The sequence below is a fragment of the Burkholderia sp. 9775_39 genome, from assembly GCF_015712225.1.
GTDB classification, from domain to species: Bacteria; Pseudomonadota; Gammaproteobacteria; order Burkholderiales; family Burkholderiaceae; genus Burkholderia; species Burkholderia cenocepacia.
This window is the reverse complement of sequence record NZ_JACCQC010000004.1, coordinates 1-55,449: the sequence shown is the minus strand read 5'-3', so window position 1 is coordinate 55,449 and position 55,449 is coordinate 1. Positions and strand designations below refer to the sequence as shown.

The 55,449-nt window shown below is 67.0% G+C and carries 49 protein-coding genes, 8 tRNA genes and 1 pseudogene (1 of these 58 only partly in view); 19 read left to right on the top strand and 39 right to left on the bottom strand.

What is annotated here, in order from left to right:
* Positions 1–892, bottom strand: the 5' portion of a protein-coding gene (alr, locus tag H0X90_RS07045; RefSeq protein WP_006488243.1) for an alanine racemase. It extends 179 nt beyond the left edge of the window; 892 of the gene's 1,071 nt are visible here — the first part of the coding sequence; the start codon lies at positions 890–892; the stop codon falls past the left edge of the window.
* A 218-nt stretch (positions 893–1,110) separates the two neighbouring features.
* Here alr and lplT point away from each other — a divergent pair, with 218 nt between their 5' ends.
* The gene (gene lplT, locus H0X90_RS07040; protein ID WP_006488251.1) at positions 1,111–2,418 is read left to right on the top strand and encodes a lysophospholipid transporter LplT; all 1,308 of its coding nucleotides are present in this window, start codon (positions 1,111–1,113) and stop codon (positions 2,416–2,418) included.
* A gap of 58 nt (positions 2,419–2,476) precedes the next feature.
* A complete protein-coding gene (gene thiD, locus H0X90_RS07035; RefSeq protein ID WP_048989263.1) occupies positions 2,477–3,286 on the top strand; it encodes a bifunctional hydroxymethylpyrimidine kinase/phosphomethylpyrimidine kinase in 810 nt (269 codons plus the stop codon).
* An 18-nt stretch (positions 3,287–3,304) separates the two neighbouring features.
* Here thiD and H0X90_RS07030 read toward each other — a convergent pair whose 3' ends face one another.
* From H0X90_RS07030 to tsaB, 4 genes are read right to left on the bottom strand one after another with little or no spacing between them, the layout of a single operon-like run.
* Positions 3,305–4,270 carry a DUF1853 family protein gene (locus H0X90_RS07030; RefSeq protein ID WP_077190690.1) on the bottom strand — a complete coding sequence of 322 codons (966 nt, stop codon included), beginning with the start codon at positions 4,268–4,270 and terminating at the stop codon, positions 3,305–3,307.
* Complete coding sequence (locus H0X90_RS07025; protein WP_077190691.1) at positions 4,267–5,298, bottom strand: uracil-DNA glycosylase; 1,032 nt, start codon at positions 5,296–5,298, stop codon at positions 4,267–4,269. The genes H0X90_RS07030 and H0X90_RS07025 overlap by 4 nt, the downstream gene beginning before the upstream one ends.
* A complete protein-coding gene (rimI, locus tag H0X90_RS07020) occupies positions 5,285–5,785 on the bottom strand; it encodes a ribosomal protein S18-alanine N-acetyltransferase (RefSeq protein ID WP_006486170.1) in 501 nt (166 codons plus the stop codon). Before rimI ends, H0X90_RS07025 begins: the two co-directional genes overlap by 14 nt.
* The gene (gene tsaB / locus H0X90_RS07015; RefSeq protein ID WP_077190692.1) at positions 5,782–6,549 is read right to left on the bottom strand and encodes a tRNA (adenosine(37)-N6)-threonylcarbamoyltransferase complex dimerization subunit type 1 TsaB; all 768 of its coding nucleotides are present in this window, start codon (positions 6,547–6,549) and stop codon (positions 5,782–5,784) included. The genes rimI and tsaB overlap by 4 nt, the downstream gene beginning before the upstream one ends.
* A gap of 147 nt (positions 6,550–6,696) precedes the next feature.
* Here tsaB and H0X90_RS07010 point away from each other — a divergent pair, with 147 nt between their 5' ends.
* From H0X90_RS07010 to aceA, 3 genes are all read left to right on the top strand, one after another.
* Entirely contained in the window at positions 6,697–6,966 is a 270-nt protein-coding gene (locus tag H0X90_RS07010) for an acyl-CoA-binding protein (RefSeq protein ID WP_006478462.1), read from the top strand.
* 357 nt (positions 6,967–7,323) lie between these two features.
* Positions 7,324–8,868 carry a DEAD/DEAH box helicase gene (locus tag H0X90_RS07005; protein WP_006498667.1) on the top strand — a complete coding sequence of 515 codons (1,545 nt, stop codon included), beginning with the start codon at positions 7,324–7,326 and terminating at the stop codon, positions 8,866–8,868.
* 390 nt (positions 8,869–9,258) lie between these two features.
* Positions 9,259–10,566, top strand: coding sequence for an isocitrate lyase (gene aceA / locus H0X90_RS07000; protein WP_006498666.1), 1,308 nt, complete (start codon positions 9,259–9,261; stop codon positions 10,564–10,566).
* A 211-nt stretch (positions 10,567–10,777) separates the two neighbouring features.
* On the opposite strand, the gene H0X90_RS06995 is transcribed toward aceA, so the two are convergent.
* A complete protein-coding gene (locus H0X90_RS06995; RefSeq protein ID WP_006481942.1) occupies positions 10,778–11,212 on the bottom strand; it encodes a universal stress protein in 435 nt (144 codons plus the stop codon).
* 165 nt (positions 11,213–11,377) lie between these two features.
* Positions 11,378–12,283, bottom strand: coding sequence for a LysR family transcriptional regulator (locus tag H0X90_RS06990; protein WP_006481938.1), 906 nt, complete (start codon positions 12,281–12,283; stop codon positions 11,378–11,380).
* Between the two features lie 154 nt (positions 12,284–12,437).
* Here H0X90_RS06990 and H0X90_RS06985 point away from each other — a divergent pair, with 154 nt between their 5' ends.
* Together H0X90_RS06985 and aceB are read left to right on the top strand one after the other, a co-directional pair.
* Positions 12,438–13,199: a haloacid dehalogenase type II gene (locus tag H0X90_RS06985; protein ID WP_006498665.1), complete on the top strand. Its 762-nt coding sequence runs from the start codon at positions 12,438–12,440 to the stop codon at positions 13,197–13,199.
* Positions 13,200–13,264: 65 nt separating this feature from the next.
* Positions 13,265–14,857: a malate synthase A gene (aceB, locus tag H0X90_RS06980; RefSeq protein ID WP_006481940.1), complete on the top strand. Its 1,593-nt coding sequence runs from the start codon at positions 13,265–13,267 to the stop codon at positions 14,855–14,857.
* A 133-nt stretch (positions 14,858–14,990) separates the two neighbouring features.
* Here the strand turns inward: aceB and H0X90_RS06975 are convergent, their stop codons facing one another.
* The gene (locus tag H0X90_RS06975) at positions 14,991–15,404 is read right to left on the bottom strand and encodes a gamma-glutamylcyclotransferase (protein WP_006481949.1); all 414 of its coding nucleotides are present in this window, start codon (positions 15,402–15,404) and stop codon (positions 14,991–14,993) included.
* Positions 15,405–15,671: 267 nt separating this feature from the next.
* Between H0X90_RS06975 and H0X90_RS06970 the strand changes: the two genes are divergently transcribed.
* A complete protein-coding gene (locus H0X90_RS06970; protein ID WP_006481946.1) occupies positions 15,672–16,556 on the top strand; it encodes a helix-turn-helix domain-containing protein in 885 nt (294 codons plus the stop codon).
* 25 nt (positions 16,557–16,581) lie between these two features.
* Here H0X90_RS06970 and H0X90_RS06965 read toward each other — a convergent pair whose 3' ends face one another.
* The 9 genes from H0X90_RS06965 to gltX form a co-directional block, all read right to left on the bottom strand.
* Positions 16,582–17,046, bottom strand: coding sequence for a GNAT family N-acetyltransferase (locus H0X90_RS06965; protein WP_006481948.1), 465 nt, complete (start codon positions 17,044–17,046; stop codon positions 16,582–16,584).
* Between the two features lie 173 nt (positions 17,047–17,219).
* Positions 17,220–17,296, bottom strand: a tRNA-Asp gene (locus H0X90_RS06960).
* Positions 17,297–17,369: 73 nt separating this feature from the next.
* Positions 17,370–17,445: transfer RNA gene (locus H0X90_RS06955), tRNA-Glu, on the bottom strand.
* 65 nt (positions 17,446–17,510) lie between these two features.
* Positions 17,511–17,587, bottom strand: a tRNA-Asp gene (locus H0X90_RS06950).
* 79 nt (positions 17,588–17,666) lie between these two features.
* Positions 17,667–17,742: transfer RNA gene (locus H0X90_RS06945), tRNA-Glu, on the bottom strand.
* Between the two features lie 63 nt (positions 17,743–17,805).
* Positions 17,806–17,882 (bottom strand) — tRNA-Asp (locus H0X90_RS06940).
* A 78-nt stretch (positions 17,883–17,960) separates the two neighbouring features.
* Positions 17,961–18,036, bottom strand: a tRNA-Glu gene (locus tag H0X90_RS06935).
* Positions 18,037–18,173: 137 nt separating this feature from the next.
* Positions 18,174–18,249: transfer RNA gene (locus H0X90_RS06930), tRNA-Ala, on the bottom strand.
* A gap of 128 nt (positions 18,250–18,377) precedes the next feature.
* On the bottom strand, positions 18,378–19,787 hold the full coding sequence (gltX, locus tag H0X90_RS06925; protein ID WP_006481951.1) for a glutamate--tRNA ligase: 1,410 nt from the start codon (positions 19,785–19,787) through the stop codon (positions 18,378–18,380).
* A gap of 279 nt (positions 19,788–20,066) precedes the next feature.
* Here gltX and H0X90_RS06920 point away from each other — a divergent pair, with 279 nt between their 5' ends.
* Positions 20,067–20,984 carry a patatin-like phospholipase family protein gene (locus tag H0X90_RS06920; RefSeq protein ID WP_006498663.1) on the top strand — a complete coding sequence of 306 codons (918 nt, stop codon included), beginning with the start codon at positions 20,067–20,069 and terminating at the stop codon, positions 20,982–20,984.
* A 159-nt stretch (positions 20,985–21,143) separates the two neighbouring features.
* Here H0X90_RS06920 and H0X90_RS06915 read toward each other — a convergent pair whose 3' ends face one another.
* The 6 genes from H0X90_RS06915 to H0X90_RS06890 form a co-directional block, all read right to left on the bottom strand.
* Entirely contained in the window at positions 21,144–21,818 is a 675-nt protein-coding gene (locus tag H0X90_RS06915) for a C40 family peptidase (RefSeq protein WP_077188741.1), read from the bottom strand.
* 128 nt (positions 21,819–21,946) lie between these two features.
* Positions 21,947–23,569 (bottom strand): ABC transporter ATP-binding protein, encoded by a 1,623-nt coding sequence (locus H0X90_RS06910; protein WP_058901583.1) that lies wholly within the window; start codon positions 23,567–23,569, stop codon positions 21,947–21,949.
* The gene (locus H0X90_RS06905) at positions 23,566–24,663 is read right to left on the bottom strand and encodes an ABC transporter permease (RefSeq protein WP_006481943.1); all 1,098 of its coding nucleotides are present in this window, start codon (positions 24,661–24,663) and stop codon (positions 23,566–23,568) included. Before H0X90_RS06905 ends, H0X90_RS06910 begins: the two co-directional genes overlap by 4 nt.
* 48 nt (positions 24,664–24,711) lie before the next feature.
* Positions 24,712–25,755, bottom strand: coding sequence for a microcin C ABC transporter permease YejB (locus H0X90_RS06900; RefSeq protein ID WP_006481944.1), 1,044 nt, complete (start codon positions 25,753–25,755; stop codon positions 24,712–24,714).
* 52 nt (positions 25,756–25,807) lie between these two features.
* Positions 25,808–27,682, bottom strand: coding sequence for an extracellular solute-binding protein (locus H0X90_RS06895; protein ID WP_077188740.1), 1,875 nt, complete (start codon positions 27,680–27,682; stop codon positions 25,808–25,810).
* A gap of 140 nt (positions 27,683–27,822) precedes the next feature.
* Complete coding sequence (locus tag H0X90_RS06890) at positions 27,823–28,179, bottom strand: hypothetical protein (protein WP_012328786.1); 357 nt, start codon at positions 28,177–28,179, stop codon at positions 27,823–27,825.
* 294 nt (positions 28,180–28,473) lie between these two features.
* On the opposite strand from H0X90_RS06890, the gene H0X90_RS06885 reads away from it, so the two are divergent.
* The 4 genes from H0X90_RS06885 (at position 28,474) to H0X90_RS06870 (ending at position 34,633) form a co-directional block, all read left to right on the top strand.
* A complete protein-coding gene (locus tag H0X90_RS06885; RefSeq protein WP_077188739.1) occupies positions 28,474–31,692 on the top strand; it encodes an efflux RND transporter permease subunit in 3,219 nt (1,072 codons plus the stop codon).
* Positions 31,682–32,857: an efflux RND transporter periplasmic adaptor subunit gene (locus H0X90_RS06880; RefSeq protein WP_006490793.1), complete on the top strand. Its 1,176-nt coding sequence runs from the start codon at positions 31,682–31,684 to the stop codon at positions 32,855–32,857. The genes H0X90_RS06885 and H0X90_RS06880 overlap by 11 nt, the downstream gene beginning before the upstream one ends.
* Positions 32,850–34,265 (top strand): efflux transporter outer membrane subunit, encoded by a 1,416-nt coding sequence (locus tag H0X90_RS06875; RefSeq protein ID WP_048984790.1) that lies wholly within the window; start codon positions 32,850–32,852, stop codon positions 34,263–34,265. The genes H0X90_RS06880 and H0X90_RS06875 overlap by 8 nt, the downstream gene beginning before the upstream one ends.
* Before the next feature lie 122 nt (positions 34,266–34,387).
* The gene (locus H0X90_RS06870; RefSeq protein ID WP_230204628.1) at positions 34,388–34,633 is read left to right on the top strand and encodes a DUF4148 domain-containing protein; all 246 of its coding nucleotides are present in this window, start codon (positions 34,388–34,390) and stop codon (positions 34,631–34,633) included.
* An 82-nt stretch (positions 34,634–34,715) separates the two neighbouring features.
* Here the strand turns inward: H0X90_RS06870 and H0X90_RS06865 are convergent, their stop codons facing one another.
* From H0X90_RS06865 to H0X90_RS06855, 3 genes are read right to left on the bottom strand one after another with little or no spacing between them, the layout of a single operon-like run.
* Positions 34,716–35,381, bottom strand: coding sequence for a response regulator transcription factor (locus H0X90_RS06865; RefSeq protein WP_006483996.1), 666 nt, complete (start codon positions 35,379–35,381; stop codon positions 34,716–34,718).
* A 19-nt stretch (positions 35,382–35,400) separates the two neighbouring features.
* Positions 35,401–36,792, bottom strand: a complete 1,392-nt coding sequence (locus tag H0X90_RS06860; RefSeq protein WP_006498654.1) for a HAMP domain-containing sensor histidine kinase — start codon at positions 36,790–36,792, stop codon at positions 35,401–35,403.
* 11 nt (positions 36,793–36,803) lie between these two features.
* Positions 36,804–37,478 carry a response regulator transcription factor gene (locus H0X90_RS06855; protein WP_006483985.1) on the bottom strand — a complete coding sequence of 225 codons (675 nt, stop codon included), beginning with the start codon at positions 37,476–37,478 and terminating at the stop codon, positions 36,804–36,806.
* Between the two features lie 217 nt (positions 37,479–37,695).
* Here H0X90_RS06855 and H0X90_RS06850 point away from each other — a divergent pair, with 217 nt between their 5' ends.
* Positions 37,696–37,995 carry a DUF4148 domain-containing protein gene (locus H0X90_RS06850; RefSeq protein ID WP_012492696.1) on the top strand — a complete coding sequence of 100 codons (300 nt, stop codon included), beginning with the start codon at positions 37,696–37,698 and terminating at the stop codon, positions 37,993–37,995.
* 108 nt (positions 37,996–38,103) lie between these two features.
* Here the strand turns inward: H0X90_RS06850 and cyoD are convergent, their stop codons facing one another.
* From cyoD to H0X90_RS06820, 6 genes are all read right to left on the bottom strand, one after another.
* Entirely contained in the window at positions 38,104–38,436 is a 333-nt protein-coding gene (cyoD, locus tag H0X90_RS06845; protein WP_006478441.1) for a cytochrome o ubiquinol oxidase subunit IV, read from the bottom strand.
* Positions 38,437–39,045 carry a cytochrome o ubiquinol oxidase subunit III gene (gene cyoC, locus H0X90_RS06840; protein ID WP_006483998.1) on the bottom strand — a complete coding sequence of 203 codons (609 nt, stop codon included), beginning with the start codon at positions 39,043–39,045 and terminating at the stop codon, positions 38,437–38,439.
* Positions 39,045–41,051, bottom strand: coding sequence for a cytochrome o ubiquinol oxidase subunit I (cyoB, locus tag H0X90_RS06835; RefSeq protein ID WP_006498653.1), 2,007 nt, complete (start codon positions 41,049–41,051; stop codon positions 39,045–39,047). Before cyoB ends, cyoC begins: the two co-directional genes overlap by 1 nt.
* Before the next feature lie 3 nt (positions 41,052–41,054).
* Positions 41,055–41,942: a ubiquinol oxidase subunit II gene (gene cyoA / locus H0X90_RS06830; RefSeq protein ID WP_077188738.1), complete on the bottom strand. Its 888-nt coding sequence runs from the start codon at positions 41,940–41,942 to the stop codon at positions 41,055–41,057.
* 273 nt (positions 41,943–42,215) lie between these two features.
* On the bottom strand, positions 42,216–43,745 hold the full coding sequence (locus H0X90_RS06825; RefSeq protein ID WP_006483984.1) for a NuoM family protein: 1,530 nt from the start codon (positions 43,743–43,745) through the stop codon (positions 42,216–42,218).
* A 119-nt stretch (positions 43,746–43,864) separates the two neighbouring features.
* The gene (locus tag H0X90_RS06820; RefSeq protein ID WP_155123397.1) at positions 43,865–44,083 is read right to left on the bottom strand and encodes a hypothetical protein; all 219 of its coding nucleotides are present in this window, start codon (positions 44,081–44,083) and stop codon (positions 43,865–43,867) included.
* Positions 44,084–44,202: 119 nt separating this feature from the next.
* On the opposite strand from H0X90_RS06820, the pseudogene H0X90_RS35710 reads away from it, so the two are divergent.
* Positions 44,203–44,522: pseudogene (locus tag H0X90_RS35710) on the top strand (DUF932 domain-containing protein); the annotation flags it as partial.
* A 248-nt stretch (positions 44,523–44,770) separates the two neighbouring features.
* Here H0X90_RS35710 and H0X90_RS06815 read toward each other — a convergent pair.
* The 6 genes from H0X90_RS06815 to cysS form a co-directional block, all read right to left on the bottom strand.
* Positions 44,771–44,864, bottom strand: a tRNA-Ser gene (locus H0X90_RS06815).
* Between the two features lie 110 nt (positions 44,865–44,974).
* A complete protein-coding gene (locus H0X90_RS06810) occupies positions 44,975–46,228 on the bottom strand; it encodes an aspartate kinase (protein WP_012492698.1) in 1,254 nt (417 codons plus the stop codon).
* Between the two features lie 342 nt (positions 46,229–46,570).
* Positions 46,571–47,992: a tRNA lysidine(34) synthetase TilS gene (gene tilS, locus H0X90_RS06805; protein ID WP_077188737.1), complete on the bottom strand. Its 1,422-nt coding sequence runs from the start codon at positions 47,990–47,992 to the stop codon at positions 46,571–46,573.
* A 46-nt stretch (positions 47,993–48,038) separates the two neighbouring features.
* Positions 48,039–49,010 (bottom strand): acetyl-CoA carboxylase carboxyltransferase subunit alpha, encoded by a 972-nt coding sequence (locus H0X90_RS06800; protein ID WP_006478433.1) that lies wholly within the window; start codon positions 49,008–49,010, stop codon positions 48,039–48,041.
* Positions 49,011–49,113: 103 nt separating this feature from the next.
* Complete coding sequence (locus H0X90_RS06795) at positions 49,114–49,941, bottom strand: DNA-3-methyladenine glycosylase (RefSeq protein ID WP_077188736.1); 828 nt, start codon at positions 49,939–49,941, stop codon at positions 49,114–49,116.
* Positions 49,942–49,984: 43 nt separating this feature from the next.
* Complete coding sequence (gene cysS, locus H0X90_RS06790) at positions 49,985–51,382, bottom strand: cysteine--tRNA ligase (protein ID WP_006484007.1); 1,398 nt, start codon at positions 51,380–51,382, stop codon at positions 49,985–49,987.
* Positions 51,383–51,616: 234 nt separating this feature from the next.
* On the opposite strand from cysS, the gene H0X90_RS06785 reads away from it, so the two are divergent.
* The 4 genes from H0X90_RS06785 to H0X90_RS06770 all read left to right on the top strand — a co-directional run bounded on the left by H0X90_RS06785 (position 51,617) and on the right by H0X90_RS06770 (position 54,362).
* Complete coding sequence (locus H0X90_RS06785; protein WP_077188735.1) at positions 51,617–52,339, top strand: tetratricopeptide repeat protein; 723 nt, start codon at positions 51,617–51,619, stop codon at positions 52,337–52,339.
* A 39-nt stretch (positions 52,340–52,378) separates the two neighbouring features.
* Positions 52,379–52,954, top strand: a complete 576-nt coding sequence (locus H0X90_RS06780; RefSeq protein ID WP_006484003.1) for a peptidylprolyl isomerase — start codon at positions 52,379–52,381, stop codon at positions 52,952–52,954.
* 88 nt (positions 52,955–53,042) lie between these two features.
* Positions 53,043–53,534: a peptidylprolyl isomerase gene (locus H0X90_RS06775; RefSeq protein ID WP_006483987.1), complete on the top strand. Its 492-nt coding sequence runs from the start codon at positions 53,043–53,045 to the stop codon at positions 53,532–53,534.
* Positions 53,535–53,561: 27 nt separating this feature from the next.
* Positions 53,562–54,362: a UDP-2,3-diacylglucosamine diphosphatase gene (locus H0X90_RS06770; protein WP_006483982.1), complete on the top strand. Its 801-nt coding sequence runs from the start codon at positions 53,562–53,564 to the stop codon at positions 54,360–54,362.
* A gap of 58 nt (positions 54,363–54,420) precedes the next feature.
* Here the strand turns inward: H0X90_RS06770 and cysE are convergent, their stop codons facing one another.
* Positions 54,421–55,194 (bottom strand): serine O-acetyltransferase, encoded by a 774-nt coding sequence (gene cysE / locus H0X90_RS06765; protein WP_012492700.1) that lies wholly within the window; start codon positions 55,192–55,194, stop codon positions 54,421–54,423.
* Positions 55,195–55,449 lie beyond the last annotated feature (255 nt).

Genomic DNA, 55,449 nt, shown 5'->3' with positions numbered 1-55,449 from the left:
GACCGACGATCCGCGTACGGATGCCGTCGACGATCACGGGCGTGCCTTCCGGCGCAACGCGCGGATAGCCGTCCGCGTAACCGCACGCGACCACGCCGATCCGCATCGGCGCCTGCGCGGAAAACGTCGAGCCATAGCCGATCGCCTGGCCCTTCGCGATCGTCTGCACCGCGATCAGCTCGGACGCGAGCGTCATCGCCGGCTTCAGCCCGGTATCCGCGATATCGGACGACAGCCCGGACGGCGACGCGCCATACAGGACGATCCCCGGCCGCACCCAGTCGAAGTGCGTATCCGGATGCCACAGCACGGCCGCCGAATTCGCGAGGCTGCGCGCGCCGGCGATGTTTTCCGCGCCGCGCTCGAACGTCGCGAGCTGCTCGGCGACGCCGCGCTCGTTGTCCGCGTCCGAAAAATGGGTCATCAACGTGATCTGGCCGATGCCGGGGCACGCGCGGGCGCGCTCCCACGCGGCGCGGTATTTCTCCGGCACGTAACCGAGCCGGTTCATCCCGCTGTTCATCTTGAGCTGCACGTTGACGGGCTTCGACAGCCGCGCCGTTTCCAGCATCCGCATCTGCTCGTCGTTGTGGACGGTCGTGGTCAGGCTGTAGCGGTCGATCACGTCGATGTCGGTCGAGCGGAAGAAGCCTTCGAGCAGCAGGATCGGGCCGGCCCAGCCGAGCTCGCGCAGCTTCACGGCCTCGTCGAGGTCGAGCAGGCCGAAGCCGTCGGTGCCGCGCAGGCCCGGAAACACGCGGGCGAGACCGTGGCCGTACGCGTTGGCCTTGACGACCGCCCAGACCTTGGACGGGCCGGCAAAGCGGCGGACGACGGAGAGATTGTTCGCGAGAGCGGCGGTGTGGATGGTGGCGGAGATCGGGCGCGGCATGGGAAATTTACGTAAAGACGCTTGCGAATCATCAGCTTACCGCGCCTTTTGAGCACCGAAGCCGACAATTTGCGGAACGATCGGGGAATCTTGCTAGTCCGAATTCGCGTATTTTCATGTTATAAAGCCGTGCGCACAACCCATTTCGAACGGAATAAGCCGATCGCATACCAGGCGGCCTACGCGGCCCTGCCGCAGCGACGAAAGCATCGCATCAGATGAAAAAAGGTTTTTACACCATCATGGCCGCGCAGTTTTTCTCGTCGCTGGCCGACAATGCGCTTCTCATCGCCGCCATCGCCCTGCTGAAAGACCTCCACGCCCCCAACTGGATGACACCGCTGCTGAAGCTGTTCTTCGTGTTGTCGTATGTGGTGTTGGCGGCGTATGTCGGTGCCTTCGCGGATTCGCGCCCGAAGGGCCGCGTGATGTTCATCACCAACTCGATCAAGGTGATCGGCTGCCTGATCATGCTGTTCGGCGCCCACCCGCTGATCGCGTACGGGATCGTCGGGTTCGGCGCGGCGGCCTACTCGCCCGCCAAATACGGAATTCTCACCGAGCTGCTGCCGGCCGACCGGCTGGTCGCCGCGAACGGCTGGATCGAAGGCACGACCGTCAGCTCGATCATCCTCGGCACCGTGCTCGGCGGCGCGCTGATCAGCCCGCACATCGCGTCGCACGTGATCGCGCACACGCCCGCCTGGATCGGCACGCCGGCCGAAGCCGCGATGGCGATCATCATGGCCATCTACGTGGTCGCCGCGCTGTTCAACCTGCGCATTCCCGACACCGGCGCCCGCTACCCGAAGCAGGAACGCGGCCCGGTCAAGCTGCTCACCGATTTCGCCGACTGCTTCATGGTGCTCTGGCGCGACAAGCTCGGCCAGATTTCGCTGGCGGTCACCACGCTGTTCTGGGGCGCGGGTGCGACGCTGCAGTTCATCGTGCTGAAGTGGGCCGAGGTGTCGCTCAACATGTCGCTGTCCGAAGGCGCGATCCTGCAGGCCGTGGTCGCGGTCGGCGTCGCGGCCGGCGCGATCGCCGCGGCCGCCCGGATTCCGCTGAAGAAGTCGCTGACCGTGCTGCCCGTCGGCATCGTCATGGGCATCGCGGTGATGCTGATGGCGTTCTACACGCGCGACCTGTTCCCGTCGCACTGGGCCGTGCACTTCGGCCATCTGCGCCTGCCGTTCTACCTGATCGTCGCCTACATCTTCCTGATCGGCGTCGGCGCGCTGTCCGGCTACTTCGTCGTGCCGATGAACGCGCTGCTGCAGCATCGCGGCCACGTGCTGCTGTCGGCCGGCCACTCGATCGCGGTGCAGAACTTCAACGAGAACCTGTCGGTGCTCGTGATGCTGTGCCTGTACGCGGTGCTCGTGTGGCTCGACGTGCCGGTCGGCGTCGTGATCGTGCTGTTCGGCACGTTCGTGTGCCTGACGATGTGGCTCGTGATGCGCCGCCACCAGGCGAACCAGCGTCAGTTCGACTCGGTCGCGCTGATCGGCGAATCGCGGCACTGACGCTACACTCTCCGTTTCCGTCCGCCGGCGCCGGGCCTCGAACCGGCGCGTTGCCCTCATGACGCACCCGATACCCAACATCCTGACGATCGCCGGCTCCGATTCGGGCGGCGGCGCAGGCATTCAGGCCGACCTGAAGACGTTCTCCGCGCTCGGCGCGTACGGCGCGAGCGTGATCACCGCGCTGACCGCGCAGAACACGCGCGGCGTGACGGGCGTGCATGCGCCGGACGCCGCGTTCGTGACCGCGCAGCTCGACGCGGTGTTCGGCGACATCCGCATCGATGCGGTCAAGATCGGGATGCTCGCGAACGCAACGATCGTGCAGGCGGTGGCCGACGCGCTGCGCCGTTACGCGCCGCGCTTCGTCGTGCTCGACACGGTGATGATCTCGAAGAGCGCCCACGCGCTGCTCGCACCCGATGCCGTCGACGCGCTGCGCGACACGCTGCTGCCGCTCGCGACGGTCGTCACGCCGAACCTGCCCGAAGCGGCCGCGCTGCTGAACGACGCACCCGCCACCACCGAAGACGAGATGGTGCGGCAAGGCCGCGCGTTGCTGCAGACGGGCGCCCGCGCGGTGCTGATGAAGGGCGGCCACCTGCCCGACGCGTCCGCCAGCCCCGACTGGCTCGTCGAAGCGACGCGCACCGTGCGGCTCGACGGCGCGCGCGTGCCGGTCAGCAATACGCACGGCACCGGCTGCACGCTGTCGTCGGCGATCGCCGCGCTGCTGCCGCAGCAGCCCGACCTCGAAAGCGCAGTACGCGAAGCAAAGACCTACCTGACCGGCGCGATCGCCGCGAGCGGCCACCTCGACGTCGGCCACGGCGTCGGCCCGGTCCATCACTTTCATCGCTGGTGGTGAGCGCCCGCTGACGCGGGGTCAGTGATCCTGCGCCGCGAACGCCTGCGCGCGCACCGGCCAGTCGTCGGGCACGACGAAACCGCGCGCCGTCTCGCGCCACGTGCCGTCACTACCCTTTTCATGGACCGCGATCAGATCAGGCGCCTGGCGCGTCGCCAGCACGGGCGGCAACGCCAGCGCGCTCGCCAGCGGCTCGGGCGCGAAACCCGCGCCGGCGGCAGCCCGCCGCGGCGCCAGCCACGCCAGTCTCGGCAACACGCTCCATGCCGCGCCGTCCCGCTGCGCGGCCGCCCACGCCGGCCACTGCGCGTGCGTCAGCCAGAAACCGCGCGGGTGATCCGGCGCGATTTCGGCGGACACCGGCGGCACCGGCGCACCGTGCGGATGGAACAGCCAGCCCTTGATGAACATCTGCGCATCGGACGGCGCGCCGTAGCCGAGCCGGGCAAAGCCGTCGTGTTCGCCGAGCCGCAACTGATGGTCGAGCAGCCGGCTGCGCTTGCGATCGAACCGGTCGACGAGATTGGGGCCGACGAAATCGGCGAGCGACGCGCCGTCGCGGACCGGCGCGCACAGATAACACTTCACCGCGAGTTCCCAGTGCAGGCGCCGGCCGTCCGGCGCATCGACGAGAAAATCGACTTCGCCGAGCGTGCGGCCGTTGCTGCGCAGTGGCAGATTGGCCGCGACGAGCCGCAGCGACGGCCCGTGCGTCAGGAAGTACTCGAGCAGGCATTCGGCGTAGCGGCCCAGCCGGGTGGGCCGAAATCCGTCGAGCGCGCGATGCAGCGGCCCCGGCTGCGCATCGAGCGCGGCGAGCCACGCCTCGACGGCCGCTTGGCCCGCCGCATCCGGCCATGGGCACGCGAGCGGCGCGCCCGGTACCGCGGTGAGCAGGCTCGGGCTGGCCAGCAGCCAGCCCAGATCGCGCACCGCGACGTCATGCAGCGTGTCGACGAATGCGAACGCCGCGTCGCTCGTCATTGCCCGGCCGGGCCGTTCGCGTCGGCGCCTTCCGCACGCCGGAACGTATTGCGCGCGAGGCACAGGTCGGCCCACGCCTTCGACTTGTCCTGCAGGCTGCGCAACAGATAGGCCGGGTGGTAGGTGACGATCACCGGCACGCCTTCGTACGCATGCACGCGGCCGCGCAGCGACGCGATGCTCGCGTCCGTCTTCAGCAGCGTCTGCGCCGCGAAACGGCCGAGCGCGACGATCAGCTTCGGCTTCACGAGCGCGACCTGGCGCTGCAGATACGGCTCGCAACTCGCGACTTCGTCCGGCTCCGGGTTGCGGTTGCCGGGCGGCCGGCACTTGATCACGTTCGCGATGTAGACGTTGTCGCCGCGCTTGAGCGACAGCGACTGCAGCATGTTGTCGAGCAGCTTGCCGGCCTGGCCGACGAACGGCTCGCCCTGCTTGTCCTCGTTCTCGCCCGGCGCTTCGCCGATCAGCATCCAGTCCGCTTCGCGATCGCCGACGCCGAACACGGTGTTGGTCCGCTTCTCGCACAGACGGCACAGCGTGCAGTCGGCCACGCGCGCGGCCAGCGCATCCCAGTCGAGCGCGGCGACCGGTGTGCCGGCGGGGCGCGATTCGGCGGCCGGCACGGGCACGGATTCGCCCGGCGGCGCCGCGTCGAACCACGCGAAATCGTCGTCTGCCGCCGGCGGCGCATCGCCCGTCGGCGGCATCGTATCGGTCGATGCGGGCGATGCAGCCTGCGCGCGCGGACGATCGCCGTCGACGACACCGTGCGCCGGCGCCCGCGACTCGCGCGCCGGCAAGCCCTCGGCAGCGCCACGCGCGACCGCCGTCGGCGCATCGCCCTGCACCGGCGCATGCGCTGCACGCACCGGCCGCTCGACCGCGACGGCCGAACCGTCGTCGGCCGCCGCGGTTGGTGCGACGGCAGGCGCTTCGGCTGCCGCGCCTTCATCCGCGCGCTGCCCGCGCCGCACCCAGATCTGCGCGAGGCCCAGTTCCTCGAGCGCCGCTTCAGCCCATGCCATGCGCGTCCCCCTCGTCCTTGTTCAGCGTCAGACGCATCACGATCGCGTCCTCCCGGCTGCGATGCTTCGCCGGATAGTAGTTCTTGCGCCGGCCGATCGTCACGAAGCCGAAGCGCTCGTACAGATGAATCGCGCGCGGATTGGACGGCCGCACTTCGAGCAGCACGCCATCGAGCCCCTCCGCGCGCGAAATGCGCACGGCCTCGCGCAGCAGCGCGAGGCCCGCGCCCGCATGCTGCGCGGCCGGCGCGACGCACAGGTTCAGCAGATGCATCTCGTCGATCACGGGCATCAGCACGCAATAGCCGACGAGCGACCCCGTCACGTGCCGCAGGCATACGCCCAGATAGCCGTTGCGCAACGAATCCTCGAAGTTGCCGCGACTCCACGGGAACTCGTACGCGACGTGCTCGATCGCGACGACCTCGTCGAGATCGGCGTCCGTCATCGGCGCCAGATAGCGGTCGCTCAGCAGGACGCCCGTCATCCCTTCGCTCCGCCCGTCTGCGCGGCCCGTGCCGCGATGCGCTCGGCAGTCGTCTGCGCGACCTTGTCGCGCACGTACTCGGGCGCGGCCTGGTCGGCCGGCACCGCACGTCCGGCACGGAACGCACGCAGCGCCGCATGCGCGACCGCCAGTGCGTGCGGCATCGCGTCGCCGTCGATCGCGGCCGCCCGTGCGGCGGCCGGCAACTGCGCGCCGAACGCGGCAGCCGCATTGCCGGCGAGCGTGAACGGCACGTCGGGTACGCCGACGGCGCCCGGTGCGTCGAGCGACGCCGGCCGCAGCGTGCGCCAGTCGCCGATGCCGTCGTCCCACGCGAAATCCGCCCAGTACGCTTCATCCATCCGCGCGTCGAGCGCGGCGAGCACGCGGGTCGTGCCGGGTGCGCGCAGGCGCGCATGCTCGGCGCACGCGAGCAGCGTGCCGATCGGCACGACCGGCAGCCCGGCCCCGAACGCGAGGCCCTGGGTAATGCCCGTCGCGGTCCGCAGGCCGGTGAACGAGCCGGGGCCCGCGCCGAACGCGATCGCGTCGCAATCGGCGAGCGTCAGCCCGGATTCGGCGAAGAGTTCCTGGATCGCCGGCAGCACGCGCGTGCTCGACACGGCGCCCGTCGGCTCGTGACGGACCCAGGTTTGCGGGGTGGAAACGGCGTCATCGGCGTGGGCCGAGCGCAGCAGCGCGACCGAGCAGTATTCGGTCGACGTATCGATGGCGAGGAGCACTGTTTGCGTCATGGCCGACATTGTAATGCGCCGCCCCGCTCCCACGGGCGATCGGGCCCGATCTGTGCGCACGGGCGGCGCCGGCGGCGGTTTGGAAGGATCGCTCGACCCCGCGCGACGGTCCGCTTGTTAAGATCGGCCGATCTGAAACCCTTACGGAGACACCCGATGAGCGAACTCACCGCCCAATTCGACCAAGCCCAGATCGACGTCAAGCAACTGACGGAACGGCCGGGCAACCTGACCCTGCTGCGCCTGTACGCGCTCTTCAAGCAGGCGACCGACGGCGACGCGCACGGCGACAAGCCGGGTTTCACCGACATCGTCGGCAAATACAAGTACGATGCCTGGGAAGCGCTGAAGGGCACGTCGCAGGATGCGGCGAAGCAGCAGTACATCGAACTCGTCGAATCGCTGAAAAACGGCACGGCGTCCTGACGGAATCGACGCCGCCGCAATCGGCAATCAAATCAGTGGCGCAGCGCAGCAAATTTCTTTATAATGCGGCCTGCGTCACCTCCCGCGCTCGGCTCGCAAGCCGTTCCGGCCCGACGCCTCGTAGCGTTACGCTCCAATCCGGTTTAGAACCTGTCCCCTCCTGCTTCGACCCTTGCGGTCGTCAACTAGGCTGGCGGCCCCGCTCCTGAAGCGCGCCGCACCCAAAACAGCTTCTAATGCCTCATCCGCCGACGGTTCGGCGGATTGCACCCGTTTCCCGATTTGCTCGCTGAATCCGACGACTTGGGTATGCGCGATTGGCGCCGACGTTTCACCCACTGTGTTTCAAGGATTGTTATGACTTCGAGCATCAACTCCAGCCCGCTCAACGCGATCGCCGACCAGGCGCTCGGTCTCGACGACGCCGCCGCACCGGCCGCGGTCGAACCGGCGTCGGACGAGCCGAGCTTCGCGTCGCTCGGGTTGTCGCCGGAGATCGTCTCCGCGCTGCAGGCCGCCGGCTACGTGAAGCCGACGCCGGTCCAGCAGCGCGCGATTCCGGCCGGCATCGCCGGCCGCGACCTGCTGGTGTCGAGCCCGACCGGTTCGGGCAAGACCGCCGCATTCATGCTGCCCGCGATCGAACGTTTCGCGCAGCTCCAGAAGACGCAGGCGCAGCAACCGCGCGCGCCGCGTGAACCGAACCAGGGCGACCGCCGCGCGCGCCGCCCGCAACCCGTCGCGCGCCCGGGCCTGCTCGTGCTGACGCCGACCCGCGAACTCGCGATGCAGGTCACGACGGCCGCCTCGACGTACGGCAAGCACCTGAAGCGCCTGCGCACGGTCAGCATCCTCGGCGGCGTCGCGTACGGCCAGCAGCTGATGCTGCTCGCGAAGAACCCGGAAATCCTGGTTGCCACGCCGGGCCGCCTGCTCGATCACCTCGAGCGCGGCCGCATCGACCTGTCCGAACTGAAGATGCTCGTGCTCGACGAAGCCGACCGCATGCTCGACATGGGCTTCATCGAAGACATCGAAACGATCGTCGACGCCACGCCGGACACGCGCCAGACGATGCTGTTCTCGGCCACGCTCGACGGCAAGATCGGTTCGCTGACGAGCCGCCTGCTGAAGGACCCCGAGCGCATCGAGATCCAGCAGCGCCTGGAATCGCGCGCGAACATCGCGCAGACCGTCCATTACGTCGACGACCGCGATCACAAGGATCGCCTGCTCGATCACCTGCTGCGCGACGACGCGCTCGACCAGGCGATCATCTTCACGGCGACCAAGATCGATGCCGACCAGCTCGCCGGCCGTCTTGCCGACGCAGGCTTCGAATCGGCCGCGCTGCACGGCGACCTGCCGCAGGGCGCGCGTAACCGCACGATCCGTGCGCTGCGCGAGCGCCGCGTGCGCGTGCTGGTGGCCACCGACGTCGCGGCACGCGGCATCGACATCCCGGGCATCACGCACGTGTTCAACTACGACCTGCCGAAGTTCGCGGAAGACTACGTGCACCGTATCGGCCGTACCGGTCGCGCGGGCCGTTCGGGTATCGCGGTGAGCCTCGTGCACCACGCCGAGCAAGGCGCGCTCAAGCGCATCGAGCGCTTCGTGCGCTCGCCGCTGCCGGTCAACGTGATCGAAGGTTTCGAGCCGCGCAAGGCGCCCCCGCGTAACGGCGGCAACGGCGGCCGCGGCCGTCCGGGCGGCGGTAACGGCGGTCGTCGTTTCGGCGGCAAGCCGGGCGGCGGTTATGGCGGCAACGGCAACGGCCGCAGCTACGGCGGCGGCAATGGCGGCGGCTGGAGCGGCAAGCCGGGCGGCAGCCGTGACGGCGGCCCGCGTCGCGACGGTCAACGCAGCGGCGGCCCGCGCCGCAGCAATTCGGCATCGTAAGCACACCCGGGCGGCCCTGCGGCCGCCCCGCGGATCGGCGCCCTGCCCATCCAGCCAACCGGCGCATCCGCGCCGGTTTTTTTTCGCCTTGTCGAAATTTCACGATGCGGGAAATTTTTTTGTGTCGTAAAAAATCATGCTGCACGGCACAACCCGTGTGATTGCGGGATAGGAAAATGCATTTCTTATCTCGAAATGATGCAAGCAACCCATTGATTCAAAACAACTAAAAAAATCGACACTTCCCGCGATAGCCCTTGTTTCGCTCCCGACGATTTGCCTAGACTCTTATACAAGACCTCGCGGAACGGAACGCCTCGCTTCCCTCGCGAACAGCATCACCCCGTCGGATTCGGATCGTCACGCATACCTCGCATCAAGGAGCTCATCATGTCGCGTCAGCAACAGGCACAGGAACTGCAGCAGCAATGGGAAACCGATCCGCGCTGGAAGGGCATCAAGCGCGGCTACTTGGCCGAGGACGTGGTCCGCCTGCGCGGCTCGATCCCGATCGAGCACACGCTGGCCAAGCGCGGCGCGGAAAAACTGTGGAACCTCATCAACAACGAGCCGTTCGTCAACGCACTCGGCGCGCTGACCGGCAACCAGGCGATGCAGCAGGTCAAGGCCGGCCTGAAGGCCATCTACCTGTCCGGCTGGCAAGTCGCCGGCGACGCGAACGTCGCGGGCGAAATGTACCCGGACCAGTCGCTGTACCCGGCGAACTCGGTGCCGCTCGTCGTCAAGCGCATCAACAACACGCTCACGCGCGCCGACCAGATCCAGTGGTCGGAAGGCAAGAATCCGGGCGACGAAGGCTACGTCGATTTCTTCGCGCCGATCGTCGCCGATGCGGAAGCCGGTTTCGGCGGCGTGCTCAACGCGTTCGAACTGATGAAGGCGATGATCGAGGCCGGTGCGTCGGGCGTTCACTTCGAGGACCAGCTCGCGTCGGTGAAGAAGTGCGGCCACATGGGCGGCAAGGTGCTCGTGCCGACGCGCGAAGCCGTCGCGAAGCTGTCGGCCGCGCGTCTCGCGGCTGACGTGATGGGTACGCCGACCGTGCTGGTGGCCCGCACCGACGCGGAAGCCGCCGACCTGATCACATCCGACGTCGACGACAACGACAAGCCGTTCCTGACCGGCGAGCGCACGGTCGAAGGCTTCTTCCGCACGAAGCCGGGCCTCGAACAGGCGATCTCGCGCGGCCTCGCGTACGCACCGTACGCCGACCTGATCTGGTGCGAAACCGGCAAGCCGGATCTCGAGTACGCGAAGAAGTTCGCGGAAGCGATCCACAAGCAGTTCCCGGGCAAGCTGCTGTCGTACAACTGCTCGCCGTCGTTCAACTGGAAGAAGAACCTCGACGACGCGACGATCGCGAAGTTCCAGAAGGAGCTCGGCGCGATGGGCTACAAGTTCCAGTTCATCACGCTGGCCGGCTTCCATGCGCTGAACTACTCGATGTTCAACCTCGCGCACGGCTATGCCCGCACGCAGATGAGCGCATTCGTCGAACTGCAGCAGGCCGAGTTCGCGGCCGCCGACAAGGGCTTCACGGCCGTCAAGCACCAGCGCGAGGTCGGCACGGGCTACTTCGACGCGGTCACGCAGACGGTCGAGCGCGAAGCGTCGACGACCGCGCTGCACGGGTCGACCGAGGACGAACAGTTCTTCGACGGCAAGAAGGTCGCGTAACACGCCCAGGCGTGACGCCGATGCCTGCCGCGTCTCGCGCCGCCGCGGCATCGGCCACCGGAACAACAATCAGGGAGGAGACGGCAGGCGCGCGACACCGATCGCGCGACCGGCCGCGCGGCCTGCGGGCCGCCAGCAACGATGCGCGCCGGCTTCGTCCGGCGCGCCCTTTTTCTACGGTGCAGCCCGCCTGGCCACGGCCGGCGCTGCCCTACCGATAGACGATCACCGGAATTTTCGTATGGGTCAGCACGCGCTGCGTCTCGCTGCCGATCAACAGGCTGCCGAGCCCGCGGCGTCCGTGGGACGCCATGAAGATCACGTCGCACCCCCCGCGTTCGGCCGCCTCGATGATGCCGAGATACGGCGACGGGTGCACGCTCGTCCACGTGTCGCACTCGACCCCGGCCGCCTGCGCGGCCGCTTCCACCTCGTCGAGATGCGCACGCGCCTCGCGCTCGCTGCGCGCGCGGAAATCGGCGGGCGGCTCGATGATCACTTCGGAAAACGGCGAGTACGGATATTGCGGCAGGCACGCGTAGGCCGTCACGCGCGCGCTGACCGCACGAGCCAGGTCGATCGCACCGTCGATCGCCTTCTGCGACAGTTCGGAACCGTCGGTTGGAACGAGGATGTGCCGGAACATCGCGCCCTCCTTCGTCAATCGCACGCCGCGCGCCGCGGCTCCAGCCGAGCCGGCCGCGACACGACGCGCATGCCTCTTACGATTGTAGTGTGCGAAATCGCGCCAGCCGCACCGCCAGCGGGTTCGCCCTCATATCGGAAACACGCGGGCGCGCGCCGCCCCCGCCTATTCGCCCCAATAACCGGGCCGCTCGTACGTATGCTTCAGGTAATCGAGAAACAGGCGCACCCGCAGCGGCAGATGCCGGCGCTGCGGAAACACCGCGTGGATGCCGATCGGCGGCGCGGCGAACGCGTCGAGCACGCTGACGAGCCGCCCGGCCGCGATGTCCTCGCCGACTTCCCACCACGAGCGCCACGCGAGGCCATGGCCTGCGAGGCACCACTCGTGCAGCACCGCGCCGTCCGAGCATTCCATCGTGCCGTTCACGCGGATCGACACGACCTTGTCGTCCTCCTGGAACGCCCAGCCGCGCTGCTGGTTCGCGTTCGCCGCCAGGGCCAGGCAGTTGTGCCGCGCCAGTTCCGCGAGCGTGACCGGCGTGCCGCGCCGCGCGAGATATGCGGGAGACGCGACGCACACGCGGCGATTCTCGCCGAGCTTCAGCGACACCAGCGACGAGTCGGGCAACTCGCCGAGCCGCACCGCGCAATCGAACCCTTCGTTGACGAGATCGACCATCCGGTCGGACAGGTCGAGCGTGACCGACACGTCCGGGTGCCCGACGCTGAATTCGGGCACGAGCGGTGCGACGTGCCGGCGGCCGAAGCCGGCCGGCGCGGAAATCCGCAGGTGGCCGCTCGCCTTGACGCCGCCGGCGGACACGCTCGCTTCCGCGTTCTGCATGTCGTTGATGATGCGCTGGCAATCCTCGAGGAATGCCGAGCCCTCGAACGTCAGCGTGAGCTTGCGCGTCGTGCGCACCAGCAGCTTGACGCCGAGCCGCTCCTCGAGCGCGTCGAGGCGGCGCCCGATGATCGCCGGCGCGACGCCTTCCGCATGCGCCGCCGCCGACAGGCTGCCTTTCGCCGCGACCGCGGCGAACGTTTCGATCTGTTTGAACCGGTCCATGACTCTCGGCGACGGCATCGCCGCCCTTCAAATAGCGTGAGCCGCTCAAGATTAGGTATATGAAAGTAAAAGATCAAGTGATGATTAGCGTCTTTTTTAGCACCTTCGATCACGAATAGAATCGACCCGACCTCTGAAACTGGAGCGCAAGGCTATGTCGGCCACAACGACACTCTCCTCTCCCGACGCCATTCTCTTCGACGCTTTCGGCACGTTGTTCGACGTGCGTGCCGTGCTGGCCGCGGCAGAGCAGATGTTTCCCGGTCACGGGGAACGGTTGTCGCAGCTGTGGCGACGCAAGCAGATCGAATACTCGCAGTTGCGCACGCTCGCCGATCCGGCCGGCGCCCGCTACCGCCCGTTCCGGGACATCACGCTCGATGCGCTGCGGTTCGCCGCGCGCCGGCTCGGGCTCGCGCTGAACAGCGCGGCCGAGAAGCGCTTGATGGACGAATACGCGTGCCTGTCGACCTATCCCGACACGGTGCCCGCGTTGCGCAAGCTGCGCGCGCTCGAACCGCGCCCGCCGCTCGCGATCCTGTCCAACGGCACCCCGCAGATGCTCGACATCGCGATCAAGAGCGCCGGCATGTCCGGGCTGTTCGATCGCGTGCTGTCAGCCGACACCGTGCGCGCGTACAAGCCGAGCCCGGCCGCCTACGCGCTCGGCACCGCCGCGTTCGGGGCGAACCGGCGCGGCATCGTGTTCGTGTCGTCGAACGCGTGGGACGTCGCCGGCGCCACCTGGTTCGGCTACACGACGTTCTGGCTCAACCGCACGGGCGCGCCCGCCGAGGAACTCGGCGCGCCGCCCGACGGCACGGGCACCGGCATGGCCGACCTGCTCGCCTTCCTCGCCACCCCGGCTCCGTCCGGCAAACCTGCGAACCGCACGCGCCCCGGCCCGGGTGCATGACGCTCGCAGCTGCCGCCTTCCCCCTTCACCGAAACCGCAACTGACCGACCAAGGAGATGAGACTCATGAGCACCCCGATCACGCTGCCGCAAGGCATGACGATCACCGGCGAAATCAAGCCGGGTTACGAAGCCATCCTGACGCCCGACGCGCTGGCACTCGTCGCGGCGCTGCACCGCACGTTCGAGCCCCGCCGCCAGGCGCTGCTGCAGGCGCGCGTCGAGCGGACGAAACGCCTGGACGCGGGCGAGCGCCCCGACTTCCTGGCCGAGACGAAGGCGATTCGCGAAGGCGACTGGAAGGTCGCGCCGCTGCCGGCGGACCTGCAATGCCGCCGGGTCGAGATCACGGGCCCCGTCGAGCGCAAGATGATCATCAACGCGCTGAACTCGGGCGCCGATTCGTACATGACGGACTTCGAGGATTCGAACGCGCCGAGCTGGACGAACCAGATCGACGGCCAGATCAACCTGAAGGACGCGGTCCGCCGCACGATCTCGCTCGAACAGAACGGCAAGTCGTACAAGCTGAACGACAAGGTCGCGACGCTGATCGTGCGTCCGCGCGGCTGGCACCTCGACGAAAAGCACGTGACGGTCGACGGCCAGCGCGTGTCCGGCGGCATCTTCGATTTCGCGCTGTTCCTGTTCCACAACGCGAAGGAACTGCTCGCGCGCGGGTCGGGCCCGTACTTCTACCTGCCGAAGATGGAAAGCCATCTCGAGGCGCGCCTGTGGAACGACATCTTCGTCGCCGCGCAGGAAGCGGTCGGCGTGCCGCGCGGCACGATCCGCGCGACGGTGCTGATCGAGACGATCCTCGCCGCGTTCGAGATGGACGAGATCCTGTACGAACTGCGCGAACACAGCTCGGGCCTGAACGCCGGCCGCTGGGACTACATCTTCTCGGCGATCAAGAAGTTCAAGAACGACCGCGACTTCTGCCTGGCCGACCGCTCGAAGATCACGATGACGGTGCCGTTCATGCGGGCGTACGCGCTGCTGCTGCTGAAGACCTGCCACAAGCGCAACGCGCCGGCGATCGGCGGGATGAGCGCGCTGATCCCGATCAAGAACGATCCGGAAGCGAACGACAAGGCGATGGGCGGCGTGCGCTCGGACAAGCAGCGCGACGCGACCGACGGCTACGACGGCGGCTGGGTCGCGCACCCGGGCCTCGTGCCGATCGCGATGGAAGAGTTCGTCAAGGTGCTCGGCGACAAGCCGAACCAGATCGCGAAGCAGCGCGACGACGTGCAGGTCGAAGGCAAGAACCTGCTCGACTTCCAGCCGGAAGCGCCGATCACCGAAGCCGGCCTGCGCAACAACATCAACGTCGGGATTCACTACCTCGGCGCATGGCTCGACGGCAACGGCTGCGTGCCGATCCACAACCTGATGGAAGATGCGGCGACGGCCGAGATTTCCCGCTCGCAGGTGTGGCAGTGGATCCGTTCGCCGAAGGGCGTGCTCGACGACGGCCGCAAGGTCACGGCCGAACTCGTGCGTGAATTCGCGAAGATCGAGCTCGACAACGTGAAGCGCGCGGTCGGCGGCAACACGCAGCCGTACGAACGCGCCGCGGCGATCTTCGAGCAGATGTCGACGTCGGAAGGCTTCACCGAATTCCTGACGCTGCCGCTGTACGAGGAAATCTGACGCGCCTGTCCGATGCGCTCGACGGCCGGCCCACGCCGTGCCGCCGCTCGCACGCGGTGACGGCATGAAAAAAGCGCCCCGCGGGGCGCTTTTTTTCTTGTGTGGCGAATTCAACCGCCGCCGGCAGGCGCGCTCAGGCGGCTTCCTGCTCGCGCCGGTGCTGAACCCAGTCGCCCGACGCGATGCGCGGACGCCCGGCTGCCGCATGTGCGGCGACCGGATAATACAGGCAGGCATATTGCCGGCCGCCGAGCTCGACGATCACCTCTTCCGGCTTGAACAGCGAGTCGACGCCCGGATACACGCGCTCGATCTCGTCGAGCACCGGGACGAGCTGCTCGTCGACCTCGTAGACGTCGCCCCACACCAGCGACTTGCCGGCCGGCCCGGCGATCATGCCCGGATACGTGCCGAAATCGTACAGTTCGCCCGGCAGCGCGGCCGCGCCCAGCAGCGTCGGCGCGGCGATGCCGTGGCGGGCGGCCGCATGGCCGATGTCGTTGGCCTGTCCGGCTCTCAAGGTGCCATAGACGAATACGTGGCGCATCGTGGTTCTCCTCTTCGATTCGTGTGTTGCCGTATTTGCGTGCGATCGGCGCGCGATGGGCCCGACATGGCGCACGCATCGATAGACCCCGATACCGGCCCGATGGTTCGAACCGTCGGCGCGCGCCGACGTGGGGAGCCGCCCCGCATGCGCCAAGGCCCACACAAAGTTCATTTGCACCCGGCATGATGGCCCGAAAACCGCCGCATGCGCTTGCGCTGCGCCTTCTAAAATAACGGCATCGCCGCCGCGCCGCCCGAACCGTTCATGAATCCGCCCGCCCCAGCCGACGTATCGAAACCGTACGACGTCATCGACATCCCGCCGGAATTCGCGCCGACCGCCGTCCATCCGATGCGTGTGCGCGCGCGGCAGGTCGATGCCGGCCGCCGCATCCCGCTGCACACGCATGCGTGGGCGCAGCTCGCATACGCGTCGCGCGGCGTGCTGCGCGTCGCGACGACCGGCACGACCTGGATGGTGCCGCCGTCCCGCGCGATCTGGGTGCCGCCGCACGTGACGCACGAGGTCGTGATCGTCGAAGAGGCCTATTTGCGCACGCTGTATATCGACGAGTCGATCGTGCCGGACGGGCTCGATGCATGCCGCGTCGTCGAGGTGACGGGGTTGCTGCGCGAACTGATCGTCGCACTCGACGCACGCGACCTGAGCACCGCGCGCGAGCGCCTGCTGTGCGGGCTCGTGCTCGACGAACTGAGTCATGCCGAGCCGCTGCCGCTCGCGGTGCCGATGCCCGACGAGAAACGGCTGCGCCTGCTGTGCGAATCGGTACTCGCGCATCCCGCGCATGCGGAGTCGCTCGAACACTGGGCGAGCGAGGTCGGCGCGAGCACGCGCACGATATCGCGGCTCTTCAAGCAGGAACTGGGCGTGAGCTTTTCGCAGTGGCGCCAGCAGGCGCTGCTGGCGCGGGCGATTCCGCTGCTGAACCAGGGGCGTCCGCTGTCGCATATCGCGCGCGAGCTCGGCTACCAGAGCCAGAGCGCGTTCTCGGCCATGTTCCGCCGGGCCTTCGGCGAAAGCCCGCGCGCGTTCATGCTGCGCGGCTACGAGCATCGCGGCCCGGAAGGCAGCGTCGCGGATAACGAGACGCCGGACGACGACGACGGCGCGCTCGACACGATGCGCTGAATGCGCGCCGTGGCGTGCCGGATCGTCAGACCGGCCGCACCATATGACGGATCGAGCCGAGCTGCGCGAGCCGCGGCCCGGTGACCTGGTAGCCCATGCGCAGGTACAGACGCGCGGCAGGGTTGTCGACGAATACGCGCAACTGCAGTTCATGCAGACCGCGCGCCCGTGCCCAACGATGCGACATCTCGAGCATGTAGGTGCCGGCGCCCTGGCCGCGATGGCCGGCCGCGATCTGCACGTCGCGGATGTGCAGCGAATCGCCCTCCTCGGTCACGCGCAGCACGCCGATGCGCTCGCCGTCGGCCTCGAGGATGAAGTTCTCGGATTCGCGCCAGCTCGCATAGAACAGGTCGCTGCGCCACACGAGCCCATGGCGCTTGTAGTAGCCGCCCATGTTGCCGTGCGTCAACGCTTCGGCATACGGAAAATCGCCGGGCTCCGCGGGCCGGAGCTGATACAGGAGTCGCAGGTCGGTCGGATCGAGCATCGCGCAGGAGTCAGAAACGCATCCCGCCACGATAGCGCAGTCGCGTGCGGATGCAATCGCGAATTTCTCGTAGGACGCGGTGCGCGATGTAGCACGCGTGGTGAGGGGCGAACGGAAGGCACGACGCACGATGCAAATGAAAAAGCCCGCACAAGGCGGGCTTCTTCATTTTCTGGCGGAGCGGACGGGACTCGAACCCGCGACCCCCGGCGTGACAGGCCGGTATTCTAACCGACTGAACTACCGCTCCAGTCTTGCTGCTTGCCTGGCAGGCGTCGGTTACTTCCTGCCGGCGCGTCGTTTGTTCGAACGACGCCGAAATCTGGCGTCCCCTAGGGGATTCGAACCCCTGTACTCACCGTGAAAGGGTGATGTCCTAGGCCTCTAGACGAAGGGGACAACGTACTGCTTACATCTTTAACGAGAAAGCCCGTTCAAAAACGCTTTTTGAACGGGCTTCGTTCTGGCGGAGCGGACGGGGCTCGAACCCGCGACCCCCGGCGTGACAGGCCGGTATTCTAACCAACTGAACTACCGCTCCAGCTTTCTGCACCATCGCCTGCAGGATCTCGTCACGTTCCTGCACGCGTTGCGACACTTCTACGAAACGCCGCTGAATCTGGCGTCCCCTAGGGGATTCGAACCCCTGTACTCACCGTGAAAGGGTGATGTCCTAGGCCTCTAGACGAAGGGGACAACGTACTGCTTACATCTTTAATACAAAAGCCCGCTCAAAAACGTCTTGAACGGGCTTCGTTCTGGCGGAGCGGACGGGACTCGAACCCGCGACCCCCGGCGTGACAGGCCGGTATTCTAACCGACTGAACTACCGCTCCAGCTTTCTTACCCAACCTGCAGGACGTCGGTTACGTTCCTGCAGGCCTCGCGACACTTCTACGAAACGCCGCTGAATCTGGCGTCCCCTAGGGGATTCGAACCCCTGTACTCACCGTGAAAGGGTGATGTCCTAGGCCTCTAGACGAAGGGGACAAAATCTTTTCAGATTTGTCTGACTTTCGCTATTCACTTCTGGTCAACAGCGAAGGCCGAAATTCTAACTGCTTTGAATCATTTTGTGAAGCATTTATTACTACCACTGCTTCGCCAATCAATTCGGTTTGTTCTGTTGGTGGAGGTAAGCGGGATCGAACCGCTGACCTCTTGCATGCCATGCAAGCGCTCTCCCAGCTGAGCTATACCCCCTTGCAGAACAGAAATGAGATTATATGGACCGATTTCGAACTTGTAAATACCCTTTTTACGATTCGCACGAAATTTTTTGCGAAGCCGCCGCGCGCGCATGCGCGGACGGCTTCGCGCACGCACGAACGTCAGGCCAGCGCGGCCTCGATGCGCGACACCACGACGTCGCGACCGAACAGCACGAGCACCGCGTCGATCGACGGCGTGTGCGTCGTGCCCGCCACCAGCAGGCGCACCGGCATCGCGAGCTGCGGCATCTTCAGCTTGTGTGCGGCGAGCGTCGCCTTCAACGCCGCGGATACTGCTTCCTTCGTCCAGTCGGCCGCCTTCAGCGCGGCGACGAGATCGGCCAGCGCCGGGCGCACCGCATCGGTCACGTGCTGCGCGAGCGCATCGGCCTCGGGCGCCGGCACGCGGTAGAACATCGTCGCGCCTTCCGCGATCTCCTTGACCGTCGTCGCACGATCCTTCATCAGGCCGACCACCGCGTCGAGCGCGGGGCCCGTCGCGATCGCCGCGTCGTCGATGCCGAGTGCGTCGAGGAACGGCTTCGCGAGTTCGGCAAGGCGCGCGTTGTCGGCTTCCTTGATGTAATGCGCGTTCAGCCAGCTCAGCTTGCTGTGGTCGTACTGCGCGGGCGACTTGCCGAGATGCTCGAGATCGAACCATTCGACGAACTGCTCGCGCGAGAAGATCTCGGCGTCACCGTGCGACCAGCCGAGACGCGCGAGATAGTTGACGACGGCTTCCGGCAGGAAGCCCGCGTCGCGGTACGCCATCACGCTCATCGCGCCATGCCGCTTGCTCATCTTCTCGCCCTGCTCGTTCAGCACGGTCGGCAGGTGCGCATAGACGGGCGGCTCGCCGCCGAGCGCATTCAGGATGTTGATCTGGCGCGGCGTGTTGTTCACGTGGTCGTCGCCACGGATCACGTGCGTGATGCCCATGTCCATGTCGTCCACCACCACGCAGAAGTTGTAGATCGGCGTGCCGTCCGGGCGCGCGATCACGAGGTCGTCGAGTTCCTCGTTCGAGATCTCGACACGCCCCTTCACCGCGTCGTCCCACACGACCGTGCCCGTCAGCGGATTGCGGAAGCGCAGCACCGGCTTCACGCCGGCCGGCGGCTCCGGCAGCACCTTGCCGGGCTCCGGACGCCACGTACCGTCGTAGCGCGGCTTCAGGCCGGCTTCGCGCTGGCGTTCGCGCAGCGCGTCGAGTTCCTCGGCCGACATGTAGCACGGATAGGCGAGACCCTTCTCGAGCATCTGCGCGAGCACTTCGCGATAGCGATCCATCCGCTGCATCTGGTAGATCGGGCCTTCGTCGAAATCCAGCCCGAGCCATTGCATCCCTTCGAGGATCGCATCGACCGCTTCCTGCGACGAGCGCTCGACGTCGGTATCCTCGATGCGCAGCACGAACGTGCCTTTCATCTTGCGGGCGAACGCCCACGGATAGAGTGCGGAGCGGATGTTGCCGAGGTGGATGAAGCCGGTGGGACTCGGCGCGAAGCGGGTACGGACAGGACGGGTCATAAACGGTAACTCGAACGCCTGGGGCGCATGAATGATTCGACGCGGGACGACGACGGCAGCCCGGACAGCAACGGAGCCGGCGGCGCCCGGAACGGGAAAGAAGCCGGAATTATACTCGCGCCGGACATCGCGCCAAGCGCACCGCTTGCTTTATGATGTGCGCGCCGCGGCCGCCAGCCGGCGCGGCGCCGGCCGCACGGAACCTCCTGCGCGGCCGCTCGCAACCTATCGCCGCCGCGGGCCGTGTAACCCGCCGCCAAGCCGCCGGAGAACCATTCGATGTCGTCCCCTCGCCTGTCGCGCCGCCACTTCACGATCGCGTGCGCGTCCGCCAGCCTCGCCGCCTGTACGTCCTTCGGCGACAAGTCCCGCCCCGGCACGGCACTGCCGCAGGAGAAACCCGTCAAGATCGGCATCGCGCTCGGCGGCGGCGCCGCGCGCGGCTTCTCGCACATCGGCGTGCTGAAGGCGCTCGAGGCGCGCGGCATCCCGATCGAGCTCGTCGCCGGGACGAGCGCGGGCTCGGTGGTCGGCGCGCTCTACGCGTCCGGCATGAACGCGCTGCAGATCAACAAGATCGCGCTCGACATGGACCAGGCGTCGATCAGCGACTGGGCGCTGCCGTTTCGCTCGCGCGGCCTGCTGCAAGGCGTCGCGCTGCAGAACTTCCTGAACAAGACGCTCAACAACCGACCGATCGAGAAGATGGCGAAGCCGCTCGGCATCGTCGCGACGGACCTGCAAAGCGGCCAGCCGATCCTGTTCCAGCAGGGCAACACCGGGCTCGCGGTGCGCGCGTCGTGCAGCGTGCCGTCGGTGTTCGAGCCGGTGAAGATCGGCAATCGCGAATATGTGGACGGCGGGTTGGTGAGCCCGGTGCCGGCGTCGTTTGCGCGCAAGATGGGCGCGAGCTTCGTGATCGCGGTCGACATCTCGGCCCGACCGGACGGCGCGGCGACCAACAACCCGATCGAGATGCTGCTGCAGACCTTCACGATCATGGGCCAGACGATCAAGACCTACGAGCTCGACAAGTACGCGGACGTCGTGATTCGCCCGAACCTCGCGGCGATGGGCGGCAGCGACTTCAACCAGCGCAACGCGGCGATCCTCGCGGGCGAGGAAGCGGTCGCGCGCATCATGCCGGAACTGCAGCGCAAGCTCGCGGCGGCGCGCGGCGTGACGGCCGCCGCGTAAGCCACGATGAGCGGGCGGCCGCGGCACACGCCGCGGCCCGGCCGCCGACGGAACGGCTTCGGCTTCGGCTTCGTCGCCAACGCCCGCCCCAAAGCAAAAAACCCTGCCGCCTTTCGGTGACAGGGTTTTTTATCGTCCGGCCCGACCGACCGGCAAACGTCAGTTGTTGCCGTTCGCCGAATCGTCGCTGATCGTCGCGCGCACGCGCTGACGCAGGTCTTCGGGCTTCATCGGGAATTCCGATTCGATCCGGCGCGCGCCGGTGAAACGCTTTTCCCAGTAGCCACTGTCGAGATCGTCGACGCGCACCGTGCTGCCCGTCGACGGCGAGTGCACGAACTTGTTGTCGCCGATGTAGATGCCGACGTGCGAGAACGTGCGGCGCATCGTGTTGAAGAACACGAGATCGCCCGGCTTCAGGTTGCTCATGCTCACCTTCTCGCCGACGCGGCTCATTTCTTCCGCGCGACGCGGCAGCGACATGCCGAGCGTGTCCTGGAACACGTAGCGCACGAAGCCGCTGCAGTCGAGGCCCGAATCCGGCGAGTTGCCGCCCCAGCGATACCGCACGCCGATCATGTTCAGCGCGCCGACCACCACGTCGCCGGCCTTGCCCGCCATGCCGGCAAGGAACGACTTCGCGCCGCCGCTCGACGGCTGCGCGCTGGTCTGCTGGAGGGAGGAACCCGACCCGATCTGAGTCGAATTGGTGACATTCTGGTTAAAACTGCTGACTTCGTCGGCGAACGCGCCGGGAGCTGCTGCGAACAGGGCGCCGATGAACAGCCCGGCGATGGTGCGCGCGCATGCCTGGGTCAGGGATCGATGCTGCATTGGTCGATGGAATTTGCTTAAAAATCAGCTGATTGGCGGAAAATTTCGGTCGATACTAGCCAGCGCGTAATCGTTTGTCAAAACAAATTAAAAAATACAATCGAGATGGTCAGACCATTGGACGCCTATCACGCTTTCCAGACCGCTTTCAACAGCTTTTGTGTGTAAGGATGTGACGGTCTGGTGAAGACGTCGGACACCTCCCCCGACTCGACGACCGCGCCGTCCTGCATCACCGCGACGCGGTGCGCCATCGCGCCGATCACCTCCAGGTCGTGACTGATGAACACGTAGCCGAGGTTGTATTTCTGTTGCAAATTCGCGAGCAGCTTCAGCACCTGCTGCTGGATCGACACGTCGAGCGCCGACGTCGGCTCGTCGAGGATCAGGATGCGCGGCTCCAGCACCAGCGCGCGCGCGATCGCGATCCGCTGGCGCTGCCCCCCCGAGAATTCGTGCGGATAACGGTGCAGCACCGTGCGGTCGAGGCCGACTTCGCGCAGCACCGCGAGCGACTTCGCGCGGCGCGCGTCGGGCGTCATGTCCGGGCGATGCAGCTCGAGCCCCTCGCCGACGATCCGCTCGATCGTGTGACGCGGCGAAAGCGAACTGAATGGATCCTGAAAGACCACCTGCATGTTCGAGCGCAGCGCGGTCTGTTCGCGGCCGCGATAGGTCGACAGCGCGCGCCCCTGGAATTCGATCTCGCCGCCGGCCGTCTTCTGCAGCCCGAGCAACGCCATCGCGAGCGTCGACTTTCCCGAGCCCGATTCGCCGACGATGCCGAGCGTTTCGCCCTGCCGCACCGACACCGACACGTCGGCCACGGCCGTCACCGGCACCGTGCCGAACCAGCCGGCGAAGCCCGGCCGCTTGCGCGCGAACTGCACGCTCACGTGGCGCGCGTCGAGCACCACGGGTGCGATCGGCATCACCGGCGTGACCGCGCGTTGCGGCCGGCTGTTCAGCAGCCGCTGCGTATACGGATGCTCGGGCGCCGTGAAGATCCGCTCGACCGGCCCGCTCTCGACGAGCCGGCCGTGCTCCATCACCGCGACCCGCTGCGCGAAGTGCCGCACGAGATTCAGGTCGTGCGTGATCAACAGGATCGCCATCCCGCGCTTTTCCGCCTCCTCCCGCTGCAGCTCCAGCAGCAGGTCGACGATCTGCGCACGGATCGTCACGTCGAGCGCGGTGGTCGGCTCGTCGGCCAGCAGCAGGCGCGGCCGGCACGCGAGCGCCATCGCGATCATCGCGCGCTGTCGCTGGCCGCCCGACAACTGGTGCGGGTAACTGTCGACGCGCTTCTCCGGTTCCGCGATACCGGTGCGCGCGAGCAGCGCGATCGCGCGCTTGCGCGCCTCCACGGCCGAGACGCCGTCGTGCAGCACGATCGTCTCGCCGATCTGCACGCCGATCGTATACAGCGGGTTGAGCGCCGTCATCGGCTCCTGGAAGATCATCGCGATGTCCGAGCCGCGCAGCCCGCGCATCTCGCGCTCGCTCTTGGCGACCAGATCCTGCCCGGCGAAGCGGATCGCGCCGCTCACTTCGGCGTCGCGCAGCAGCCGCAGGATCGACAGCGCGGTCACGCTCTTGCCGGACCCCGACTCGCCGACGAGCGCGACCCGCTCGCCGCGCCCGATCGCGAGCGTCACGTCGTCCACCGCGACCGTGTCGCCGAAGCGTACGTGCAGACGCTCGAGCGACAGCAGCGGCTCGTGCTGCGTCGATACGGTCGATGCGCTCATCGCTGGCCTCCCGCGGCGCGCACCGAGTCGGCGATCCGCGTGTCGAGCGCGTTGCGCAGCGCGTCGCCCATGAAGGTCAGCAGCAGCAGCGTCGCGACCAGCACGCCGAAGGTCGACAGCGAGATCCACCATGCGTCGAGGTTGCCCTTGCCCTGCGCGAGCAGTTCGCCGAGGCTCGGCGTCGGCGGCGGCACGCCGAGCCCGAGGAAATCGAGGCTCGTCAGCGCGAGGATCGACCCGCTCATCCGGAACGGCAGGAACGTGATCACCGGCGTGAGACTGTTCGGCAGGACGTGGCGCCAGATGATCTGCCAGTTCGTCAGCCCCATCGCGCGCGCCGCGCGCACGTAGTCCTGGGTGCGGTTGCGCAGGAATTCCGCGCGTACGTAGTCGGCGAGCCCGATCCAGCCGAACAGCGACAGCAGCACGATCAGCAGCAGGAAGCTCGGCTCGAAGATCGACGCGAAGATGATCAGCAGGTACAGCTCCGGCAGCGAGCTCCAGATCTCGATCAGCCGCTGCCCGACGATGTCGATGCGTCCGCCGAAGAAGCCCTGCACGGCGCCCGCGGCGATCCCGAGCAGCGTGCCGATCACGGTCAGGATCAGCCCGAACTCGACCGACACGCGGAACCCGTACACGAGCCGCGCGAGCAGGTCGCGGCCCTGCGCGTCGGTGCCGAGCCAGTTCTCGCGCGACGGCGGCGCCGGGTTCGGTACGTTCGAGAAGTAGTTCAGCGTGTCGTAGTAATAGCGGTTCGGCGGATAGACGACGAAGTTGCCGGGCGCCTCGAGCCGCTTGCGCACATACGGATCGAGATAGTCGGCCGGCGTCGGGAAATCGCCGCCGAAGGTCGTCTCCGGGTACGCATGGAACATCGGGAAATAGGTCTGGCCGTCGTAGCGCACGACGAGCGGCTTGTCGTTCGACCACAGCGGCGCCGCGAGGCTCGCGGCAAAGGCCACGACGAAGATCACGAAGCTCCAGTAGCCGACGCGCTGCTGCCTGAAGCGCTGCCACACGCGGCGGGCGGGCGACGGCGACACGCGCGCCCGCGCGGCGTCGAGACGGGAAGAGGCGACGGCCCGGTTCATCGCGCTCCTCGCCCGCTGGCGCCGGGCATGCGCATGGCTCGTTTCATGTCAGCGCTCCAGGTTGTCGAATTGAATGCGCGGATCGACCCACACATAGCAGAGATCGGAGATCAGCTTGGTCGCGAGCCCGATCAGCGTGAACAGGTACAGCGTGCCGAGCACGACCGGATAGTCGCGCCGCACGACCGATTCGTACGACAGCAGCCCGAGGCCGTCGAGCGAGAACAGCGTCTCGATCAGCAGGCTGCCGGTGAAGAACGCACCGATGAACGCGGCCGGGAAACCGACGATCAGCGGCAGCATCGCGTTGCGGAACACGTGCTTCCACAGCACGCTGCGCTCGGAGAGCCCCTTCGCGCGCGCGGTCAGCACGTATTGCCGGCGGATCTGGTCGAGGAACGCGTTCTTCGTGAGCATCGTGACGACCGCGAAGCTGCCGACGACCGACGCGGTGATCGGCAGCGCGATGTGCCACAGGTAGTCGAGCACCTTGCCGACGAGCGACAGCTGCGCGAAGTTGTCCGACGTGAGGCCGCGCAGCGGGAAGAGCTGCCAGAACGAGCCGCCGCCGAACAGCACGAGCAGCAGCACGCCCAGCACGAAGCCTGGAATCGCATAGCCGACGAGCACGACGAGGCTCGTCGCGACGTCGAACGGCGAACCGTTGCGCACCGCCTTCGCGATGCCGAGCGGCACCGAGATCAGGTACGTGAGGAAGAACGTCCACAGCCCGATGCTGATCGACACGGGCAGCTTCTGCACGACCAGCGACCACACGCTCTGGTGGCGGAAATAGCTGTCGCCGAGATCGAAGCGCGCGAAGCGCTTCAGCATCAGCCAGTAGCGTTCGAGCGGCGGCTTGTCGAAGCCGTACAGCGCCTTCAACTGCGCGAGCTGCTGCGCGTCGACGCCGGTGTGCGCGCGCATCCCGAACGGCGTCGCGCCCTGCTCCGTCGCGCCCTTGCGCAACTCCTGCACGGCCTGCTCGACCGGGCCGCCCGGCACGAACTGGATCACCGCGAACGTGAGCGTCAGCACGCCGACGAGCGTCGGGATCATCAGCAGCAGGCGTTTGAGGATGTAGCTCCACATAGGGCGTCGACTCGTGATCGGGTGGCGGGGTTGAACAGAGGGCCGGCGCGGGTCAGTGATCGGGCTTCGCCCACCAGGTCGACACGACCCAGCCCTCGGCCGAATAGTACAGCGGCAGCGTCTGCGGATAGGCAAGCGTGCGCTTGTACGCGATGCGATGCGTCGTGCTGTACCACTGCGGGACCGCATAGTAGCCATGCATCAGCACGCGGTCGAGCGCGTGCGTCGCGTCGAGCAGTTCCTCGCGCGTCTGCGCGGTGCCGAGCGCATGCAGCAGCGCGTCGACGGCCGGCGATTTCAATCCGATGAAGTTGTCGGAGCCCGGCTCGTCGGCGAACTTGCTCGCGTAACGCGAGTATTGCTCGGCGCCCGGCACCTGCACGCCCGGCAGGCGGATCGTCGTCATGTCGTAGTCGAATGCATCGAGGCGCTTTTGCAGCAGTGCGTAGTCGGCCGTGCGGAACCGCACGGCGATGCCGAGCTTCGCGAGGTTGCGCTGGTAGGCGGTCACGACGCCTTCCATCGCGCCGCCTGCATCGTCGAGGATCTCGAACGCGAACGGCTCGCCCTTCGCATTGCGCAACGCGCCGTCGCGATAGGTCCAGCCGGCCTGCGCGAGCAGCGCGCGCGCCTTCAGCAGGTTCGCACGCAGCGAGCCCGGCGGATGGGTGTCCGGCTGCGTGACCATCGGGCCGAACACGGCCGGATCGAGCTGCGCGCGCAGCGGCTCCAGCAGCTTCAGCTCGCCCTCGCCCGGCGTACCGGTCGCCTGCAGGTCAGTGTCGGCGAAGTAACTGTTGAGGCGCGTATACGCGCTGTAGAACAGCTGGCGGTTCAGCCATTCGAAGTCGAACGCGAGGTCGAGCGCCTGGCGCACGCGCACGTCGCGAAACAGCGGCCGGCGCAGGTTCATGAAGAAGCCCTGCATGCCGGCGCCGTTATGTTGGCGGAATTCGCGCTTGACGAGCTCGCCGCTATCGAAACGCTTGCCGACGTCGCGCCGCGTCCAGTTGCGCGCGATGTACTCGACGAGCACGTCATATTCGCCGGCCTTGAACGCCTCGAGCCGCGCGACGCCGTCGCCGTACAGCTTGTACACGATCCGCTCGAAGTTGTTGGTGCCGACCCGTACCGGCAAGTCGGCACCCCAGTACGCGGGGTTGCGCCGATAGGTGATCGTGCGGCCGTTGTCGTAACGCTCGATCAGGTACGGGCCGCTGCCGATCGGCTGCTCGAACGCGAGCTGGTCGAACGGGATGCGCGAACCGTCGGCGCGCAATCCCCACTTGCGCGAAAACACCGGCACGCCGCCGGCGATCAGCGGCAACTCGCGATTCGCGCTGCGGAACTCGAAGCGCACGGTCGCCGAATCGACGACCACGGCCTTCGCGATCTCCGCGAAATACGCGCCGAACTGCGGCGCGGCCTGCTTGCTCTTCAGCGTGTCGAACGAAAACTTGACGTCGTCGGCCGTGACGCGATCGCCGTTCGAAAAGCGTGCGCGCGGATTCAGGTGGAACGTGACCGAACGGCGGTCGGGCGCCACGGCGATGTCGTCGGCCAGCAGCCCGTACGCGGACGCCGGTTCGTCGGAACTGCCGGTCGCGAGGCTCTCGAACAGCATGTCGATGCCGGGCGCGGCGTTGCCGCGCATCGTGAACGGATTGAACTTGTCGAACGACGTCAGCCGATTCGGGTTCGCGAGCACCAGCGTGCCGCCCTTCGGCGCGTCGGGGTTCACATAGTCGAAATGCTTGAAGCCCGGCGGATACTTCGGCTCGCCGTACTGCGCAATGGCGTAGGCCGCGTGCGCGGCCGGCACGGCCAGCGCCGCGTGCAGCGCCAGCACCGCGGCCACGCGGCCGGCGGCCCGCAGCGCGCCGAGGCGGGCGCGCGCGGCGGCGGCCCGGGGCGAACCCTTCGTCATAGAGGCCCTGTCGGTCGAATGAGGGTAGTAACGTGAACGATTCTACCCATTCAATCCGTCGAGCCAAAAGAAAACCGCCACGCGGGCGGTTTCCTCACGAGCGATCGTTGCGCACGCATCACGCACGCGCGACCGGTCGATCAACGCCAGCCGTTGTGGCGGCCGTGATCCCAGTGACCGCGATCGCCGCCCCAGCCGCGGCCATGGCGGCGGTACCACTCGTCGCGGCCCCAGTAGCGGCGGCCGTCCCAGTAGCGGTCGCCGTGCCAGCCGATCACGATCGCCGGCGCCGGCGCGTACACGGGCGCCGGTGCATAGACAGGCGCCGGCTGGTAGACGACCGGCGGAGGCGGCGGCGCATACACGGGCGCGGGCGCGACGTAGACCGGTGCCGGCACGCCGACGTTGATCCCGACATTGACTCCCGCCATTGCTGCGCCCGACACGAGCAAGGCCGTCATACCGGTCAGGAGCGAGGCAACACGCAAAGTCTTCATGGATTCCTCTTCTGGTTGTGTCATGTGTGATTCGACTATAACGGCAAGCACCGTCCCCGCATATTTCAAGTTTGTAAGAACTGATGCGCGGCATCGCAACGGGAAGCCCGCGCTAACGTCTTGTAACAATCGACGTCGATTGCCCGTCCATACCCTTTCCTAAAACATCTTTCATGCTGCGTCGCGCCCGGCGTTAAGCGGCGCCCCGCACACTGCGCGAGCCGAATCGGGCTCCCGCCGCGCTTCGGCACCTCGCTGACAGGCCGGCGCGTCGCGCCGGCGGAGACCTCGCCGATGCTGAAACTCGTCCGACTCGCGCTCGCGCGCCCCTATACGTTCATCGTCCTCGCACTGCTGATCCTGATCGCCGGGCCGCTCGCGGCGCTGCGCACGCCGACCGACATCTTCCCCGACATCCGGATTCCGGTCATCAGCGTCGTCTGGAACTACGCGGGCCTGCAGCCGGCCGACATGTCCGGGCGCATCGTCACCTACTACGAGCGCACGCTCGGCACGACGGTCAACGACGTCGCGCACATCGAGTCGCAGTCGTTCCGCAGCTTCGGGATCGTCAAGATCTTCTTCCAGCCGAGCGTCGACATCCGCACCGCGACCGCGCAGGTCACGTCGATCTCGCAGACCGTGCTCAAACAGATGCCGCCCGGCACCACGCCGCCGCAGATCCTCAACTACAACGCGTCGACCGTGCCCGTGCTGCAGCTCGCGCTCACCAGCGACACGCTGAACGAACAGCAGCTCGGCGACTACGCGACCAACGTGATCCGGCCGCAGTTGCTGTCCGTCGCCGGTGTCGCGATTCCGTCGCCGTACGGCGGCAAGGTGCGCCAGGTGCAGATCGACCTCGATCCGCAGGCGCTGCAGGCCAAGGGGTTGTCCGCGCAGGACGTCGCGACCGCGCTCGCGCAGCAGAACCAGATCATCCCGGCCGGCACGCAGAAGATCGGCGGCTTCGAGTACAACATCCGCCTCAACAACAGCCCGTTGACCATCGACCAGCTCAATGCGCTGCCGATCCGCACCGTGAACGGCGCGGTGATCTTCATGCGCGACGTCGCGCACGTGCGCGACGGCTTTCCGCCGCAGGGCAACATCGTGCGCGTCGACGGCCGCCGCGCGGTGCTGATGAGCGTGCTGAAGAGCGGCTCGGCGTCGACGCTCGACATCATCGCGGGCGTCAAGGCGCAGCTGCCGCGCATCGAGGCGACGCTGCCGCCGTCGCTGCGGCTCGTCGTGATGGGCGACCAGTCGGTATTCGTGAAGGGCGCCGTGAGCGGCGTGGCGCGCGAAGGGCTGATCGCCGCCGCGCTCACGTCCGCGATGATCCTGCTGTTCCTCGGCAGCTGGCGCTCGACGCTGATCATCGCCGCGTCCATCCCGCTCGCGGTGCTGGCGGCGATCGCCGCGCTCGCGGCCGCGGGCGAGACGCTCAACGTGATGACGCTCGGCGGCCTCGCGCTCGCGGTCGGCATTCTGGTCGACGATGCGACCGTCACGATCGAGAACGTCAACTGGCATCTCGAACAGGGCAAGGACGTGCGCAGCGCGATCCTCGACGGCGCGTCGCAGATCGTCGCGCCGGCCTTCGTGTCGCTGCTGTGCATCTGCATCGTGTTCGTGCCGATGCTGCTGCTCGACGGCGTCGCCCGCTTCCTGTTCGTGCCGATGGCCGAAGCGGTGATCTTCGCGATGATCGCGTCGTTCGTGCTGTCCCGCACGTTCGTGCCGATGATGGCGCGCTACCTGCTGAAGCCGCATGCCGCGCATCCGGAAACCGTGCTCGCGCCGCACGGCGCACCGTTCGCGCCGCCGCGCGCGCGCAATCCGCTGGTGGCGTTCCAGCAAGGGTTCGAGCGCCGCTTCGCGGCGCTGCGCGCGGGCTACCGCGTCGTGCTCGGCCTCGCCCTCGTCCACCGCGCCCGCTTCGTCGCGCTGTTCCTCGCCGTGGTGGCGGTGTCGTTCGCGCTGGTGCCATGGCTCGGCCGCAATTTCTTCCCGTCGGTCGACGCCGGCGAAATCGCGATTCACGTACGCGCGCCGATCGGCACGCGCATCGAGGAAACGGCCGCATTGTTCGATCGCGTCGAGCGCACGGTGCGCGGTGTCGTGCCGCCGCATGCGCTCGCGAGCATCGTCGACAACATGGGCTTGCCGAACAGCGGGATCAACCTCACGTACAGCAACAGCGGCACGATCGGCCCGCAGGACGGCGACATCCTCGTGTCGCTCACCGGCGACCACGCGCCGACGGCACGCTACGTGAAGCAGTTGCGCACCGTATTGCCGCGCGCGTTTCCGGGCGTGACGTTTTCGTTCCTGCCCGCCGACATCGTGAGCCAGATTCTCAATTTCGGCGCGCCCGCGCCGATCGACGTGCAGGTGACGGGCCCCGACCGCGCGGCCAACCGCGCGTATGCGACCGAGCTGTTGAGGCGCATCCGCACGGTGCCCGGCGTCGCCGACCCGCGCGTGCAGCAGGCGTCGACCTATCCGCAATTCACGGTGTCGGTCGATCGGGCCCGCGCCGCGCAGCTCGGCGTCACCGAGCAGGACGTCACCAATGCGGTGGTCGCGAGCCTGTCCGGCACGAGCCAGGTGTCGCCGACCTACTGGCTCGATCCACACAACGGCGTGTCCTATCCGATCGTCGCGCAGACCCCGCAGTACCGGATGACGTCACTGTCGGACCTGCGTGCGCTGCCCGTCACCGGCCGCGCGGGCGCGCCGCAACTGCTCGGCGGCCTCGCGACGATCGTGCGCGGACAGACCGATGCGGTCGTGTCGCACTACGACATCGCGCCGCTGTACGACATCTTCGCGACGACGCAGGACCGCGATCTCGGCGCGGTCAGCGCCGACATCGAACGCGTGCTGCACGCGAGCGCGGCGGACCTGCCGAAAGGCTCGCGCGTGACGATGCGCGGCCAGGTGCAGACGATGAACAGCGCGTTCGGCGGCCTGCTTGCCGGCCTGGCCGGCGCGGTACTGCTGATCTACCTGTTGATCGTCGTGAACTTCCATTCGTGGCGCGACGCGTTCGTGATCGTGAGCGGGCTGCCCGCCGCGCTCGCCGGCATCGTCTGGATGCTGTTCGTCACGCGCACGCCGCTGTCGGTGCCGGCGTTGACGGGCGCGATCCTGTGCATGGGCGTCGCGACCGCGAACAGCATCCTCGTCGTCACCTTCGCGCGCGAACGGCTCGCGCATACCGCCGATGCGGCCGTCGCCGCGCTCGAGGCGGGCTTCACGCGCTTTCGGCCCGTGATGATGACGGCGCTCGCGATGATCATCGGCATGGCGCCGATGGCCCTCGGTCTCGGCGACGGCGGCGAACAGAACGCGCCGCTCGGCCGGGCGGTCATCGGCGGCCTGCTGTGCGCAACCGCCGCAACGCTGGTGTTCGTGCCCGTCGTGTTCAGCCTCGTTCACCGGCGCGATCGCGCGCCCCGCTCCGAATCCCTTTCCGTCACTCCGGGAGAACAGCATGTCCACTGAATTCGAAGTCCGTCCCCCCGGCACGCCGCGTTACCTGAAACCACTCGCGATCGCGGGCGCCGTGGTCGCGCTCGTCGCCGCGGCCGCCGGTGTGTTTGCCCGCCAGCACGATGCGCACGCGGTCGCCGCGTGGACCGTGCAACAGGCGGTCCCGACCGTCGCGACGGTCGCGCCGCAGGCGGCCGCGGCCGACGCGCTCGTGCTGCCGGGCCGCCTCGACGCGTATGTCGACGCGCCGATCTATGCACGCGTGCCGGGCTACCTGCATGCGTGGTACGCGGACATCGGCGCGCACGTGAAGGCCGGTCAGTTGCTGGCGTCGATCGACACGCCCGATCTCGACCAGCAGTTGCAGCAGGCGCGAGCCGACCTGCAGAGCGCGAACGCGAACGAGCGGCTCGCGGCCGTCACGGCCGCCCGCTGGGCCGAGATGCTCGCACAGGATTCCGTGTCGCAGCAGGAAGCCGACGAGAAACGCAGCGACCTCGACGCGAAGCGCGCGGCCGTCGCGGCGAGCACCGCCAACCTGCGGCGGCTCGAAGCGCTCGAATCGTTCAAGCGGCTCACCGCGCCGTTCGACGGCGTCGTGACCGCCCGCAAGACCGATGTCGGCGCGCTGATCGACGCGGGCAGCGGCAACGGCGCCGAACTCTTCACCGTATCGGACGCGCGGCGTCTGCGCCTGTACATCCACGTGCCGCAAGACGACGCGGCCGCGATCCGCGCGGGCATGCATGTCGCGCTGACCGTGCCCGAGCGCCCCGGCATGACGTTCGACGCCGTGCTCGCGGATTCCGCGCAGTCGATCGATCCCGCTTCCGGCACGCTGCTTGCGCAGTTTTCGATCGCCAATCCGGCCGGCACACTGTTTCCCGGCGAATACGCGCAGGTGCGGATCGCGATGCCCGGCGCCGCGCATGGGCTGACGATTCCGGCCAGCACGCTGATCTTTCGTCACGACGGGTTGCAGGTCGCCGTGCTCGATGCACACGGGCACGCGCGGCTGCGCAACGTGTCGATCGGGACCGACCTCGGCACGCGCGTCGAGATTGCGTCGGGGCTCGCGGCGGGCGATCGCGTGATCGACAATCCGCCCGATTCGCTCGCGGACGGCGACCCCGTGCGCGTCGCCGGCGCGGCCACGACGGAGCACGCGCATGGCTGACCGTCTTCTCGCCGCGTTGCTGGGCAGCGCCGCACTGCTGGCCGGCTGTTCGCTGGCGCCGACGTATCGCGCGCCCGACGTTCCGGTGCCGGCCGCGTTTCGTGAAACGGGCCCGTGGATCGACGCCGCGCCGGCCGACCGCCTGCCGCGCGACGGTTGGTGGCGCGTGTACGGCGACGCGACGCTCGACCGGCTCGAACCGCTCGTCGCGCGCGCGAATCCCGATCTCGCCGCCGCCGTCGCGCGGCACGACGAAGCTGCCGCGCTGTTCGACGAGGCCCATGCGGCGCTGCTGCCGACCGTGGGCATCGGGGCCGAGACCGACCGCGACCGGCAGTCGGCGCGCCGGCCGTTGCGCGGCAGCGGCCAGCCTGACGTCTACGAATCGAACACGCTCGCGGCCGGCATCGGCTACGACGTCGATCTGTGGGGCAAGGTCCGCAATACGGTCGCGGCCGGCCGCGACGACGCGCAGGCGGCCGCCGACGATCTCGCGTCGGTCCAGCTGAGCCTGCAGGCCGGCGTCGCGAGTACCTACTTCGATCTCGCGGGTCTCGACCGCGAAGCCGACACGCTCACGCAAACCATCGACACGTACCGCCGCGCGTGGCAACTGACCGTCAGCCGCCATCGCGGCGGCCTCGCTTCGGGGCTCGACGTGGCGCGTGCGCAGACGCAACTCGCGCTCGCCCAGGCCCGCGCGTCCGACATCGCCGCCCGCCGCGCGCTCGACGAGCACGCGATCGCGGCGCTCGTCGGCGCGTCGGCATCGACGTTCACGCTGCCGTCCGCCGCGGCACTGCCCGGCGTGCCACCGATCCCGACGGGACTTGCCTCGACGCTGCTCGAACGCCGGCCGGACGTCGCCGCCGCCGAGCGCCGCGTCGCGGCCGCGAACGCGCGAATCGGCGTCGCGCGCGCGGCTTTTTTCCCGGACCTGTCGCTCGGCCTCGACGCGGGCTTCCAGAGCGATACATTCTCGCCGTGGCTCGCCGCGCCGAACGAGATCTGGTCGATCGGGCCGCGTCTCGCGATGACGCTGTTCGACGGCGGCCTGCGCGCGGCCGGCGTGCGCCACGCCCGTGCGCAGTTCGCCGAACAGGGTGCGCGCTACCGGTCCGTCGTGCTGCAGGCGTTCCGCGAAGTCGAGGACGATCTCGCGCTGCTGCACCGCCTCGGCGACGAAGCGGACCAGGACGACGCGGCGCTCGTCGCGGCGCGGCAGTCGCTGATGCTCGCGATGTCGCGCTATCGCGACGGCGCGGTCAGCTATCTCGACGTGGTCACCGCGCAGACGACCGAACTCGATACGCAGATCGCGGCGCTCGATGTCGACACGCGGCGCCTGCAGGCATCCGTCGGGCTCGTACGCGCACTCGGCGGCGGCTGGCGCGGCGCGCGTTCATGAACGTTTCTTCATCGGCACGCCCGGCGTCCGTCGGGGTGTGCCCGATAACGTGTGTCATGCCGGCATCGCCATCGCGGCGACGGCCCCTGTCACCTGAAAAGGATCACGCCATGAAAACCTTGATGTTCGCCACCCTCCTCTCGGCGCTCTGCGTCGCCCTGCCCGGCCAGGCCAGCGCAACGCAAGCCGACGCGGCAATTGCCCCGCAGACGCTCGCATCGTCGACGCCCGCACCGGTGTCGCAGCAATCGGCATGGAATGCACCGCAGGCCGCCCCGCTGACGCGCGCGCAGGTCTATCGCGAACTGGTCCACGCCGAACGCGATGGCCAGCTCGAGCGGCTCAATCGCGAGCTCTATTCGCATTGAGTGGCCCCGCCTCACGTGACCGGGCATGCCGCGCGACGTGCGGCATGCCTGTCTTGACGAAACGGGGCGCGGCACCTCTCCGTCAGCCGCCCGTGTCGAACCGGAAGCCGTATCGCGCCACCGTTTCGATCCGCGCGGAGAACGCATGCGCGACCAGCTTGCGCCGCAACCGTACGACGAGCGCATTGACCGTTTCGGGTTCGATGTCGGCGTCGCCCCACGCATAGCGCAGTACCGCGTCGCGGCCGACCGGCCGCCCCGCTTCGCGCAGCAGGCATTCGACCACGCGAAACTCCCGTGCGCTGAGCGCGAGCCGCCGGCCCCGCTCCTCGAGTGCGCGCGTCGCCGTGTCGAGCCGGATCGAGTCACGCATCGCGATCACGCCCGCACGGCGCCACAGCGCGCGCAACCGCTCGTGCAATTCGACGAACGAGCATGGATGGGCCAGGCATACGTCGCAGCCCGCCTTCAGCATCTGCGCGCGCTGGGCGGACGTGGCGCCGGCAACGATCGCGGCGATCGTCGCGCTGCCGGCCGATGCGGCGAGCAGCGGCAAGCCATCGAGAACCGCCGGCGCGGCCGCGCCATCGGTGGCGACGATCACGATCGCGTCGAACCGGTCCTGCGTCGCCGCGAAACAGCCATCGCGCCATTCGTCGACGCGTTCGACGCCGTGCATGCTTTCCCGAAACGCCTTGTCGAGCCGCGACACGTCCGGATTCGGCGGAGCAATCAGCAGGATGCGCATCGATCGGTCTCCTGCGCGCTCATGCGAGCGAACGCGGCCAGCATTCGACCGTGATCGCCGCGCCGGCCGGCTGCGCATCGCCGATCCGCAGCGCGAAACCATGTACGCGCATCACCGCCGACACGATGCTTAATCCAAGCCCCGAACCGTTCACGTGGCGGGTGCGCTCGCCGCGATAGAAGCGTTCGAGCACCGCATTGCGCTCACCGGGCGGAATGCCGGGCCCGGTGTCCTCGAACCGGACGAGCGGACCATGCGGCGTCGTCTGGAGCACGACGCGCACGCGGCCGCCCGGCGGTGTGAACTTGATCGCGTTGTCCGCGAGATTGCTGAACGCCTCGAACAGCAACGCACGATCGCCATGGATGCCGTCGACCGTGGCCGCCTCGAGCTCGAACGACACGTCGACGGCCTCGGCCAGCGGCTCGTACAGCTCGCACACGTCGCGCAGCAAGACGGCGACGTCGACCGCGGCAAAGCCGCCGCGCCGGCTCAGCGTGCCGATCTCGGAGATGCGCAGCATCGCGCGAAAACGTTCGAGCAGCCGGTCGGTCTCGTCGCGCGCCGAAGCCAGCAGCGCCGCCGACGCGGGATCGTGGGCGCAGACCGGCTGGTCGGCGAGCCGCGCCAGCATCGTATGCACGCGAGCGAGCGGCGTGCGCAGGTCGTGCGCGATCCCGTCGCAGGCATGGCGCACCTCGCCCATCAGCCGCTCGACTTCGTCGAGCATGTGGTTCACGAGATGCGCGAGCAGATCGAGTTCGTCGTAGCGGCCGACCGGCAGCCGCTTGCCGAGATCGCCTTCGGCGATCTGCCGCGTGACGCGCCGGATCGCGGCGACGCGGCGCATCTGCCGCATGCCGAGCATGCTGCCGCCCGCGATGCCGGCGATCAGGATCATCACGCCGCCGACCACGAGCCCGCGGATCGCGACGTCGCGGATCTGGATGAAATGCGACAGGTCGCGCGCGACGACCAGCGTCATCCCGTTGTCGCGGCGCACGGCCATCGCGCGCGCGATCGGCGACGATTGGCCGTCGAGCGGCGCAAGCGTGCGGTTCAGCGTCCGGCCGTGGCGATCGGTGCGCAGCGCCGGCGGCGTCGCGATGTCACCGGCCACGCGGCGCCCGCTCGCATCGAACAGCCCGTAGAAATTCGTGTGCATGTGCTCGTGCTCGAGCCGCCGATGAATCGCGAGCGGCAGCTCGGCATCGGGAATCGAATCGAAATAGATCAGTTGCCACGCGAGCACGTCGTCGGTGTCGCGTGTCATCGTATGCGTCGCGGCGACGCTGATCACGCCCGCGAGCAGCAGCAGCGACACCGAGAAGATCGCCGCGTACGCGCACAGCCAGCGAAACGTCGTCGTATGCCAGCGGCGCGTGAAATTCGCCGCGCGAGCTGCGTCCATCCGTGCCTCCGTCAAGCGAGCATGTAGCCCGATCCGCGCACCGTCTGGATCATCGGGTTCGCGCCAGGCGGATCGATCTTCTTGCGCAGCCGGCCCATGTGGACGTCGATCAGGTTGGTGCCGGGATCGAAGTGATAGCCCCACACGGCCTCGAACAGCATCGTGCGCGTGATCGTCTGGCCCGCGTTGCGCATCATGAATTCGAGCACGCGGAACTCGGTCGGCAGCAGCGGAATCTCGTCGGCGCCGCGACGCGCGCAGCGCGAAATGAGGTCGAGCTCGAGCGCGCCGACCTTCAGCAGCGTCTGCTGCGGCACGCCCGAGGCTTGCCGGCGGCGCAGCAGCACTTCGATGCGCGCGCTCAGTTCGCCCGAATCGAACGGCTTCGTCAGGTAATCGTCGCCGCCCGCGCGCAGCCCGCGAATCCGCTCGTCGACGTCGCCGAGCGCGCTCAGCATCAGCACCGGCGTGTCGATGCCGACCGTGCGCATCGCGGTCAGGATCGCGAGGCCGTCCGCGCCCGGCAGCATCCGGTCGAGCGTGATCGCGTCGTACGAGGCGCTCATCGCCCGCATCATCCCTTCGCGACCGTTGTCGATCCAGTCGACCTCGAATCCGCGCGCGGTCAGTTCGCCGACGATTTCGTTCGCGGTCACCGCATCGTCCTCGACCGTCAGTACTCGCATGATTGCCCTCGCAATGAACCTCAAGACGGGCGCGCACGACGCGCCCGACGCTATCGTAAGCGCCGCGAGCGCCGTGCGGCGCCAGATGAAAATAGCTTCATCCGGCCGCGCGGCCGCAAGCGTGAAACATGTTTCATCCAGGCGTCGCCCGCCCCGCGGCCGGTGCCGCCTACGCTCACGTCATGCGGCATCGGGCCGCGAAACCAGGAGCTACCGGATGAAACCGTCGACCACCCTCGCCTGCATGCTGCTCGCCTGCGCCAGCACCGCCGCGTTCGCGGGGCCGCACCTCACCCCGCAGGAATGCAATGCGTACCCGTTCGTGCACACGGGCCACGATGTCACGCGCGCGGACCTCGTGCGCGAGCTGACCGAGCTCGAACAGGTCGGCTACGACCCCGCCCATGCGAGCCCGTATTACCCGGACGATCTCGACGGCGCGAAGCATCGGCTCGCCGCCGAGTACCGCGCCGACTGCACGCATGCGTTGACCGCCGACGCGGGCACGCCGCACTGACCGTACGGTCCGGCGCGACGCAGCCGGAAAAGCAAAAAGGCGGCACCTGCGTGCCGCCTTTTCTTCATGAACACGCATGGATACGAACCCGATGCGCGACGCTGCCGCTCACCGCGACATCATGTTCATGCTGACGTTGTGCATCACCCACAGCGTGCCGACGATCACGATCGCGGCGGTCAGCACCGTATAGCTGAACGCCATCACGTTCCAGCGCTGGCCCGACGAGCCGTTCATGTGCAGGAAGTACACGAGGTGCACGACGATCTGCACGAACGCGAGCACGGCCAGCCCGATCAGCGACGCATGCGGCGACAGCACACCGCCCATCACCAGGCCGAACGACGCAGCCGTGAGCAGCACCGACAGGATGAAACCGGCGACGTAGCCGCCGACACTGCCGTGCCCTTCTTCGAGTTGAGACGAATGCGAATGGGCCATTTAGATCACGCTCGCGAGATAGACAAAGGAAAACACGCAGATCCACACGATGTCGAGGAAGTGCCAGAACAGGCTCAGGCACGTCAGGCGCCGCAGGTCGCGATCGGTCAGGTCGCCGCCACGGAACACGATCTGCGCGGCCAGCACGAGCATCCACAGCAGGCCGGCCGTCACGTGCAGCCCGTGCGTGCCGACCAGCGTGAAGAACGCCGACAGGAACGCGCTGCGCTGCGGGCCCGCGCCTTCCGCGATCAGGTGCGAGAACTCGCGCAGTTCCATCGCGAGAAACGCCGCGCCGAGCACGAACGTCACCGCGAGCCACGCGAGCAGCGCGCCGCGTTGCTGCTTGTATGCCGCGAGCATCGCGAAACCGTACGTGATGCTCGACAGCAGCAGCGCGGCGGTTTCGACCGCGACGCCCGGAATGTCGAACAGCTCTTTGGCGGTCTGCCCGCCCGCGTACTGGTGACCGAGCACCGCGAACGTCGCGAACAGCGCCGCGAAGATCACGCAGTCGGTCATCAGGTACAGCCAGAATCCGAACACCGAATGCGACGGCGGATGGTCGTCGTGCTCGAGCAGGGTCGCGCTCAAGGTTTTCTGCAACATCAGTTGGCCTCCAGTTCCACGTCGTCGACGCGCGCGGCCGTGCGCTGCGTCGGCTGCTTGTCTTCGGTCTTGCGCACCGTCGACGCAGGGATGTAATAGCCGTCGTTATCGCGCGAGCTGTAGATCACGAGCGTCGCAATGATTCCGATGAGCCCGCCGATCGCCATCCACCAGATGTGCCACACCAGCGCGAAGCCGAGCACCAGGCTGAAGATCGCGATCACGAGGCCCGCGCAGGTATTCGACGGCATGTGGATGTCGCGAATCGCCGCCGGGTTCGGCCGGCCTTCGCCGCGCGCCTTCATGTCCGCGTACGCGTCGAGCGTGCGCACCTGCGGGATCACCGCGAAGTTGTAGTCGGCCGGCGGCGACGACGTCGCCCATTCCAGCGTGCGGCCGCCCCACGGATCGCCCGTGGTGTCGCGGTATTCCGGCAGGTGACGGTTGCGGATGCTGACGACCAGTTGCAGCAGCTGGCATGCGATGCCGATCGCGATCAGCACGGCGCCGAATGCGGCGACCAGCAGCCACGGATGCCAGGCCGGGTTGTCGTAGTGGTTCAGGCGACGCGTCATACCCATGAAGCCGAGCACGTACAGCGGCACGAACGCGACGTAGAAGCCGACCTGCCAGAACCAGAACGCGGCCTTGCCGAGCTTCTCGTTCAGCTTGAAGCCGAACGCCTTCGGGAACCAGTAGTTGAAGCCCGCGAGATAGCCGAACAGCACGCCGCCGATGATCACGTTGTGGAAGTGCGCGATCAGGAACAGGCTGTTGTGCAGCACGAAGTCCGCGCCGGGGATCGCCATCATCACGCCGGTCATGCCGCCGAGCGTGAACGTGACCATGAAGCCGATCGTCCACAGCACGGGCGTCGTGAACTCGATCCGGCCGCGGTACATCGTGAACAGCCAGTTGAACACCTTCACGCCGGTCGGAATCGCGATGATCATCGTCATGATCCCGAAGAACGCGTTCACGTTCGCGCCCGAGCCCATCGTGAAGAAGTGATGCAGCCACACGAGGAACGACAGCACCATGATCGCGCAGGTCGCGTACACCATCGTCTTGTAGCCGAACAGCGGCTTCTTCGCGAACGTCGCGATGACTTCCGAGAAGATCCCGAACGCCGGCAGGATCAGGATGTACACCTCCGGATGGCCCCACGCCCAGATCAGGTTCAGGTACAGCATCGCGTTGCCGCCGGCTTCGTTCGTGAAGAAATGCATGCCGAGGTAACGGTCGAGGCCGAGCAGCGCGAGCGTCGCGGTCAGGATCGGGAACGACGCCATGATCAGCACGTTCGTGCAGAGCGCCGTCCACGTGAACACCGGCATCTTCATCAGCGTCATGCCCGGCGCGCGCATCTTGATGATCGTCACGAAGAAGTTCACGCCGGTCAGCAGCGTGCCGACCCCGGAGATCTGCAGCGCCCACAGGTAGTAGTCGACCCCTACCCCCGGACTGAACTGCAGCTCCGACAGCGGCGGGTACGCAAGCCAGCCCGTCTGCGCGAATTCGCCGATCACGAGCGACACGTTGATCAGGATCGCGCTGACCGCCGTCATCCAGAACGACAGCGAGTTGATGAACGGGAACGCGACGTCGCGCGCGCCGATCTGCAGCGGCACGACCAGGTTCATCAGGCCGACCATGAACACCATCGCCATGAAGAAGATCATGATCACGCCGTGTGCCGTGAAGATCTGGTCATAGTGGTGCGGCGGCAGGTAGCCGGGCGCGTTGTACGCGAGCGCGAGCTGCATGCGCATCATGATCGCGTCGGCGAAGCCGCGCAGCAGCATGATCAGCGCGACGATGATGTACATCACGCCGAGTCTCTTGTGGTCGACCGTGGTCAGCCATTCCGTCCACAGCCATTTCCAGCGGCCGGTGATCGTCAGCGCGGCGAGAATGCCCAGCACGACCAGCCCCATGAAGGCGCCGGCCCCCATGATGATGGGCTGATCGAACGGGATCGCCGAAAGTGTGAGTTTGCCGAACATGCGTTACCCCTTCGTGCCGCAGGCGGCGTCCTTCAGGTCGAGGACGTGGCCATCGTTGTATTTCGCGATGATGTTGTGGAAGAGCCGCGGATCGACCGACGAGAAGTAGCGCACCGGCGCGTTCTCGCTCGGCTGCGCGACGCTGCCGTACAGGGTCGCGTCGAGCCGGTCCGGCGACGCCTTCACCTTCTGCACCCACGCATCGAACTGCTCGCGCGGCTCGGCGAGCGTGCGGAACTTCATGTCGGAGAAACCGCGGCCGCTGAAGTTGGCGGACGTGCCCGCGTAGTTGCCGGGCTCGTCGGCGATCAGGTGCAGGCGCGTCTGCATGCCGGCCATCGCGTAGACCTGGCCGCCGAGCTGCGGGATGAAGAACGAGTTCATCACCGAATCCGACGTGATGCGGAAGTTCACCGGCGTGCCGACCGGAATCGCGAGCTGGTTCACCGACGCGATACCGAGTTCCGGATAGATGAACAGCCACTTCCAGTCGAGCGCGACCACCTCGACGTCGAGCGGCTTCACCGCCGATTCGAGCGGCTTGTACGGATCGAGCTCGTGAGTGGTCTTCCACGTGAGCACGCCGAGAAACAGGATGATCAGCGTCGGTACGGTCCAGATCACGACCTCGATCGCGGTCGAGTGCGACCAGTTCGGCGCATAGGCGGCGTTGCGGTTCGACGCGCGGTAACGCCACGCGAACCATAGCGTGAGCAGGATCACCGGCACGACGACGATCAGCATCGCCCAGGTGGACGTCGCGATCAGCGCCTTTTCGGCCGCACCCACGCTTCCTTTCGGATTTAGTACATCTAAATTACAACCTGACAGGCTCAATGCCGCGCCCATGGACATCAGCGCCGACCAGCCTCTTGAAGCTCTTCTTTTCATCACACAGCCCGAGGGTCATTGAATCCGTTTGCGTACGCCCGATGCGCATTCGATTCACGAAATTGGCCGAATCATACGTCGCGCGAGTGCGATGAAAAACCGGTGCATGCGGCAAATCATCATTGCAAAATCTGCCGTGAGTCACATTGTCGCGGGGCAATTTCACGCAGCCGGAAGCGGGCCCGGCACGCGCCGTGCCGGACCGCGATCGATGCGCGCGCAACGATGCGCGCCGCGTGAGGCGGCGAGCTTGCGCGGCTCGACGTGCCGGGATCAGTCGTGCGTCGAGGCCATGTACGACGGCAGCGCCGGCGTGGGGCCATCCCCTGCCGGCACCTTCGAATGGCTCGCTTCCTGGATCAGCCTGCCGACGGTCGGATCGATCGCATCGGTGAACGGCTTCGGATCGATGCCGACCGCGAGCACGATCAGCGCGAGCGACGCGAACATCACGATCTCGCGACGGTTCAGGTCGGCGAGCTTCGCGATCCGCTGGCTCGCGACCTTGCCGAACACGACGCGCTTGAGCATCCACAGCGTGTACGACGCGCTGAGGATCAGCGTGAGCGCCGCGATCGCGCCGATCCAGAAGTTGAAGCGGATCGCGCCCATGATCACCATGAACTCGCCGACGAACCCCGACGTGCCCGGCAGGCCGACGTTGGCCATCGCGAACAGCAGCGTGAAGGTCGCGAAACGCGGCATCACGCCCGCCACGCCGCCGTACGCGGCGATCTCGCGCTGCTTGGTGCGATCCACGAGCACGTTCACGCACAGCAGCATTGCGCCCGCCACGAAGCCGTACGACACGAGCTGCACGATCGCGCCTTCGACGCCGATCCGATTGAACAGGAACAGGCCGAGCGTGACGATCCCCATGTGCGCGACCGTCGAATACGCGAGCAGCTTGCCGAGGTCGGTCTGCGCGAGCGCGACGAGGCTCGCGTAGACGATCGCGAACAGCGACAGCGCGATCACGGCCGGCGCGAAGAAGTGACTCGCGTCCGGCGTGATCGGCAGCGCGAAGCGCAGGAACCCGTAGCCGCCGAGCTTGAGCATCGCGAGCATCAGCGCGGCGCCCGTCGGGCCGTCCGTGTAGACGTCGCTCAGCCACGTGTGGACCGGCCACATCGGCACCTTGACCGCGAACGCGGCGAAGAAGCCGAGGAACACCAGCAACTGCGGCGCGAAACCGAGCTGCAGCGTGCGCCACACGGCCATGTCGAACGTATGCGACTGCGCGTACAGGTACAGCATCGCCATCAGCAGCAACAGCGAGCCGGCGAACGAGATGAAGAAGAACTTCACGGCCGCATACACGCGTCGCTCGCGCCCCCACGTGCCGATCAGCAGGTACAGCGGGATCAGCGTCGCCTCGAAGAAGATGAAGAACAGCAGCCCGTCCTGCGCGACGAACACGCCGACCATCAGCCCCGACAGGATCAGGAACGACGCGTAGTACTGCGCGACGCGCACCGTGACCGACTCCCACGACGCCACCACCACCACGAGCGTCGTGAATGCGGTCAGCACGACGAGCCAGAGCGACGCGCCGTCGATGCCGACCCGCCACCCGGAATTGAATGCCGCCAGCCAGTCGCGTCTTTCGACGAACTGCATCGCGGCCGAATGCGCATCGAAGCCGGCAACGAGCGGAACCACGGCCGCCAGCCCGGCAATCGCGCCGACCAGCGCGATCAGTCGTATCCGGCGTGCCTGCTGGTCGGAACCGGCGCGCAGCAGGCCCGCGCCGAACAGTATCGGAACCCAGATGGCCAGGCTCAGGAAGGGGAAATCATGCATGTCAACAGGGCCTTGAGGAGGTCGCGCCCTGCATCGGGGACAGGCGCGACGAAAGGAACGAAATCAAATCGACAGGTAGATTTCGTGAATCGCCAATGTTGGCAAAATGTAAAGCGGCATCACCGGAAAACTTGACGCCGCTCAAACGCGATCGGGTTAACCAGCATAAGACGATTGATTATTTTCTGCAGCGCAGCAGAGCATCGATTTTCGGCGGCAGCGTAGTTCACTGATTTGTTTGAGTAATTTTTCGTATTGCTTGATGCCGCGTGCGATGAAAATCGACGCAGCGCCGCATTTTTGATGTCAACAGTCATTTCGGAGGGCCGGAACAGCATGATCGGTGTTCGGCTGTGCCCCGGTCGCTCGGCGCCTCGCTCCTTACAAATAACCTTTCATTGTTATTTCATTTCGTGCCGCGTGCATTTGAGCGAGGATCGGCCGGGCAAGCACGATCCGGCGCCGGCTCGAAGTCTGGAAGCGTGCCGCCGGCATGAACGGGCGGATCGAACAAGACGAAGTGCGCTTCGTCGCCGCTGGCAATCGCAGCCTCGGCTCGATTCACGCGTTTCACGAACGGAAGGCCCTCTATCGTTCGGATACCGAAGCACTGCTGTCGGTTGTCTCTGCGCGCTATCAGGTCATGCAATCCGAGGAGATCGGGAGTGTTATCGAGAGCTTGCGGAGATCGGCGGCTTACCGCTTGAGACCGCAGCTGTGCTACGGCAGGGCCACCCGCTCCGGGCGCTTGCCCGCAGAGGCCAGTCCGGCATGCTTGGGACGCTCGGCAGCCGCATCCGCCGCTTCAGGCGCGTTCCGAAGCATCTCGGATGGGTCTTTTCCCCGGCGTGCCCGGGACGAGCAATCGTCAAGCGCTGCCCTCGCGCGCGACGGCAGCGCGCAATACCCGCGGCGCCAACCGGTACCCACCTACGTCCAGCGCATTCTTGCTGATGGGCCCGCTGAGGACTGAAAAAGAAAAAGCCCCGCAAGTCCGAGAACTTGCGGGGCTTTGTCACCGCTTTTGGCGGAGACGGAGGGATTCGAACCCTCGATCCAGGTTTTGGCCCAGATGCTCCCTTAGCAGGGGAGTGCCTTCGACCTCTCGGCCACGTCTCCCAAACTTTCGCTCGCACCAGGGAGGCAGTGCGACGAGAACGAAATAATATAGGGTTTCGAACCGCCCGTCAATTTCCGTGATGCATTTTCTTCAATGCATCACGAAAAATTCACGATGCCTGGTCGAGTTCGAATGCCTTGTGCAGCGCGCGGACGGCCAGCTCCATGTATTTCTCGTCGATCAGCACCGAAATCTTGATTTCGGACGTCGAGATCATCTGGATGTTGATGCCCTCTTCCGACAACGTGCGGAACATCTTGCTCGCGACGCCCACGTGCGACCGCATGCCGACGCCGACGACCGACACCTTCGACACCTTCGGGTCACCCTGCACGCGCTCGGCGCTCACATGGCCCTGCACCTGGTTGGTGAGGATATCCATCGCCTTCTGGTAGTCGCCGCGACCAACCGTGAACGTGAAGTCGGTTTTGCCTTCGACGCTCTGGTTCTGGATGATCATGTCGACGTCGACGTTCGCATCGGCCACCGGCCCGAGGATCTGATATGCGATGCCCGGCTTGTCGGGCACGCCCATCACAGCAATGCGTGCTTCGTCGCGCTGGAACGCGATGCCGGAAATGACTGCCTTTTCCATGGTCTCGTCTTCTTCAAAAGTAATCAGGGTGCCCGAGCGCATTTCTTCGTCGAGCGCAATCAGCGGATCGGTCAGGCTCGACAGCACACGCGTCTTCACCTGGTATTTGCCGGCGAATTCGACCGAGCGGATCTGCAGGACCTTCGAGCCGAGGCTGGCCATTTCCAGCATTTCCTCGAACGTCACGCGATCGAGGCGGCGCGCCTCTTCGACGACACGCGGATCGGTCGTGTAGACGCCGTCGACGTCGGTATAGATCAGGCACTCTTCGGCACCCAGCGCAGCCGCCACCGCCACCGCCGACGTGTCAGAGCCGCCCCGGCCCAGCGTCGTGATGTGGCCGTCCGGATCAACGCCCTGGAAGCCCGTGATGATCACGACCTTGCCCGCGTTCAGATCGTCCTTCACACGCTCGTCGTCGATCGAGTGAATGCGTGCTTTCGTAAACGCGCTGTCGGTCTTGATCGGCACTTGCCAGCCGGCATAGCTCACGGCCTCGACGCCGATTTCCTGCAGCGCGATCGACAGCAGGCCGACGCTGACCTGCTCGCCGGTCGACGCGATCATGTCGAGCTCACGCGGGCTCGGCTGGCTCGAAATCTCTTTCGCGAGACCGAGCAGACGGTTGGTTTCGCCGGACATCGCCGACGGCACGACCACCATCTGGTGCCCGGCCTGATGCCATTTTGCGACGCGTTTCGCGACGTTCTTGATGCGCTCGACCGAGCCCATCGAAGTGCCGCCGTATTTGTGTACGATGAGTGCCATTGTCGTTCTGAACTGGAGGAGAAACCGCACGGGCGCGCTGGGCAGGCCGCGTAGCCGTTCGGTCACGCGGCTTGTGGCTGTGGACGGACGACGAGGGGGACGGCTGGGACGCAACACGCAAGCGTGACGGATTTTGCCCGGAAGGCCGATCAGGCCGCGCAAACCGGGTACGTCACGCGGAAAACCTGCACAAAACGCTCAAAAATCGAGCCGAGCAAACGACCGAGCGTACCCGATAGAAGCCCGCTTGACAAGCCGCACGCCGTGTCGGCGGCCGTTCCGGCGCTGTTTACCAAATGGTGAAAACGGGCACGCCATCGCGCCGCCGGCAGGCTGCCGCCGCTACGCGATCAGCAGGTCGGGACACCATTCGATCCGGCGCCATGCGGCGGCGCCGGACGTCGCGCCGTCAGGCACGTCGATGTCGCGATTGACGCCCAGCCGCGGCACGTAGATCAGCCGGTCGCCCGCGAACAGCAGCGGCACGTCGCGCTGCCAGGCCGGCACGCCGCGCTCCTGGAACAGGTTTTTCAGCGTCCGACCCGGCCCGCCCGGCGACGTACGCATCCGTTCGCCGCCCGCCCGGGCGCGCGCAGCCAGCCGCGCACCGCGCAGCAGCGCCTCCGGCACCGCATCGGCGCTCCCCGCGTCGGCCGGCGCGAACACGAACGTGCCGCGCCATCCCGGCAGATGCCACACTTCCTGCCCGTCCCATGCAAGCGCCGCCTCCGGGCGCGGCGTACCGGTGCCGTCGTCGGCCGGTTCGCTGCTGTCGCCCGCTTCCCAGTACACGACATCGCGATAGAGCCTCAGGCACTGCCCCGCGTGATCGACGCGCAGCGCATGCGCGTCGTGCGCGGCACGCAGTTGCCGCATCATGTTGGCGAGCCGCGCAGCCGACGCGCCCGGCAAACCGAGCCGGCGCATCCAGAAGCGCAGCAGATTCGCACCGCGCGTATCGTCGAATCCGATCAGCGCGTCGCGCGATAGCGCCCGCCCGTCGTCGCGCGCGGCGACGGCGAAATCCAGCTCGGCCAGATCGTCGAGCAGCCGCTGCGCGGCGGCCGCATGCTGGGCCGCGCGACCGAGCGCATCGCGAAAACCCGGAAAATGCACGGCCAGCGCCGGCAGCACGTCGAGGCGCAGCGCATTGCGCGCATAGCGCGTATCGCCGTTCGATTCGTCATCGATCCAGGCAAGCGCGTGCTGCTCCGCATAGCGCTCGAGTTGTGCGCGCAACAGCCGCAGCAACGGGCGCACACGCTCGATGCTCACGCCGTCGGGGCGATAACGCGGCGCCATCGCGGCAAGCCCCGCGATTCCCGCCCCGCGCAACAGTTGCAGCAGCACCGTCTCGGCCTGATCGTCCGCATGTTGCGCGAGCCACAGCGTCGCCACGCCGTGGCGTTCGCCCATCGCGTCGAGCGCCGCGTAGCGACGCTCGCGCGCGGTCGCCTCGATGCCGAGCCCGCTGTCGCGCGGCACGTCGACGCGCATCGATTCGAATGCGACACCGAGTCGCGCCGCTTCCGCTTCGGCATGCGCGACCCAGGCGTCCGCGTTCGCGCTCAGGCCGTGATGCACGTGCAGCGCGACGCAGCGCGAGGCGCCCGCGACGCGCACGGCCGCGTCGAGCAGCACGGTCGAATCGAGGCCGCCGCTGTAGGCGATCGCGATGCGCGCATCAGGCGGCAGGCTGGAAAGCGCAACGCCGACCGCGTCGAGTACGGCGCGGTCGGCGGAGAATTCGGTGGGCGGGATCACGAGCGGGACACGCGCGCAACGGCGCGCGAATTGAATACGCAGCCGGTCATGCGCCCGGCGTGGTTTCCTTGAACTTGCCGTAGGCCATCAGGCGCTCGAAGCGACGCTCGCGCAGCGCGTCGATGCTCATGCCCTGGAACTGGCGCAGCGAATCGGCCAGCGCACGGCGCAGCAGCGCGGCCATGCCCTTCGGATCGCGATGCGCGCCGCCGAGCGGCTCGTTGATGATCTTGTCGATCAGGCCAAGCGCCTTCAGGCGGTGCGCGGTCAGGCCGAGCGCTTCCGCAGCTTCCGGCGCCTTCGCGGCGCTCTTCCACAGGATCGACGCACAGCCTTCCGGCGAGATCACCGAGTAGGTCGAGAACTGCAGCATCATCACGGTGTCAGCCACCGCGATCGCCAGCGCACCGCCCGAGCCGCCCTCGCCGATCACCGTCGTGATGATCGGCGTCTTCAGCTCGGCCATCACGTACAGGTTGCGGCCGATCGCCTCCGACTGGCCGCGCTCTTCCGCGCCGATACCCGGGTACGCGCCCGGCGTATCGACGAACGTGAAGATCGGCAGCCCGAACTTCTCGGCCAGACGCATCAGCCGTTCAGCCTTGCGATAGCCTTCCGGGCGCGGCATCCCGAAGTTGCGCGCGGCGCGCTCCTTCGTGTCGCGGCCCTTCTGATGACCGATCACCATGCACGGATGGCCGCCGAAGCGCGCGAGACCGCCGACGATCGACAGGTCGTCCGCGAACGCGCGGTCGCCATGCAGCTCGTGAAAATCGGTAAACAGTTCCGCAACGTAATCGAGCGTGTACGGACGCTGCGGGTGCCGCGCGATCTGCGAAACCTGCCATGGCGACAGGTTCGCGTAGAGGTCTTTCGTCAGTTGCTGGCTTTTCTTCGACAGCCGCTCGATTTCTTCCGAAATATCGACAGCCGAGTCGTCCTGCACGAATCGCAGCTCTTCGATCTTGGCCTCGAGTTCGGCGATCGGCTGTTCGAAATCCAGAAACGTGGTCTTCATGTGTTCGAATCCTTGGGTCTTGCGGCAGCGCGTATTCTACCCGCGCGGGCGACGCTCAAAACCGGCTCTCAACTATTGATGTTTAAAACCCGATAGCCGACACTCAGGCGTCGGCGTCGGGCGCATCGAGGCTGCGCCACATGTACCAGGTCGCGACGGTGCGCCACGGCTCCCAGTTGGCCGCAACCTCGCGCGCCTCGCTGCGCGTGACGGGTTCCCCGCTGAAGTAATTGACGCTGATCGCACGGATCAGGCCCGGGTCGTCGAGCGGCAGCACGTCCGGCCGCGACAGGTTGAAGATCAGGAACATCTCGGCCGTCCAGCGGCTGATGCCGCGGATCTGCGTGAGTTCCGCGATCACGTCCTCGTCGTCCATCGACATCCATTTGTCGACGTGCAGCGCCCCCGACACGAAATGCTGCGCGAGATCGAGGATGTATTCCGTCTTGCGCTTCGACAACCCGCACGCGATCAGCTTGTCCGCGCCGAGCCGGATCACCGGTTGCGGTGCGAGTTTCGGACAGGCGTCCTCGATGCGCGCCCACAGCGACTGCGCGGACGGCACCGAAATCTGCTGGCCGACGACCGAGCGCGCGAGCGTGACGAACGGGTCGCCGCGCTTCACGAGATGCGCGGGACCGAACTTCGGAATCAGTTTCTTCAGGATCCGGTCGCGCTTGACGAGGTCCGCGCATGCCTTGTCCCAATAGGCAGGACGCACGACGACCTCCTCGCCGTCCGCTTCGGACGCACGTGTCTTGCGGGCCGCGTCGGCGGCCGGCAGCGCGGCCGCCAGCTGCGCATGACCGTTCAGCGCGCCGTTCGGCACGGCGCGCGTCGCGTCCGACTTCGCCGCCGGTACACGCTTGGCTGCCGGACGCGCGGCGACCGGGGTCGCGCGCCTGACCGGCGCTTTTCTGGCCGTTGCCATCTTGCCTCCTACCTGACGGATCGGTCAGTGGAACGCACCGCGCTCATACGCGACGCCATTCGGTCGATCCGCCCGGTTTGTCTTCAAGTGCGATACCGGCTTCGAGCAATTCCGCCCGGATCCGGTCCGCTTCGGCATAGTCCTTCGCTTGCTTCGCCGCGACGCGCGCGGCGATCTTCGCTTCGATCTCGTCGGCCGCGAGCCCGCCCGCCTGCGCGGCGCCCGACGCCTGCTGCAGGAACGCGCGCGGTTCGCGGCCCAGCAGGCCCAGCAGGCCCGCCAGCTGTTTCAGTTGCCGCGCGAGCGACGCGTCGCGCGTGCGGTTGACTTCGCCCGCCAGCTCGAACAGCGTCGCCACCGCGACCGGCGTGTTGAAATCGTCATTCATCGCGGCCGCGAAACGCTGCGCGTGCGGCTCGTTCCAGTCGAGCGCGAGCGTATCGGCGTCGACGTCCTTCAGCGCCGTGTACAGACGCGTGAGCGACGCGCGCGCATCGTCGAGATGCACGTCGCTGTAATTGAGCGGCGAACGATAGTGCGTGCGCACGATGAAGAAGCGCATGACTTCCGCGTCGTAACGCTCGAGCACCTCGCGGATCGTGAAGAAGTTGCCGAGCGATTTCGACATCTTCTCGTTGTCGACCTGCACGAAGCCGTTGTGCATCCAGTAATTGACGAACGTCTCGCCGGTCGCGCCCTCGCTCTGCGCGATCTCGTTCTCGTGGTGCGGGAATTGCAGATCCTGCCCGCCGCCGTGGATGTCGAAATGATTGCCGAGCAGCGAGCAGCCCATCGCCGAGCACTCGATGTGCCAGCCCGGGCGACCCATTCCGTACTTCGACGCCCACGACGCGCCTTCCGGATCTTCCGGCTTCGCACGCTTCCACAGCACGAAATCGAGCGGATCTTCCTTCGCGTCGTTCGCGGCGACGCGCTCGCCCGCACGCAGATCGTCGAGCGACTTGCCCGACAGCTTCCCGTAGTTCGTGAACTTGCGCACCGAGTAATTGACGTCGCCGTCGCTCGCCTGGTACGCGTAGCCGTTCGTCTCGAGCGTCTCGATCATGCCGAGCATCTGCGGGATGAACTGCGTCGCGCGCGGCTCGATGTCGGGCCGCTGGATGCCCAGCGCGCTTTCGTCCTCGTGCATCGCGCCGATGAAGCGGTCGGTCAGCGACTTGATCGTCTCGCCGTTCTCGACCGCGCGGCGGATGATCTTGTCGTCGATGTCGGTGATGTTGCGCACATACGTGACCCGATAGCCGATCGCACGCAACCAGCGCTGGACGAGGTCGAACACGACCAGCATGCGCGCGTGGCCCACGTGACAATAGTCGTAGACGGTGATCCCGCATACGTACATCCGCACTTCGCCGGACTGGCGCGGCACGAAAACTTGCTTGTCACGCGCGAGCGTGTTGTAGATGCGCAGTGATTCCATAGAGATGAACCGTGAGCCGAAGGAAACCGCCCTGGCGAAGCTCGCCCAGCATGTGAAACGGACGGACCATCTGCTGCGGCGCCAGGCCGCGCGTCCTCGATATCACATGGGGCGGTCAGGCTGCAAGCACAGCGGTGACGGCCACGAGAGGCTAAGAAAGACTGTCTGCCGCTCGCCGGAACGCGCAGACGTTTTGTTAGAATGGCTCGGAGTATAACATTCCGATTTACGCCTATGAAACCTCATCGCGGCCGCGCGCCGAGCGCTGCGACCCTCGTTGCGACCACCGTCATGGGCGTCGCGCTGACGCTTTTCGCGGCTCCCGCGGCGCATGCGCAAAAGGCCCCGGCGGTCGCCGACGGCACCCCCGAAATCGACGCGTCGATCGCCGGCAAGCAGTGGAAGCAGGCGCTCGCGCAGCTCGACGCGCGCATCGCGTCGAATCCGCACGACGTGCAGGCGCAGTTCAAGCGCGGCACCGTGCTGGCCCGCCTGAACCGCGACGACGACGCGATCCAGCAGTTCGTCGCGATCACGCAGGCGTACCCCGAACTGCCCGAGCCGTACAACAACCTCGCGGCGCTCTACGCGAAGCACGGCCGCTATGACGAAGCGCGCACCGCGCTCGTCACCGCGACGCAATCGAACCCGAGCTACTCGCTCGCGTACGAGAACCTCGGCGACCTCTACCTGCGGCTCGCTTCCGAATCGTACAAGCGCGCGCAATCGCTCGGCCGCACGAGCGGCACGACCGCGCAGCGCCTCGCCGATCTCCAGAAGATCGTGTCGCCGCCGAAAGCCGCGCCGAACGCCCGCGCGACGACGCCGGCCACGCGCGCCTACACCGACCGCGCCGCCGCGAACGTGAGCACCACCACGCTGCCGATGTCGCCGACGTTCCAGTTCAACGGTCCGTCGGGCGCACTGGCGGCACCGTACGTCGCGCCGTCGCAATAAGCGGCGCGCCCTTCCTTCCCTCCCAACCTGAGGATCGCAATGAAACGTCTGTTGCTGGCGCTTGGCGGCGCCGCCCTTCTCGCGACCGCGCCCGCGTTCGCGCAAACGGCCACCGCGCACCCCGTCGTGCAGCTGAAGACCTCGCAGGGCGACATCCGCGTCGAGCTCTATCCGGAGAAGGCGCCGAAATCCGTCGCCAACTTTCTCGATTACGTGAAGGCCGGCCAGTACAACGGCACGATCTTCCATCGCGTGATCAAGGGCTTCATGATCCAGGGCGGCGGCTACAAGACCAACTTCGAGGAAAAGCCGACCCGCGCGCCGATCCCGCTGGAAAGCCGCAATGGTCTGAAGAACCTGACGGGCACGATCGCGATGGCGCGCACGAGCGATCCGAATTCGGCCACCGCGCAGTTCTTCATCAATACGGTCGACAACAGCGGCCTCGACTATCCGAACCCGGACGGCAACGGCTACGCGGTGTTCGGCAAGGTCGTGTCGGGCCTCGACGTCGTGAAGAAGATCGAAGGCGTGGCGACGACCTCGCGCGGCCCGATGCAGGACGTACCGGCGCAACCGGTCGTGATCGAATCGGCGAGCATCGTCTCGAAGTAAGCACCTGCCGGCACGTCCGGCGCCACACGCGGCCGCGTCGCACGACCGGCCGCGTGCCATTTAAACCGCCTCACCGAAGGAATTCATCATGGTTGAACTGCATACGAACCACGGCGTGATCAAGCTCGAACTCGACGCCGCGAAGGCACCGAAGACGGTCGAAAACTTCCTGAACTACGTGAAGAAGGGCCATTACGACGGCACCGTGTTCCACCGCGTGATCAACGGCTTCATGATCCAGGGCGGCGGCTTCGAGCCGGGCCTGAAGCAGAAGCCGACCGACGCGCCGATCGACAACGAGGCGAACAACGGCCTGAAGAACGACAACTACACGATCGCGATGGCGCGCACGAACGATCCGCACTCGGCGACCGCCCAGTTCTTCATCAACGTGAACGACAACGACTTCCTGAACCACTCGTCGCCGACGCCGCAGGGCTGGGGTTACGCGGTGTTCGGCAAGGTCGTCGAAGGCCAGGACGTGGTCGACAAGATCAAGGGCGTCAAGACGGGCAATGCGGGCTTCCATCAGGACGTGCCGACCGACGACGTCGTGATCGAAAAGGCCGTGGTGGTCTGACGCACCAGCCGTTACGGAGGCACTTCGATGTTGCAGGAGAGTCCGCCGCGAAGCGTCTCCGCGGGCGTGCCGGGCGAGCGCGAGTACGCGCAAGCCGCACGCCCGTTCCTGTTTCTGTCCGATCTGCACCTGAGCGAAGCGATTCCGAAGACGGTCGCCGCGTTCGAGCATTTCGTGAAATACACCGCCGACAGCGCCGATTCGGTGTTCATCCTCGGCGACCTGTTCGAATACTGGATCGGCGACGACATCCTCGACGACGATCCGTTCGCCGCGCGCATGGCCGCGCTGATGCACACGTTCTCGGAGCGCGGCATCGCGCTCTACGTGATGCACGGCAACCGCGATTTCCTGCTCGGCCGGCGCTTCATGAAGGCGGCCGGTGCGATGCTGCTGCCCGACCCCTCGCTGATCATGGCGTTCGGCCAGCGCATCGTGCTCGCGCACGGCGACGCGCAATGCACGGCCGATCGCGGCTATCAGTTGTTCCGGCGCGTCGCGCGCAACCGCGTCGCGCAATGGCTGTTTCTCGCGTGGCCGTTCCGCTGGCGCCGCGCGCTCGCGCAGCGCATGCGCTCGAACAGCGAAGCCGGCCGCATGCGCCCCGTGTCAGCAATCTACGACGTCACGCGGGAAGGCGTGGCCGCGCTGTTCCGGAAAAGTCGCGCAAGCGTGATCATTCACGGCCACACGCACCGCCCCGCGCGCCACGCGGAACCGGGCGGAATCCGCTGGGTACTGCCCGACTGGGATCTCGATCACGGCACGCCGCGCGGCGGCTATCTGCGCGTCGACGCGGAAGGCATCCACGCGATGCCGCTCGACTGACGCCACCGCTGCCGCTGTCGTCGCATCGACCGGCAGCCGTGGGCGCCCTGCTCGTTCGTTACATCTGGCGTTCGACCGTCTTGCCTTCCAGCACCGCGGACAGCCTGCGCAGGTCGAGGCGCGCCGCATCGGCGCCCTGCAGCGTTTCCAGATGCGTACCGAGCCGTTCGAGCGCCGCGACGATCTCGTCGACGCGACGGCTTTCCTTCGCCGCGTGATCGATCAGCCCGTGAATCGCAAGCGACATCGGATCGTCGGCGTTCGGCGTGATCCCGTACGCGCAGAATGCCGCGCGCTCGGGTTGCGGCTTCGGCTGCGCCGGCATCACGATGCGCGCCGGGTTGCCGACCGCCGTGCCGCCGGGCGGCACCGGCTTGACGACCACCGCGTTCGAGCCGATCTTCGCGCCCGCGCCCACCGTGAAACCGCCGAGCACCTTCGCGCCAGCGCCGACGATCACGCCGGCCTCGAGCGTCGGATGGCGCTTCGCGCCGCGCGTGAGCGACGTGCCGCCCAGCGTCACGCCCTGATAGATCGTGCAGTCGTCGCCGATGATCGCCGTCTCGCCGATCACGACACCCATGCCGTGATCGATGAACACGCGCCGGCCGATCGTCGCGCCGGGGTGGATCTCGATCCCGGTCAGGAACCGGCCGGCCTGCGACGCGAACCGCGCGAGCCAGTAGCGCTTCGCGCGCCAGCAGGCGTGCGCGAAACGGTGCAGCACGAGCGCATGCAGCCCCGGATAACAGGTCAGCACTTCCCACGCACTGCGAGCGGCGGGATCCCGCTCGCGAATCGTTGCAACGTCTTCGCGCAGTCTCGTGAACATGATGTGATCTGGGAAAAGGCCGGCGCGCATCGCCGGCAATGCCGGCCGTTATCGCGCCGGGTAATTTGCTTATGACGTCCGGCGATTGTAGGGCCAGTCGCGCGCCGCCGCACGCGGTCGCGCGTTCACCCCGCCACCGGCGCGGGTATTCGGCCGGGACGGGTTTCCGGGGAGGCCCGTCGGGCGAAACTGCAGGGTTCGTCGCTTCCGGCGGATCACCGCATGGCCTGCCCGCCACCCACCACCCGCCGCATC

Excerpts from the sequence above, each read along its gene's own strand:
- lplT (WP_006488251.1), top strand. The coding sequence starts at position 1,111 with ATGAAAAAAGGTTTTTACACCATCATGGCCGCGCAGTTTTTCTCGTCG.
- thiD (WP_048989263.1), top strand. The coding sequence starts at position 2,477 with ATGACGCACCCGATACCCAACATCCTGACGATCGCCGGCTCCGATTCG.
- H0X90_RS07030 (WP_077190690.1), bottom strand. The coding sequence starts at position 4,270 with ATGACGAGCGACGCGGCGTTCGCATTCGTCGACACGCTGCATGACGTC.
- H0X90_RS07025 (WP_077190691.1), bottom strand. The coding sequence starts at position 5,298 with ATGGCATGGGCTGAAGCGGCGCTCGAGGAACTGGGCCTCGCGCAGATC.
- rimI (WP_006486170.1), bottom strand. The coding sequence starts at position 5,785 with ATGACGGGCGTCCTGCTGAGCGACCGCTATCTGGCGCCGATGACGGAC.
- tsaB (WP_077190692.1), bottom strand. The coding sequence starts at position 6,549 with ATGTCGGCCATGACGCAAACAGTGCTCCTCGCCATCGATACGTCGACC.
- H0X90_RS07010 (WP_006478462.1), top strand. The coding sequence starts at position 6,697 with ATGAGCGAACTCACCGCCCAATTCGACCAAGCCCAGATCGACGTCAAG.
- H0X90_RS07005 (WP_006498667.1), top strand. The coding sequence starts at position 7,324 with ATGACTTCGAGCATCAACTCCAGCCCGCTCAACGCGATCGCCGACCAG.
- aceA (WP_006498666.1), top strand. The coding sequence starts at position 9,259 with ATGTCGCGTCAGCAACAGGCACAGGAACTGCAGCAGCAATGGGAAACC.
- H0X90_RS06995 (WP_006481942.1), bottom strand. The coding sequence starts at position 11,212 with ATGTTCCGGCACATCCTCGTTCCAACCGACGGTTCCGAACTGTCGCAG.
- H0X90_RS06990 (WP_006481938.1), bottom strand. The coding sequence starts at position 12,283 with ATGGACCGGTTCAAACAGATCGAAACGTTCGCCGCGGTCGCGGCGAAA.
- H0X90_RS06985 (WP_006498665.1), top strand. The coding sequence starts at position 12,438 with ATGTCGGCCACAACGACACTCTCCTCTCCCGACGCCATTCTCTTCGAC.
- aceB (WP_006481940.1), top strand. The coding sequence starts at position 13,265 with ATGAGCACCCCGATCACGCTGCCGCAAGGCATGACGATCACCGGCGAA.
- H0X90_RS06975 (WP_006481949.1), bottom strand. The coding sequence starts at position 15,404 with ATGCGCCACGTATTCGTCTATGGCACCTTGAGAGCCGGACAGGCCAAC.
- H0X90_RS06970 (WP_006481946.1), top strand. The coding sequence starts at position 15,672 with ATGAATCCGCCCGCCCCAGCCGACGTATCGAAACCGTACGACGTCATC.
- H0X90_RS06965 (WP_006481948.1), bottom strand. The coding sequence starts at position 17,046 with ATGCTCGATCCGACCGACCTGCGACTCCTGTATCAGCTCCGGCCCGCG.
- gltX (WP_006481951.1), bottom strand. The coding sequence starts at position 19,787 with ATGACCCGTCCTGTCCGTACCCGCTTCGCGCCGAGTCCCACCGGCTTC.
- H0X90_RS06920 (WP_006498663.1), top strand. The coding sequence starts at position 20,067 with ATGTCGTCCCCTCGCCTGTCGCGCCGCCACTTCACGATCGCGTGCGCG.
- H0X90_RS06915 (WP_077188741.1), bottom strand. The coding sequence starts at position 21,818 with ATGCAGCATCGATCCCTGACCCAGGCATGCGCGCGCACCATCGCCGGG.
- H0X90_RS06910 (WP_058901583.1), bottom strand. The coding sequence starts at position 23,569 with ATGAGCGCATCGACCGTATCGACGCAGCACGAGCCGCTGCTGTCGCTC.
- H0X90_RS06905 (WP_006481943.1), bottom strand. The coding sequence starts at position 24,663 with ATGAACCGGGCCGTCGCCTCTTCCCGTCTCGACGCCGCGCGGGCGCGC.
- H0X90_RS06900 (WP_006481944.1), bottom strand. The coding sequence starts at position 25,755 with ATGTGGAGCTACATCCTCAAACGCCTGCTGCTGATGATCCCGACGCTC.
- H0X90_RS06895 (WP_077188740.1), bottom strand. The coding sequence starts at position 27,682 with ATGACGAAGGGTTCGCCCCGGGCCGCCGCCGCGCGCGCCCGCCTCGGC.
- H0X90_RS06890 (WP_012328786.1), bottom strand. The coding sequence starts at position 28,179 with ATGAAGACTTTGCGTGTTGCCTCGCTCCTGACCGGTATGACGGCCTTG.
- H0X90_RS06885 (WP_077188739.1), top strand. The coding sequence starts at position 28,474 with ATGCTGAAACTCGTCCGACTCGCGCTCGCGCGCCCCTATACGTTCATC.
- H0X90_RS06880 (WP_006490793.1), top strand. The coding sequence starts at position 31,682 with ATGTCCACTGAATTCGAAGTCCGTCCCCCCGGCACGCCGCGTTACCTG.
- H0X90_RS06875 (WP_048984790.1), top strand. The coding sequence starts at position 32,850 with ATGGCTGACCGTCTTCTCGCCGCGTTGCTGGGCAGCGCCGCACTGCTG.
- H0X90_RS06870 (WP_230204628.1), top strand. The coding sequence starts at position 34,388 with ATGTTCGCCACCCTCCTCTCGGCGCTCTGCGTCGCCCTGCCCGGCCAG.
- H0X90_RS06865 (WP_006483996.1), bottom strand. The coding sequence starts at position 35,381 with ATGCGCATCCTGCTGATTGCTCCGCCGAATCCGGACGTGTCGCGGCTC.
- H0X90_RS06860 (WP_006498654.1), bottom strand. The coding sequence starts at position 36,792 with ATGGACGCAGCTCGCGCGGCGAATTTCACGCGCCGCTGGCATACGACG.
- H0X90_RS06855 (WP_006483985.1), bottom strand. The coding sequence starts at position 37,478 with ATGCGAGTACTGACGGTCGAGGACGATGCGGTGACCGCGAACGAAATC.
- H0X90_RS06850 (WP_012492696.1), top strand. The coding sequence starts at position 37,696 with ATGAAACCGTCGACCACCCTCGCCTGCATGCTGCTCGCCTGCGCCAGC.
- cyoD (WP_006478441.1), bottom strand. The coding sequence starts at position 38,436 with ATGGCCCATTCGCATTCGTCTCAACTCGAAGAAGGGCACGGCAGTGTC.
- cyoC (WP_006483998.1), bottom strand. The coding sequence starts at position 39,045 with ATGTTGCAGAAAACCTTGAGCGCGACCCTGCTCGAGCACGACGACCAT.
- cyoB (WP_006498653.1), bottom strand. The coding sequence starts at position 41,051 with ATGTTCGGCAAACTCACACTTTCGGCGATCCCGTTCGATCAGCCCATC.
- cyoA (WP_077188738.1), bottom strand. The coding sequence starts at position 41,942 with ATGAAAAGAAGAGCTTCAAGAGGCTGGTCGGCGCTGATGTCCATGGGC.
- H0X90_RS06825 (WP_006483984.1), bottom strand. The coding sequence starts at position 43,745 with ATGCATGATTTCCCCTTCCTGAGCCTGGCCATCTGGGTTCCGATACTG.
- H0X90_RS06820 (WP_155123397.1), bottom strand. The coding sequence starts at position 44,083 with ATGCTGTTCCGGCCCTCCGAAATGACTGTTGACATCAAAAATGCGGCG.
- H0X90_RS06810 (WP_012492698.1), bottom strand. The coding sequence starts at position 46,228 with ATGGCACTCATCGTACACAAATACGGCGGCACTTCGATGGGCTCGGTC.
- H0X90_RS06800 (WP_006478433.1), bottom strand. The coding sequence starts at position 49,010 with ATGAAGACCACGTTTCTGGATTTCGAACAGCCGATCGCCGAACTCGAG.
- H0X90_RS06795 (WP_077188736.1), bottom strand. The coding sequence starts at position 49,941 with ATGGCAACGGCCAGAAAAGCGCCGGTCAGGCGCGCGACCCCGGTCGCC.
- cysS (WP_006484007.1), bottom strand. The coding sequence starts at position 51,382 with ATGGAATCACTGCGCATCTACAACACGCTCGCGCGTGACAAGCAAGTT.
- H0X90_RS06785 (WP_077188735.1), top strand. The coding sequence starts at position 51,617 with ATGAAACCTCATCGCGGCCGCGCGCCGAGCGCTGCGACCCTCGTTGCG.
- H0X90_RS06780 (WP_006484003.1), top strand. The coding sequence starts at position 52,379 with ATGAAACGTCTGTTGCTGGCGCTTGGCGGCGCCGCCCTTCTCGCGACC.
- H0X90_RS06775 (WP_006483987.1), top strand. The coding sequence starts at position 53,043 with ATGGTTGAACTGCATACGAACCACGGCGTGATCAAGCTCGAACTCGAC.
- H0X90_RS06770 (WP_006483982.1), top strand. The coding sequence starts at position 53,562 with ATGTTGCAGGAGAGTCCGCCGCGAAGCGTCTCCGCGGGCGTGCCGGGC.
- cysE (WP_012492700.1), bottom strand. The coding sequence starts at position 55,194 with ATGTTCACGAGACTGCGCGAAGACGTTGCAACGATTCGCGAGCGGGAT.